Source organism: Paenibacillus sp. 2RAB27 (genome assembly GCF_052115445.1).
In the GTDB taxonomy this organism is placed as follows: Bacteria; Bacillota; Bacilli; order Paenibacillales; family NBRC-103111; genus Paenibacillus_E.
In genome coordinates this window covers 1-57,671 of record NZ_JBFRGR010000014.1, presented here as the reverse complement: position 1 = coordinate 57,671, position 57,671 = coordinate 1, and the positions used below count along the sequence as shown (strand labels likewise).

48 protein-coding genes and 1 riboswitch (1 of these 49 running past the window's edge) are annotated in these 57,671 nt (G+C 45.8%); of the genes, 38 read left to right on the top strand and 10 right to left on the bottom strand.

The features are described from left to right. From alaS to AB4114_RS19285, 11 genes are all read left to right on the top strand, one after another. Positions 1 to 802, top strand: the end of a protein-coding gene (gene alaS, locus AB4114_RS19335) for an alanine--tRNA ligase (protein ID WP_441989945.1). 1,826 nt of this gene lie to the left of the window's left edge; the window shows 802 of its 2,628 coding nt (coding positions 1,827-2,628); its start codon lies beyond the left edge, outside the window; it ends in the stop codon at positions 800 to 802. Positions 803 to 912: 110 nt separating this feature from the next. Next, positions 913 to 1,173: an IreB family regulatory phosphoprotein gene (locus tag AB4114_RS19330; RefSeq protein ID WP_028555746.1), complete on the top strand. Its 261-nt coding sequence runs from the start codon at positions 913 to 915 to the stop codon at positions 1,171 to 1,173. 17 nt (positions 1,174 to 1,190) lie between these two features. Beyond that, on the top strand, positions 1,191 to 1,607 hold the full coding sequence (gene ruvX / locus AB4114_RS19325; RefSeq protein WP_056610483.1) for a Holliday junction resolvase RuvX: 417 nt from the start codon (positions 1,191 to 1,193) through the stop codon (positions 1,605 to 1,607). 6 nt (positions 1,608 to 1,613) lie between these two features. Beyond that, a complete protein-coding gene (locus AB4114_RS19320; RefSeq protein ID WP_056610485.1) occupies positions 1,614 to 1,922 on the top strand; it encodes a DUF1292 domain-containing protein in 309 nt (102 codons plus the stop codon). Further along, positions 1,919 to 2,218, top strand: coding sequence for a DUF1292 domain-containing protein (locus AB4114_RS19315; protein ID WP_171632067.1), 300 nt, complete (start codon positions 1,919 to 1,921; stop codon positions 2,216 to 2,218). Before AB4114_RS19320 ends, AB4114_RS19315 begins: the two co-directional genes overlap by 4 nt. 125 nt (positions 2,219 to 2,343) lie before the next feature. After that, complete coding sequence (gene mltG, locus AB4114_RS19310; protein ID WP_441990029.1) at positions 2,344 to 3,441, top strand: endolytic transglycosylase MltG; 1,098 nt, start codon at positions 2,344 to 2,346, stop codon at positions 3,439 to 3,441. Positions 3,442 to 3,464: 23 nt separating this feature from the next. Further along, positions 3,465 to 4,391 carry a peptidase U32 family protein gene (locus AB4114_RS19305; protein ID WP_441989944.1) on the top strand — a complete coding sequence of 309 codons (927 nt, stop codon included), beginning with the start codon at positions 3,465 to 3,467 and terminating at the stop codon, positions 4,389 to 4,391. A 25-nt stretch (positions 4,392 to 4,416) separates the two neighbouring features. Next, positions 4,417 to 5,700, top strand: coding sequence for a peptidase U32 family protein (locus AB4114_RS19300; RefSeq protein WP_441989943.1), 1,284 nt, complete (start codon positions 4,417 to 4,419; stop codon positions 5,698 to 5,700). A 182-nt stretch (positions 5,701 to 5,882) separates the two neighbouring features. Beyond that, complete coding sequence (locus AB4114_RS19295; RefSeq protein ID WP_441989942.1) at positions 5,883 to 8,057, top strand: methyl-accepting chemotaxis protein; 2,175 nt, start codon at positions 5,883 to 5,885, stop codon at positions 8,055 to 8,057. Positions 8,058 to 8,196: 139 nt separating this feature from the next. After that, complete coding sequence (locus tag AB4114_RS19290; protein WP_441989941.1) at positions 8,197 to 10,017, top strand: peptidoglycan D,D-transpeptidase FtsI family protein; 1,821 nt, start codon at positions 8,197 to 8,199, stop codon at positions 10,015 to 10,017. A gap of 74 nt (positions 10,018 to 10,091) precedes the next feature. Continuing rightward, positions 10,092 to 10,913, top strand: a complete 822-nt coding sequence (locus tag AB4114_RS19285; RefSeq protein WP_441989940.1) for a lipoate--protein ligase family protein — start codon at positions 10,092 to 10,094, stop codon at positions 10,911 to 10,913. Here the strand turns inward: AB4114_RS19285 and AB4114_RS19280 are convergent. Then, a complete protein-coding gene (locus AB4114_RS19280) occupies positions 10,905 to 11,636 on the bottom strand; it encodes an alpha/beta hydrolase (RefSeq protein ID WP_441989939.1) in 732 nt (243 codons plus the stop codon). The genes AB4114_RS19285 and AB4114_RS19280 overlap by 9 nt on opposite strands. A 218-nt stretch (positions 11,637 to 11,854) precedes the next feature. Between AB4114_RS19280 and pdhA the strand changes: the two genes are divergently transcribed. The 6 genes from pdhA (at position 11,855) to AB4114_RS19250 (ending at position 19,961) form a co-directional block, all read left to right on the top strand. Beyond that, the gene (gene pdhA / locus AB4114_RS19275) at positions 11,855 to 12,937 is read left to right on the top strand and encodes a pyruvate dehydrogenase (acetyl-transferring) E1 component subunit alpha (RefSeq protein ID WP_441989938.1); all 1,083 of its coding nucleotides are present in this window, start codon (positions 11,855 to 11,857) and stop codon (positions 12,935 to 12,937) included. A gap of 47 nt (positions 12,938 to 12,984) precedes the next feature. Beyond that, positions 12,985 to 13,965 carry an alpha-ketoacid dehydrogenase subunit beta gene (locus AB4114_RS19270; RefSeq protein WP_057311951.1) on the top strand — a complete coding sequence of 327 codons (981 nt, stop codon included), beginning with the start codon at positions 12,985 to 12,987 and terminating at the stop codon, positions 13,963 to 13,965. Between the two features lie 34 nt (positions 13,966 to 13,999). After that, complete coding sequence (locus AB4114_RS19265) at positions 14,000 to 15,340, top strand: dihydrolipoamide acetyltransferase family protein (protein ID WP_441989937.1); 1,341 nt, start codon at positions 14,000 to 14,002, stop codon at positions 15,338 to 15,340. A gap of 4 nt (positions 15,341 to 15,344) precedes the next feature. Next, on the top strand, positions 15,345 to 16,760 hold the full coding sequence (gene lpdA / locus AB4114_RS19260; RefSeq protein WP_441989936.1) for a dihydrolipoyl dehydrogenase: 1,416 nt from the start codon (positions 15,345 to 15,347) through the stop codon (positions 16,758 to 16,760). Positions 16,761 to 16,946: 186 nt separating this feature from the next. Beyond that, positions 16,947 to 17,678 carry a glycerophosphodiester phosphodiesterase gene (locus AB4114_RS19255; RefSeq protein WP_441989935.1) on the top strand — a complete coding sequence of 244 codons (732 nt, stop codon included), beginning with the start codon at positions 16,947 to 16,949 and terminating at the stop codon, positions 17,676 to 17,678. 108 nt (positions 17,679 to 17,786) lie between these two features. Further along, positions 17,787 to 19,961 (top strand): AMP-binding protein, encoded by a 2,175-nt coding sequence (locus AB4114_RS19250; protein ID WP_441989934.1) that lies wholly within the window; start codon positions 17,787 to 17,789, stop codon positions 19,959 to 19,961. Here AB4114_RS19250 and AB4114_RS19245 read toward each other — a convergent pair. Beyond that, complete coding sequence (locus AB4114_RS19245; protein ID WP_441989933.1) at positions 19,958 to 20,902, bottom strand: diacylglycerol/lipid kinase family protein; 945 nt, start codon at positions 20,900 to 20,902, stop codon at positions 19,958 to 19,960. The two genes, AB4114_RS19250 and AB4114_RS19245, sit on opposite strands and share 4 nt — an antisense overlap. A gap of 206 nt (positions 20,903 to 21,108) precedes the next feature. Here AB4114_RS19245 and AB4114_RS19240 point away from each other — a divergent pair, with 206 nt between their 5' ends. Continuing rightward, positions 21,109 to 22,875 (top strand): methyl-accepting chemotaxis protein, encoded by a 1,767-nt coding sequence (locus tag AB4114_RS19240; protein ID WP_441989932.1) that lies wholly within the window; start codon positions 21,109 to 21,111, stop codon positions 22,873 to 22,875. Positions 22,876 to 23,260: 385 nt separating this feature from the next. On the opposite strand, the gene AB4114_RS19235 is transcribed toward AB4114_RS19240, so the two are convergent. Continuing rightward, positions 23,261 to 23,941, bottom strand: coding sequence for an endonuclease domain-containing protein (locus AB4114_RS19235; protein ID WP_441989931.1), 681 nt, complete (start codon positions 23,939 to 23,941; stop codon positions 23,261 to 23,263). Positions 23,942 to 24,676: 735 nt separating this feature from the next. On the opposite strand from AB4114_RS19235, the gene AB4114_RS19230 reads away from it, so the two are divergent. The 8 genes from AB4114_RS19230 (at position 24,677) to AB4114_RS19195 (ending at position 34,875) form a co-directional block, all read left to right on the top strand. After that, positions 24,677 to 25,120 (top strand): OsmC family protein, encoded by a 444-nt coding sequence (locus AB4114_RS19230; RefSeq protein ID WP_441989930.1) that lies wholly within the window; start codon positions 24,677 to 24,679, stop codon positions 25,118 to 25,120. Between the two features lie 48 nt (positions 25,121 to 25,168). After that, positions 25,169 to 26,983, top strand: coding sequence for a sensor histidine kinase (locus AB4114_RS19225; protein WP_441989929.1), 1,815 nt, complete (start codon positions 25,169 to 25,171; stop codon positions 26,981 to 26,983). Next, entirely contained in the window at positions 26,980 to 28,587 is a 1,608-nt protein-coding gene (locus AB4114_RS19220; protein WP_441989928.1) for a response regulator transcription factor, read from the top strand. The genes AB4114_RS19225 and AB4114_RS19220 overlap by 4 nt, the downstream gene beginning before the upstream one ends. A gap of 149 nt (positions 28,588 to 28,736) precedes the next feature. After that, entirely contained in the window at positions 28,737 to 30,083 is a 1,347-nt protein-coding gene (locus AB4114_RS19215; RefSeq protein WP_441989927.1) for an extracellular solute-binding protein, read from the top strand. A 14-nt stretch (positions 30,084 to 30,097) separates the two neighbouring features. Further along, a complete protein-coding gene (locus tag AB4114_RS19210) occupies positions 30,098 to 30,982 on the top strand; it encodes a carbohydrate ABC transporter permease (protein ID WP_441989926.1) in 885 nt (294 codons plus the stop codon). Continuing rightward, positions 30,979 to 31,794, top strand: coding sequence for a carbohydrate ABC transporter permease (locus tag AB4114_RS19205; RefSeq protein ID WP_441989925.1), 816 nt, complete (start codon positions 30,979 to 30,981; stop codon positions 31,792 to 31,794). Before AB4114_RS19210 ends, AB4114_RS19205 begins: the two co-directional genes overlap by 4 nt. A gap of 27 nt (positions 31,795 to 31,821) precedes the next feature. After that, positions 31,822 to 33,453 carry a beta-N-acetylhexosaminidase gene (gene nagZ, locus AB4114_RS19200; RefSeq protein ID WP_441989924.1) on the top strand — a complete coding sequence of 544 codons (1,632 nt, stop codon included), beginning with the start codon at positions 31,822 to 31,824 and terminating at the stop codon, positions 33,451 to 33,453. Positions 33,454 to 33,615: 162 nt separating this feature from the next. Further along, a complete protein-coding gene (locus AB4114_RS19195; RefSeq protein ID WP_441989923.1) occupies positions 33,616 to 34,875 on the top strand; it encodes an MFS transporter in 1,260 nt (419 codons plus the stop codon). A gap of 59 nt (positions 34,876 to 34,934) precedes the next feature. Here the strand turns inward: AB4114_RS19195 and AB4114_RS19190 are convergent, their stop codons facing one another. After that, a complete protein-coding gene (locus tag AB4114_RS19190; protein WP_171632028.1) occupies positions 34,935 to 35,690 on the bottom strand; it encodes a DeoR/GlpR family DNA-binding transcription regulator in 756 nt (251 codons plus the stop codon). A 264-nt stretch (positions 35,691 to 35,954) separates the two neighbouring features. On the opposite strand from AB4114_RS19190, the gene AB4114_RS19185 reads away from it, so the two are divergent. The 3 genes from AB4114_RS19185 to AB4114_RS19175 all read left to right on the top strand — a co-directional run bounded on the left by AB4114_RS19185 (position 35,955) and on the right by AB4114_RS19175 (position 39,119). After that, positions 35,955 to 37,634, top strand: coding sequence for a hypothetical protein (locus AB4114_RS19185; RefSeq protein ID WP_441989922.1), 1,680 nt, complete (start codon positions 35,955 to 35,957; stop codon positions 37,632 to 37,634). 139 nt (positions 37,635 to 37,773) lie between these two features. Next, positions 37,774 to 38,346 (top strand): sigma-70 family RNA polymerase sigma factor, encoded by a 573-nt coding sequence (locus AB4114_RS19180; RefSeq protein ID WP_441989921.1) that lies wholly within the window; start codon positions 37,774 to 37,776, stop codon positions 38,344 to 38,346. Continuing rightward, the gene (locus AB4114_RS19175; protein ID WP_441989920.1) at positions 38,343 to 39,119 is read left to right on the top strand and encodes an anti-sigma factor domain-containing protein; all 777 of its coding nucleotides are present in this window, start codon (positions 38,343 to 38,345) and stop codon (positions 39,117 to 39,119) included. Before AB4114_RS19180 ends, AB4114_RS19175 begins: the two co-directional genes overlap by 4 nt. Positions 39,120 to 39,164: 45 nt before the next feature. Here the strand turns inward: AB4114_RS19175 and AB4114_RS19170 are convergent, their stop codons facing one another. The 3 genes from AB4114_RS19170 to AB4114_RS19160 form a co-directional block, all read right to left on the bottom strand. Next, positions 39,165 to 39,779 (bottom strand): c-type cytochrome, encoded by a 615-nt coding sequence (locus tag AB4114_RS19170; protein WP_441989919.1) that lies wholly within the window; start codon positions 39,777 to 39,779, stop codon positions 39,165 to 39,167. Between the two features lie 390 nt (positions 39,780 to 40,169). Further along, positions 40,170 to 41,108, bottom strand: a complete 939-nt coding sequence (locus tag AB4114_RS19165) for an aldo/keto reductase (protein WP_441989918.1) — start codon at positions 41,106 to 41,108, stop codon at positions 40,170 to 40,172. Positions 41,109 to 41,138: 30 nt separating this feature from the next. Beyond that, entirely contained in the window at positions 41,139 to 42,134 is a 996-nt protein-coding gene (locus tag AB4114_RS19160; protein WP_441989917.1) for a Gfo/Idh/MocA family protein, read from the bottom strand. Between the two features lie 134 nt (positions 42,135 to 42,268). Between AB4114_RS19160 and AB4114_RS19155 the strand changes: the two genes are divergently transcribed. From AB4114_RS19155 to AB4114_RS19130, 6 genes are all read left to right on the top strand, one after another. Next, the gene (locus AB4114_RS19155; RefSeq protein ID WP_441989916.1) at positions 42,269 to 43,114 is read left to right on the top strand and encodes an AraC family transcriptional regulator; all 846 of its coding nucleotides are present in this window, start codon (positions 42,269 to 42,271) and stop codon (positions 43,112 to 43,114) included. A 100-nt stretch (positions 43,115 to 43,214) separates the two neighbouring features. Then, complete coding sequence (locus AB4114_RS19150; protein WP_441989915.1) at positions 43,215 to 43,850, top strand: DUF2238 domain-containing protein; 636 nt, start codon at positions 43,215 to 43,217, stop codon at positions 43,848 to 43,850. 25 nt (positions 43,851 to 43,875) lie between these two features. Beyond that, the gene (locus AB4114_RS19145; RefSeq protein ID WP_441989914.1) at positions 43,876 to 45,024 is read left to right on the top strand and encodes a lactonase family protein; all 1,149 of its coding nucleotides are present in this window, start codon (positions 43,876 to 43,878) and stop codon (positions 45,022 to 45,024) included. Positions 45,025 to 45,766: 742 nt separating this feature from the next. Beyond that, the gene (locus tag AB4114_RS19140) at positions 45,767 to 46,216 is read left to right on the top strand and encodes a MarR family winged helix-turn-helix transcriptional regulator (protein ID WP_441989913.1); all 450 of its coding nucleotides are present in this window, start codon (positions 45,767 to 45,769) and stop codon (positions 46,214 to 46,216) included. Further along, positions 46,213 to 47,478, top strand: coding sequence for an MFS transporter (locus AB4114_RS19135; protein WP_441989912.1), 1,266 nt, complete (start codon positions 46,213 to 46,215; stop codon positions 47,476 to 47,478). Before AB4114_RS19140 ends, AB4114_RS19135 begins: the two co-directional genes overlap by 4 nt. Positions 47,479 to 47,586: 108 nt before the next feature. After that, the gene (locus tag AB4114_RS19130; protein WP_171632009.1) at positions 47,587 to 47,985 is read left to right on the top strand and encodes a hypothetical protein; all 399 of its coding nucleotides are present in this window, start codon (positions 47,587 to 47,589) and stop codon (positions 47,983 to 47,985) included. 72 nt (positions 47,986 to 48,057) lie between these two features. On the opposite strand, the gene AB4114_RS19125 is transcribed toward AB4114_RS19130, so the two are convergent. The 3 genes from AB4114_RS19125 to AB4114_RS19115 all read right to left on the bottom strand — a co-directional run bounded on the left by AB4114_RS19125 (position 48,058) and on the right by AB4114_RS19115 (position 51,951). Then, positions 48,058 to 48,399 carry a LytTR family transcriptional regulator DNA-binding domain-containing protein gene (locus AB4114_RS19125; RefSeq protein WP_441989911.1) on the bottom strand — a complete coding sequence of 114 codons (342 nt, stop codon included), beginning with the start codon at positions 48,397 to 48,399 and terminating at the stop codon, positions 48,058 to 48,060. Positions 48,400 to 48,585: 186 nt separating this feature from the next. Continuing rightward, the gene (locus AB4114_RS19120; RefSeq protein WP_441989910.1) at positions 48,586 to 50,010 is read right to left on the bottom strand and encodes an NAD(P)/FAD-dependent oxidoreductase; all 1,425 of its coding nucleotides are present in this window, start codon (positions 50,008 to 50,010) and stop codon (positions 48,586 to 48,588) included. 61 nt (positions 50,011 to 50,071) lie between these two features. Next, positions 50,072 to 50,170, bottom strand: a riboswitch (purine riboswitch). A gap of 137 nt (positions 50,171 to 50,307) precedes the next feature. Next, the gene (locus AB4114_RS19115; protein WP_441989909.1) at positions 50,308 to 51,951 is read right to left on the bottom strand and encodes a PhoX family protein; all 1,644 of its coding nucleotides are present in this window, start codon (positions 51,949 to 51,951) and stop codon (positions 50,308 to 50,310) included. Positions 51,952 to 52,166: 215 nt separating this feature from the next. On the opposite strand from AB4114_RS19115, the gene AB4114_RS19110 reads away from it, so the two are divergent. From AB4114_RS19110 to AB4114_RS19100, 3 genes are all read left to right on the top strand, one after another. After that, positions 52,167 to 53,162, top strand: a complete 996-nt coding sequence (locus AB4114_RS19110; RefSeq protein ID WP_441989908.1) for a phage tail protein — start codon at positions 52,167 to 52,169, stop codon at positions 53,160 to 53,162. A gap of 11 nt (positions 53,163 to 53,173) precedes the next feature. Further along, positions 53,174 to 53,698: a phage tail protein gene (locus AB4114_RS19105; protein WP_441989907.1), complete on the top strand. Its 525-nt coding sequence runs from the start codon at positions 53,174 to 53,176 to the stop codon at positions 53,696 to 53,698. A 94-nt stretch (positions 53,699 to 53,792) separates the two neighbouring features. After that, entirely contained in the window at positions 53,793 to 57,668 is a 3,876-nt protein-coding gene (locus tag AB4114_RS19100) for an Ig-like domain-containing protein (RefSeq protein ID WP_441989906.1), read from the top strand. The last annotated feature ends 3 nt before the right edge of the window (positions 57,669 to 57,671 follow it).

Below are 57,671 nucleotides of genomic sequence, written 5' to 3'. Positions count from 1 at the left end.
AGACGTAGAACAACGTGTGAATCAACAAATTTGGAAGGGCACGAATGTAGATATTTCCCTCAAAGCGATCGCAGATGCGAAAGCAATGGGCGCTATGGCGCTGTTCGGTGAGAAGTATGGCGATATCGTTCGCGTAGTACAAGTCGGTGATTATTCCTTAGAGCTCTGTGGAGGCTGTCACGTTCAAAATACAGGTCAAATCGGCTTGTTCAAAATTGTAAGTGAATCAGGAATTGGCTCCGGTGTACGTCGGATTGAAGCCGTTTCTGGACGCAGTGCGTACGAATATTTAGATGGTCAACTGCAACTGTTAAAAGAAGCAGCTGGATTGCTGAAATCGAACATCACGGATGTTCCGAAACGCCTTGATGCTACCTTGCAGCAATTGAAAGAGCTGGCGCGTGAGAATGAGTCACTTCGTGGAAAGCTTGGTCGTATTGAGGCAGGCTCGCTTACGGATCAAGTGAAACAAGTTGCAGGTGTTGCCGTTCTGGCAGCGCAAGTCAATGCGGCTGATATGGATTCTCTTCGTAACATCGTTGATGAAATGAAAGGGAAGTTGGGTTCGGCTGTAATCGTTCTCGGCGCAGCTGCAGAAGATAAAGTCAATTTAGTCGCTGCTGTAACACCTGATCTGGTTTCCAAAGGCTTCCATGYGGGTAAAATTATTAAAGAAGTCGCGGGGGCTGTTGGCGGCAGCGGTGGCGGTCGTCCAGACATGGCGCAAGCTGGCGGTAAGGATGCATCTAAATTGCAAGCGGCGTTAGCTAGTGTCGAAGGGCTGCTTTCCCAATTCGTATAATTATTTTTCTAATGGACAGGAATTTTTAAAACCATAGAGAATATATCACATGTATAACGCAAGTTTTTTTAATTATTTTACAAAGGTCACAAGGAAGTGGGGTGCTCCTGATGAGTTCCATGGACAAAACGATGAAGTTCAATGTGAAGGCAGAAGAGATCGAAACTTCGCCGAAGGATGTATTGCTGGCGGTGTATGATGCTCTTCAGGAAAAAGGGTATAATCCGATTAACCAGATTGTTGGTTACTTGCTTTCGGGAGATCCTGCCTACATTCCGCGTCACAATAATGCGAGAAGCCTCATTCGTAAACGGGAACGGGATGAACTGATTGAAGAATTAGTTCGTGCTTATCTGGGTCAACACAAATAGAAGAAAAGAGAACCAGCATGAGATGGATGGGCTTGGATTATGGGGATAAAACCATTGGTGTTGCATTAAGCGATGAGCTTGGATGGACAGCCCAAGGGCTTGAAGTGATTCGCCGCAATAAGCCGGGAGAGGACATTGAACGGCTTATACAGATTGTTAATGAATATGGCGTATCGCAAGTTGTTGTGGGGTTGCCCAAGAATATGAACAATACGATTGGACCCCGCGGCGAGATTGCGATTGCCTTTTCGCAAGAATTAGAGCAAAAGATCAGTGTACCAGTACACCTATGGGATGAGCGCTTAACAACCGTAGCTGCGACTCGGACGCTTCTTGAAGCGGACGTAAGCCGGAAGAAACGGAAGTTAGTCATTGATAAGATGGCTGCACAGCTTATTCTACAAGGGTATATGGATGCCAATATGAAGAGGTGATTGAACGTGTCCAAAGAAGAATTGCGTGAAGAAGAACCAGAAATCATTTACATCCCGGACGATGAAGGCAACGAAGAAGAGTTCGAGGTTATCATGAAATTCGAAGTGGACGGTTCAGATAAGAAATATATGATGGTTGTGCCTACAGACGGCGGAGATGAAGAATCCGACGAAGTGTATGCATTCCGTTACGAAGAAGACGACGACGGTGAGGATTTGAAGCTTTTCACCATTGACGACGAGGAAGAATGGAATATTGTGGAAGAAACGTTCAACACCTTAATGGCGGAGTTCGATGAGGAAGAAGAAGCATGAGTTTGACAACACCTTCTGATGTATTGCGCAAAATTTACGGGGATGATATCCTGTTGTCTGACGACCAAAGTGAGTCGACGGTGTATCAACTTCTGAAAGAATTCGTCTATGAGAACCAAACCTATGCTGTTATGCAATCGGAAGCCTTGAAGAAGGAAGAGGAAGTTGCTCTCTTTCGTGTCATTTCCAATGCTGACGGTGAATATGAACTAGTTACCATTGACGATGATGATGAGTGGGAAACGGTTTCTGAGTTATACGACGAGATGGTTTTCCCTGAGCAGGATGACTTGTAAGAAGTAGATAACCGAGCGGATGATATCCGCTCGGTTTTGTTGTGCATATGGTTAATGCTAGTAAGGGAAGCTACAGCAAAGGCTTGATGAGGGATGTTCTTAGGAGGAATCGAAGCGTTGTGAATATGGATGATGAGCTAGAAGAATTACAGAAGCCTAAGCGTAAAGTGTTGAAATGGGTATTGATTAGCTTTAGCATCGTTGTGTTGCTTGTTCTCGGTACAGCGGGTGGCATTGGATTGTTTATTGCAAGTGCGCTGCAGCCAGTTGATGCTACTGACCAAGAGGTCCGTGTATCGATTCCGCAAGGCTCCAGCTCGATACAGATCGCAGATGAATTAGAAACCAAAGGTCTCATTAAGAATTCCTCCATTTTCACGTACTATTTAAAGTTTAAAAAGCAGGGCTCCAAATTTCAAGCTGGTGAATATGCGATGAAGCCAGGTATGACATTTGAAGCAATGATTGATAAGCTCAACAAGGGAGATGTTGTGAAGGAAGAAATGATTCGCATCACGATTCCTGAGGGCTTTACAATTGAGCAGATCGCCACGAAAGTGAGCGAACAGAGCACTTGGAAGAAAGAAACGTTTCTGGGGCTTGTCGATGATCCTGCGGGCTTTAAATCTGAATCAACGCTATCAATTCCGGACACTAAAAATATCAGACACCGACTAGAGGGATATATATTCCCTGAAACGTACGAATTTAAGAAAGGCTCTACCGAAAAGGAGTTTGTCGAACGTTCATTAGACCAACTAGACAAGATGCTCGCGACGCTTCCACCTGACTGGAAGGACAAGTTAAAGGCTCGTAATCTCTCGATACACCAGATGCTGACGATTGCTTCGTTGATTGAGCGGGAGGTTGTTGTTGATTCGGAGCGTGCTACTGTTTCCGGGGTCATCGTGAATCGTTTGAAAATGAACATGCCGCTTCAGATCGATGCGACGGTACAGTATTTATTCGATAAGTCAAAGGAGCGTTTATTGGAAAAGGATCTTCAAATCGAGAGTCCATATAACACGTATTTGAATACTGGCTTGCCACCAGGTCCGATTGCGAGTCCTAGTCTAGCCTCGATTAAGGCCGCGATCTATCCGGAGGAAACGAAATATGTTTTCTATGTGACGAAGAAGGATGGAACTATGGGGCATTTGTTTGCAGAAACCTTTGAAGAGCATAAGAAGAATATTGCCAATAGTAAGAAGGCCACGAATTAAGTTGACAGAAGGTAGGTAAGCACGTGAATAAACCAGAATTAGTCATCAGCTGTGGTTCAATCGCTGATTTGAAACAAATGATCCTTGCAGGTGCAGATGCCGTTATTATAGGGGAAGATCGCTATGGACTTCGACTGCCAGGCGAGGTGAAGCTGAATGAGATCGGGGAAGCCGTCGCATGGGCTCACGAACGGAAAGCGAAAGTGTATGTCGCGGTTAACAATATTATGGACAATCAAACACTCGAAAGTTTAAAAGAGTACTTAGCCGCCCTGCAGGCAAATGGTGTTGATGCTATTATTTTCGGAGATCCAGCTGTCCTCATGACGGTTCGTCAATTACCGGAGTCGCTGCCGCTTCATTGGAATGCGGAAATGACTTCAACGAATTATGCAACCGCGAATTATTGGGGGAAGCAAGGGGCAGTTCGCGTTGTACTCGCGAGAGAGTTGAATATGGAGCAGGTGCTTGATTTTAAAGCGAAGTCAGAGATTCCTGTTGAAGTTCAAGTGCATGGAATTACGAACATTTATCACTCCAAGCGTGAGCTTGTCAAAAATTATATGGCACATCAAGGAACAACGCCGGAAGCGGACCGTTCGAAAGGACGAGGACTATTCCTCATTGAACACGAACGACGCGACCAACGTTATCCTGTTTACGAGGATTGCAATGGCACGCACATTATGAGTTCTGAAGATTTTTGTATGCTGGAAAATTTGCCAGAACTTATCGACGGAAATGTGGATAGTTTGAAAATTGAAGGCTTGCTCAAATCATCGCAGTACAATGAAACGGTCGTGAGAAGCTATCGTGCTGCGATTGATGCTTATCTTGCGAATCCCGAAGGCTATGAGTTTCAGCAAGAGTGGCTGGATGCGATTGTGGAACTACAGGATCCTGAACGTGAGCTTAGTTTCGGGTTTTTCTATAAAGAACAGGTATATTGATCGAAGAAAGAAGGTGCACTCCTAGATGACGACAGCCGTAGAAGCACGAGCCAGGGGTAAACGTGTAAGACTTGATAAGCCGGAGCTTCTAGCTCCAGCAGGTAATTTGGAAAAGCTGAAATTTGCGATTCATTATGGCGCAGATGCGGTATATATCGGTGGACAAAAGTATGGTTTGCGTTCGAACGCCGACAATTTTTCCAAAGAGGAAATGCGTGAAGGCGTTGAATTTGCTAAGCAATATGGTGCCAAAGTATTCGTAGCAACGAATATCTACGCACATAATGAGGATATTGAAGGCTTAGATGAGTACCTACGAGGGCTGCAGGAGGTTGGTATTTCAGCTATTATCGCTGCAGATCCCATCATCATGGAAACGTGTCGACGGGTTGCTCCTGAGCTCGAAGTTCACGTTAGTACGCAGCAGTCGGTGATGAACTGGCAAACGGTCCAATTCTGGAAAGATCAAGGGATCGAACGCGTCGTATTGGCGCGTGAGGTTAGCATGCAGGAAATCGATGAAATCAAGGCGCATGTGGATGTTGAAATTGAAGCTTTTATTCATGGCGCCATGTGCAGTTCGTATTCGGGGCGGTGTGTGTTGTCCAATCACTTTACGGATCGTGATTCGAACCGCGGCGGCTGCTCACAATCGTGCCGTTGGAAATATGATCTATTCACGAAGGATCAGCCGCTTGATGCACCGTTGGCAACGGATTTCCCTATGTTTGCAGAGGATGATGATGCATTCACCATGGGCTCCAAGGATTTAAGCATGATTGATCATATCGCGGATATGATTGAATCGGGTGTGGATAGCTTTAAGATCGAAGGCAGAATGAAGAGCATTCACTATGTGGCAACCGTCGTGAATGCCTATCGTCAGGCGATCGATGCTTATTTCGAAGATCCTGAGCATTTCAAGCTCAATCCTGTGTGGCAGGACGAAATTCATAAAGCGGCGAATCGACCTTTGAACGATGGATTCTTCTATGAAGYGCCAGGTCATGAGGATCACATTTTTGAACCAGAAGATAAAGTTGTTGGCTTTGATTTCGTTGGATTGGTTATGGGGTATAACGAAGAAACAGGGGTTGCCCTTATTCAGCAAAGGAATCATTTCAAGCCTGGCCAAGAAATTGAGTTTTTCGGCCCGGAAGGGACGCATTTTAAACAAACAGTTGGCGTTATCCAAGATGAAGCGGGTCAAGAATTAACCGCAGCTAGACATCCCTTACAGCTAGTTCAGATAAAAGTAGAGTCTCCTGTAAAAAAATGGGATATGATGCGAAAGAAAACAGGCAAATAGTACCATGGAAGCTTTCTCCAGTGTGAGTTATATTGGAGAAGGCTTTTTTTATTCTTTTATATCGTTTTATAAAGGATATTGGAAATGAATGTCGAATTTCATGTATAACAATGTATGTAAACCTTTTCATTTGAGTAAGCATTCAAAAGAAGGTTAATTAGAAACTAATGGTGGTGAACGAAATGACAAAAAGACTCCAAGGTATGCGCTCCATTTTAAACAAAGTAGTTCAAGCAACTGGTCAAGTTCGAAGGGGTCGAAATGACACGGCAGGTGGTGGATCAGCTTCACCGAATGGTACATACGCATTCAAAGGACCGAGCAACATTAGGCTCGAAAATCCTGTAAAATCAGTTGGTATGAAGTTATTTTTGATGTTTTTTATTAGTATTTTGTTTTTCGTTCTTGTAGTAGGGATGATTTCGTATTCCGTCTCCAAAAGTGTTATTAAGGAGAAGGTGTCCCAATCCAGTTTACAAACCGTGACACAAGCAGGTCAGAAATTAGATTTCCTGTATCAGACCTTTGATGATGTATCGTTACAAATTATGCTGAATAAAGAATTGCAGGATTTACTTGATAAGGTTCCTAAATTGGAGGCATCCTCCTATGAAGCACTAGATGTTACACGTCAATTGACAGAGAAATTAAACGTAGTGACCTTCTCCAACAAATCAATTAAAACGCTTCATTTGTATCGACCAGATGGTAAATTGATTCTGATTACTGGAGCTGGTGGCTCTCCGGCAACTGAAAATTTAGCTTCGACAGAGTGGTTTAAAGCAACAATAGAAAACGCGGGTAAAGTAACTTGGTTAGATAGTCAAACCAAAGGATACTCAAGCAACTCCGCGAATACGTTTGCGATCAGCCGTCTGATGCGTAATACGTTAACGAACTCGTCAACAGCTGTTCTAGTTATTGAGCTGAGCACAGACATCTTGACGAAAGAGTTAAGCGGTATGTCTTTAGGAGATGACAGTAATGTCATCATTACGAATCAGAAAAATATGAATATCGCATTAAAAGATATGAGTCAAATTGGCAAAGTATCTTCTATCCAACTTACGAAGGAACAGTTTGAAGAAGAACATGGTTCATTTATCACGAAAGATGATCATTTAGTAGCTTTCTACAAATCAGCTGTATCGGGCTGGAACTTAGTTGGTGATATTCCGGTCAGTGCGCTAGTGAAAGACGCGAAGAAAATTTTCAACTACACGCTTCTGATCGCATTTTTTGCAGCGATTGCAGCGGTCATCATCGGTATCATCGTAGCTAGAATGATTGGTAGTCCACTTATTAATCTGCGCAACCTGATGCAGCAAGGTGCCAAAGGTAAGCTGACAGTTCGCGCCAATTACAAGTCTCAGGATGAGATTGGGCAGCTAGGTGCAAGCTTTGACGTCATGATGCAGCAGATCACGACATTGGTACAGCACACGAGTACATCTGCACAAGCTGTATTCGAAACGGCGCAAGAATTGACGAACTCTTCTAAAGTTACGGCAACAGCGGCAAGAGAGATTGCTGTGGCGACGGATGAGATTTCCAATGGCGCAGGCGGTTTGGCGACGGAGTCTGAGAAAGGCAACGAGCTAACACACCATATCGGCATTCAAATGAAGCAAGTTATTGAAGCCAATCTTGAGATGGGAACTGCGGCAGCGGATGTACAAACGTCCAGTGAGCTTGGAACGAAGTACATGTCAGAGTTGATTGCCAAAACGAATCTGACGGAAGAAATGATCCGCTCCATGGTTGATAAAGTGGATAAACTGAAAGAAAGTACACGTTCGATCCGTAAAATTTTGGATCTTTTGAATAACATTTCGAAGCAAACGAATATCTTGTCTTTGAATGCCACAATTGAAGCGGCACGTGCAGGTACTGCGGGCAAAGGCTTCATGGTCGTTGCGGATGAAATTCGTAAGCTTGCTGATCAGTCCAAACAATCCATCGATGTTGTTGGGCAAATTACAGAAACGATTCAAGGTGAGATTGATGAAACTGTTAAAGTACTTTCAACAGCAACGCCAATCTTCCAAGAGCAGATTATGGCTGTTAAAGAAGCAGATACGATTTTCAAACAAGTAACGAATCATATGGGTGGCTTTATTGTTCAGTTGAGTACCGTTAGTGATTCCATTTCGACACTCGAACAATCACAAGTGGTGCTGTCGGATGCCATGACGAATGTCAGTGCAGTTGCTGAGGAATCGTTGGCGACTTCCGAGGAAGTTGCATCCCTAAGCTCCGAACAGCTGAGCATCAGTGATGGTTTGGTGAAATTGTCGGACAAGCTGGATCAACTGTCCCAATCATTGACCGATACATTATCCAAATTCGAAGTATAATAGCACAAGTGAGTCCACTCTCCATTAGGAGGGTGGATTTTTTGTGTTTTTGCAGTGTGGAAGCGGTTTGCCCTGATGCTAGAATGCCGATACTGGAAGCAATAAGGTCATTTTGAACCGTGTAAAAGGGGATCGTATCATGAGTGAGAATCAATTATCATCGATGGAGAAGAGACGTATGTTTTTGATGCTCTTTTTGATTCTGCTTTTATTTCTAGGTATATTCGGCAAGCTGTTCTGGATCCAAATCGCCGCAACGGAAAGCTATTCATCACGAGGAATCAATTTGGTGAAAAATTCCGTGATTCAAAGGCAGCGTGCACTTGTCTTAGAGAGTGGAAGAGGCGAGATACTGGATCGTAATCTGCAGCCATTAACTGGCCAAATTGTGAAAGCATTAGTTGCATTCCCGATCAATAACGAATTTGCGATGAATGGGCAGGAAGTGAGTCAACTAGCACGTATTTTGAAGACGAATAAAGAGAGTTGGTTATCTTTTGCTCATAATTTGAAAGAGCCGCAAGTATGGGGGACGCAAGATGGGGGGAAGGCACTCTCGTTGAGTTCCCAGCAAGTGAAGGAGATAGATGGATTAGGCTTAGCGAATATTAAGGTAGTTGAAATGGAAGATCGCTATCCTACTGGCATGACAGCGCGTCAGTTAGTTGGCTTTATCGGTCAAAATCCAGATCGTGTGATGCAAATCTACGGCTCGGATTTGGAAAAAGGGCGAGTTGCTCTGACTTCGAAGATTGGGGGAGCAGGCCTTGAGAAGTCATTTGACGCATGGCTTCGCGGTGTGGGTGAAACCTCAATTTCCTATTTCACGGATGCGGGAAAGAGGCCTCTAGCGGGATTGGACGCACGGATGATTGCGCCGGCTAACTCTTTCTACCCTGTGAAGCTAATTACGACCTTAGACAGCCGTGTGCAGCAGCAAATCGAAGCTCTAATGGATAAGCTGAATATTCGCGAGGGAGCGGCAGTTGTTCAAGAAGCAGCTCATGGCGATGTCATCGCCATGGCGAGCAGGCCGAACTATAACCCTTTACAGGTAGATCTAGCCAGTAATAATTGGAGCAATTATGCAATCAAGGCGACGGCGCCTGGTTCGATTTTCAAAACAATTGTAGCCGCGGCAGCGTTGGATGAGAAAGTTGTGTCGCCTACGGAAACGTTTGATTGTGAAGGCGCGCTCGGGAAGTACGGCTTTACTTGCTGGCGGAAAGATGGTCATGGCCCTTTAACTTTAGAAGAGGGATATGCGCAATCGTGTAATATCGTATTCGCGAATGTCATGAGGCGTCTGACAGCCGCTCAACTAGAGAAATATGCCAATAAGCTAGGTGTTCTAAATGAAGTAGGCTGGACAGGGAAAACAGATACGAGAGATGCTTTTGAACAATTTGATTCCGAAGAGAGAGGGCAATTATTTGCTGCACATACCCCAGAGAATGATGAGGGGGTTCTCATGCAAACGGCGATTGGTCAAAGGGATGTCAGAATGACGCCACTACAGGCTTCGAATATGGTTGTGACCTTGTTGAATGATGGGAAGGGCTTTACCCCTAGAGTTGTACAAGAAATTCAATATCAAACGGGGCGTGAGATGGAGGCGTTTCCTGTTAAAAGCCTATCTTCTGATGCTGGCAAAATTTCAGCTGCAACAAGTCGTACCTTGCTGAGTTGGATGAGAGAGGTTGTCACAGAAGGAACAGGTCAAGGCCTGCAAGGTGCGAAATGGAAGCTGGCAGGTAAGTCAGGGACAGCGCAAATTCAAAATGGTAACCATGAGAAAGTGAATCAATGGTTCATTGGATATGGGCCTGTAGAAACGCCTCGTTATGCCGTATCCGTTGTGATCAAAAATACGGACCCAACTGAAAGTAATAAGGCGATTCCTTTATTTAAGGGGATCATGGACATTTTGGCGAGCCAAGGGTTGTCAAACAGCAAATAACAGGTATGATGGATGTTAAGCCTATTTGGCTACCCATGCTGATGACACATACTAAACTCAGGAGACCTAACCTTATGGCGACCCAACTGCCTTCAACCTTACGCTTGCTAGATCGTTCAAATGATACCGAATCCCAACCAATTTTATATGCTTTCGCTTTAGAAGAGCTCTTATGCCGTGCAATTGGGCAAGGAACACCTCCCATCTTACATATTTGGCGGCACCCGCGTGCGTTCGTCATGGGATTAAGAGATAGCAGATTGCCAAACGCTGCGAATGCAGATGAATGGCTGCGAAGCCAAGGGTATGATACCGCTGTACGTAATTCTGGCGGAGCAGCTGTACCCTTAGATAAGGGAGTCGTTAATATTTCTTTGCTGCTCCCGAAGGAAGCGGGAGATATGGAACATCGTAAAGATTTCGATGGGATGGTCGGATTGATTCGAGAAGTGATGGCTTCCATTACGGATCGAATTGACCAAGGGGAAATTATCGGTTCATTTTGCCCAGGGGAATTCGATCTGAGCATTGGAGGGCGTAAATTTTGTGGTATTGCACAACGCAGACAGCAACTGGCCATTTCAGTACAAGCTTTTCTAATCGTTGAAGGCCGCGGCGAGGAAAAGGCTGCATTAGCTCGTGGATTTTATGAGAGGGCTGCCGTAGCAGCAACCAAACACGATTATCCGATTGTAGTGCAGGAAAGCATGTCGAGCTTAGCGGAGTGTTTGCACTTGCCGTTAACAGTGGAGTTGTTTGTTGAGCAATTACGACAAGTAATGAACAAGCGAGGCATTCAGCTTGCTCAAGCTGAGGAAATCGCCGGGTATCCCGACGATTCTCAGATTCAAGAAATGATTACACTGATGAAGGATCGCTATGCCATTTCATCCTAAAAAATAATGAAGCGTAGCTGGCAGTTCAATTTGCCAAAAACCCCATATATGTTTGCCAGGTTTCTCTGTATAGTGAAGCGTGGCATTTTTGTCTTGTAAAAACGTGTGAGTCAGTCTATTTTCCCGGACGAAATCGAAAGTGCCGCGCTCTGTTGTAACGTCGGTTTCATCTGTGCCGATCAACATATAAATCTCAAGCCAAGATAAGTCATCTTCTTGTTTGATTCTTTCACGCGTTATGTCGAAAAATGCGCCTGACAAGGATATAACTCGGCAAAAAAGGCTAGGATAATCTAAAGCGAGATGCAAGGAAACTGTTCCACCAAGTGAATCTCCTGCAAGAATGCGTTCTGATCGCTCCGTACGGACGGGATAACGACTTTCTACATAAGGGAGAAGCTCCTCTGCGAAGAATTGACAGTAGGCATCATGACGCTCTCCTTCAGGTGCGTACTCGGATGTTCGGTTAGCATTATTCACATCGACTCCGACTACGATGGCAGGCTCCAGATTCTCATCCAGGATTAATCGAGTAAGGGTTGTAGCAATTCTGCCGAAATTAAAGAACTGTTCACCATCTTGGCAGTAAATAACGGGATAAGAGAGCAGTTCGTTATAACCAGGGGGGAGATAGATCCGCAGGGGACGATTTTCTCCGAGCAGGCTCGAGGTTACTTCATCTTTTACAATAGTACGCTTATACAAACGGGAGTCATCAAGCATCGTGGATCTCCTTCTCAATTGGGGTAGGTGTATTATAGCAGTTGTTGTTTCCTTATTAACTGTATTATATATTTTGTTAAACTGTACTATTCACTAACAGTAAAAAAGGTGAGATACCCCGCCACTACTGGTGTACAATTCACCAAAACAGGATTATAATAATACTATAACAGAAGTTCAGATAGTAGGCACCAAAATCATATAAGAGGTGAAATGGTATGAGTAAGCCACTTGTCAGCCAAGCAAATTATGAAGTGACCACAGAAAAGGTTGAGCCATTGCAGGTTCTTGCTCCAGATGGCACAGTCGTAAATCCCGACAAAATGCCGAAGCTTAGCGATGAACAATTAAGAGAATTAATGAGAAGAATGGTATTCACACGCGTATGGGATGAAAGAGCAGTCAATCTAGGTCGTCAAGGCCGTCTTGGTTTCTATGCACCGGTTTCTGGTCAAGAAGCATCCATGATTGGTAGTGAATTTGCCCTAAATAAAGATGATTTCATTTGCCCAGGTTACCGCGATATGCCGCAATTGGTATGGCACGGTCTTCCGCTTTATCAAGCATTCTTGTATTCCCGCGGTCATCAACATGGCGGACAAATTCCGCAAGATGTTCACGTACTAATGCCGCAAATTATTATCGGCGCACAAATTCTTCACGCAACAGGCGTAGCGATGGCTTTCAAAAAGCGCAACCAACCGCGTGTAGCAATCACGTACACAGGTGACGGCGGAAGCTCCGAAGGCGATTTCTACGAAGGTATGAACTTTGCAGGCGCATTTAAGTTGCCTGTCATTTACTTTGTACAAAACAATGGTTACGCGATTACAACACCATATTCGAAACAAACAGGAGCACTTTCTGTTGCACATAAATCCGTTGCTGCGGGTATCAAAGGCGTGCAAGTAGACGGCATGGACGTTCTAGCTGTTGTTCAAGCAGTTACTGAAGCTGCTGAAAGAGGACGCAGAGGCGAAGGCGCTACGTTGATCGAAGCGTTGACGTACCGTTACCGTCCGCATTCCTTGGCGGATGATACTACGAAATACCGTACCAAAGATGAAGAGTCCGATTGGGAGCCAAGAGATCCACTTACGCGCATGCGTTTGTTCTTGACGAAGAAAGGTCTTTGGAACGAAGAAATTGAAGCTCAAGTGAAGGAAGAAGCGAAAGCTACTGTTGCTGAGCACATCAAAAAAGCAGAAGAAACAGAGAAAATGACAGTCGCTGGTTTGATCGACTCCATGTTCGAAGTTACACCTTCACATTTGGAAGAACAAAAAGAATTGTATAAATAGAGTACACGTTCGAAACAAGTTTTAACTTTAGGAGGCACAGAGTAGTCATGGCACAAATGACAATGATTCAAGCGATAAAAGACGCGATGCGCGTAGAATTAGAAAGAGATCCTAATGTTATTTTGTTCGGTGAAGACGTTGGTAACGTTGGTGGCGTATTCCGTGCGACAGAAGGTTTACAAAAAGAATTCGGCGAAGAGCGTGTATTCGATACGCCTCTTGCTGAGTCCGCAATCGGCGGACTTGCGGTTGGTTTAGGCGTACAGGGCTTCCGCCCAATCGCTGAAATCCAATTCGTAGGTTTCATCTACGAAGCACTTGACCAAATTTGCGTGCAAGCAGCGCGTATGCGTTACCGTTCCGGCGGTCGTTACAACTCCCCAATCGTATTCCGTACGCCATTTGGAGGCGGTGTGAAAGCGGCTGAGCTTCATACAGATGCACTTGAAGGTCTACTTGTTCAAACACCAGGGATTAAAGTCGTTGTTCCTTCCAATCCTTACGATGCAAAAGGGCTACTAATTGCAGCTATTCGCGATAATGACCCTGTTTTCTTCATGGAGCATTTGAACTTATACCGTGCGTTCCGCGGCGAAGTACCAGAAGGCGAATATACAGTCGAGCTTGGTAAAGCGAATGTTGTCAAAGAAGGTTCTGACGTAACAATCATTACTTACGGCGCTATGGTTCACACATCCATGAAAGCCGCTGAAGAAATCGAAAAAACAGAAGGTGTGAAAGTCGAAGTTATCGATCTTCGTACACTTCTTCCATTGGATATCGATACAATTGTAACTTCCATTAAGAAAACAAATCGCGCGATTATCGTTCAAGAAGCGCAAAAAACATCTGGCGTAGCTGCAGAGGTTATTGCTCAAATTAATGAAAAAGCGATTCTACATCTGGAAGCGCCAGTTCTACGTATTTCACCACCAGATACGGTGTATCCATTTGCACAGATCGAAGATGCTTGGTTGCCAAGTCCAGCAAGCGTTATTGCTGGAATTAAGAAAGTACTTGAATTCTAATTCACCCAGTCGAAGGTAACAGGAGGTCGTACACGTGGCATTGTTTGAATACAAGTTCCCAGAGCTTGGTGAAGGCATACATGAAGGCGAGATCGTGAAAATGTTAGTTAAAGCGGGTGATACCGTAACTGACGAAACGATTCTTATGGAAGTACAGAATGATAAAGCAGTCGTTGAAGTTCCTTGTCCGGTTGAAGGCAAGATCGTCAGCGTTGCCGTCAAAGATGGACAAGTCTGCACAATCGGTGAGCTTGTGATGACGATTGAAGTAACGGGCGAGATGCCTGCGGCTTCGATGCATCAAGGATCCAGCCACGCGGCACCAGCCGTGGCTGTAGCGACTCCACCTGCTGCGGCTCCGGCGCCAGCAGCAGTAGCAGCACCAGCAGCAGCGCCGTCATCAGTAGCTGCTCCAGCACCAGCCGCGCCAAGCACTGGCGCGGGCCGTGAAGTGCTTGCGACGCCTAGCGTGCGCAAGCTGGCAAGAGAGAAAGGCATCACACTCGCAGAGGTGACGCCTACAGGGAAGCACGGCCGCGTAACACGCGAGGACGTGCTTGGCTTCACAGGAGCTGGCGCAGCCGCAGCTCCGGCAGCAACAGAAGCAGCGTCATCAGTAGCTTCTGAAACAACAACAGCACCTGCTGCTGCACAAGTGGTTGCAGTTGGCGATCGCGTCGAAGAACGGATTCCGTTCAAAGGCATCCGTAAAATCATCGCGAACGCGATGGTTAAATCCGTGTACACGGCTCCGCACGTGACATTGATGGATGAGATCGACGTATCCGCACTTGTCGCACTTCGTGAGCGTACGAAGCCGCTAGCAGAGAAAAAAGGCGTGAAACTGACGTACCTTCCTTTCATCGTGAAAGCATTGGTAGCAGCTTGCCGTCAATTCCCGGTCATGAACGCCATGATCGACGAAGAGAAACAAGAAATCGTCTACAAAAAGTATTACAACATCGGGATCGCAACAGATACAGACAACGGCTTGCTCGTTCCTGTTATCCATGATGCTGACCGTAAAAACGTATGGTCCGTCGCAGCAGCGATTAAAGATTTGGCCGTGCGCGGTCGCGAAGGCAAATTGTCTCCGAACGAAATGAAAGGCGGCACCATTTCCATCACGAACATCGGGTCTGTTGGCGGTATGTTCTTCACACCGGTAATCAACTTCCCAGAAGTTGCGATCTTGGGTGCAGGCCGTATCACGGAGAAGCCAGTTGTGAAAAACGGAGAAATCGCTGTTGGACACGTTATGGCGCTTTCTTTGAGCTTCGATCACCGTATCGTAGACGGAGCGACAGCACAAAGCTTCTTGAACTACATCAAACAGCTTCTGGCTGATCCAGAGCTTCTCGTCTTGGAGGTGTAACATCATGGTTGTAGGAGATGCTTCTTTAGATATAGATTTGTTGGTTATCGGTGCGGGTCCTGGCGGTTACGTTGCTGCGATTCGAGCAGCACAGCTTGGACAAAGCGTTCTTATTGTTGATAAAGAGGCTTGGGGCGGCGTCTGTTTGAACCGCGGTTGTATCCCATCCAAAGCTTTGATCTCAGCAGCACATACGTATGAGCACGCTCAGCATGCTGACAGCATCGGGATTTCCGTAGAGAACGTGAAAGTGGACTTTGCGAAGGTACAAGCTTGGAAAAACAGTATTGTTGCTAAACAAACAGGCGGCGTTAGCGGCTTGCTCAAAGGCAACAAGATCCAAACGTTCCAAGGTGAAGCGATGTTCATCAACGAGCACGAAGCACGTGTGTTCAATGATGCTGAAGCACCGCGTTACCGTTTCAAGAACTGTATTATCGCAACAGGCTCTCGTCCGATTGAGTTGAAAGCTTTCCCTTACGGCGGAAGAATCATCTCTTCGACAGAAGCGTTGAACTTGCCTGAAATCCCGAAAAGCATGATCGTTATCGGTGGTGGCTATATCGGGATCGAGCTTGGTCAAACGTATGCGAAATTCGGTACGAAAGTGACTGTATTGGAAGGCTCTGATTACGTGCTTCCTGGCTTCGAGAAAGAATTAACAAAGCTGGTAGCTAAGAACTTAGAGAAAGTTGGCGTAGAGGTTCATACCGAAGCGTTAGCGCAATCCTGTACGAAAACAGACAACGATGTTACGGTTACATTCACAGTTAAAGGCGAAGAGAAACAAGTCACAGCAGATTACGTTCTTGTAACTGTTGGTCGTCGTCCGAACACAGATGGCGAACTTGGTCTAGACCTTATTAACTTGAAAATGACAGATCGCGGTTTGATCGAAGTCGATAACCAAGGTAGAACGAGCATTCCTCACATTTTTGCAATTGGTGATGTTGTTCCTGGTCTTTCCTTGGCACACAAAGCTTCCTATGAAGCAAAAGTGGCGGCTGAAGCGATTGCTGGTCACGCAAGTATCGTTGATTACAAAGCAATGCCTGCAGTCGTATTCTCCGATCCGGAGATTGCTGGCGTAGGTCTAAGCGAAACCGAAGCGAAAGCGCAAGGAATCAATGTAACCATTGGTAAATTCCCATACGCGGCTAACGGACGTGCGAACTCTTTGAACGCGGCTCAAGGCTTCGTGAAGCTTGTCGGCGACAAAGAAACGGGCCAATTGCTTGGTGGACAAATCGTAGGACCAGAAGCTTCGAACTTGATCGGTGAGCTAGCGCTTGCTGTTGAGATGGGCGCTAACCTAGAAGATATCGCACTTACGATTCATGCACATCCAACATTGACGGAAATGATTATGGATGCCGCTGAAGGTGCGCTTGGACATCCGATTCACCAACTTGGCAAATAATTTATTTCATACGGTTATTTCAGGCCTTTAGATAAAAGTCCCGAGGGTTTGGCTATAAGCCGCTCTACGGGACTCTTTTAATTCAAAGGAGGAATTCGGAACATGATGATGATTGACGCTTCGAATCGGCAGCTTATATAATTTGTAGAGCAAGTCATGTAAGCTAATACGTTGGGAGCGTTGAACATGCATACACCGAAACCGATCATCATTGGTCACCGCGGCGCGGCGGGTGAAGCTCCAGAGAACACGCTGGCTTCATTTGTATTGGCGCTTTCGCAAGGCGCACAGGCGATTGAATTGGATGTTCATATCACGAAGGATGGCGAGATCGTCGTTTGTCATGATGGAACATTGGATCGAACAACGAATGGTTCAGGACTTATTTGCGATAAACCATGGGCAGTCATTCAGAAGCTAGATGCTGGAGCATGGTTTTCGGAGAAGTTCAGAGGGGAACGTATCCCCCTTCTAAGCGAAGTATTTGATGTAGTGCCGAAGGGCACGCTCATCAATGTGGAAGTGAAGCATGCCTACGAAGGGCGCATGGAGAAAGCACTTTTGGCGTTCTTCCGAGAGGTAAATCGGTACGAGGACGTCGTTGTTTCTTCTTTTGATCACAAAGTAATTCAGCGTTTAAAACGGGCAGAACCCGCGTTGAAGGTGGGCTTGCTGTATGCAGCGAATCTCATCGACCATACGGGATATGCCAAACTGCTTGAGGTCGAAGTCTACTCCCTGCATCCCCATTATCATTCGATGGATGAAACGGATATTGCATCGGCAACAGCAGCGGGGCTAGCAGTCTACCCCTACACGGTGAATGAACTTTCGGACTATCAACGGTTGACCAACGCTGGTGTCACCGGTATTATCACAGATTTCCCCGGCAGGTTGAAGGCATTTTTGCATACATAGCCAAGAATAAATAGACCGAAGCATACAGATGCTGAGGTCTTATTTTTTTTCCCCGCATACAATGAACTATTGACAGACTCGAACGAGATACCAATAGGGGGAATTTCCATGTTCAAATGGATGTTCGTTACGCTCGTAAGGCTTTTACTTCCGTGCTTGCGTCTGTTTGTGTTGCTTGCTTTTAAGGTGAAAGTGACGGGCATGGCGAAATTCGATCTGACGGGCAAAACAGTGCTCATTCCGAACCACGTATCCTTATTGGATGCGGTGGTACTTGCTTTGATTTTGCCTACAGATGTGGCATTTGTTGTGAATACGAACATTGCAAAGCGATTTGCGTGGGTACTCCACTTCAGGGCTCATATCACGGTGGACACCTCGAATCCCTATGCAGTTCGTACAATGTTAAAAACGATCCAAAGTGGAACACCGCTTGTCATTTTTCCAGAAGGACGGATCACGACGACAGGCGGCATGATGAAAATATACGGGGGCATAGGGTACCTTGCCTTACGATCACAGGCTCGAATTATACCGATTTCGATTGAAGGTTTGGAGCATTCGAAGTTATCGTATTTACGCGGAAAAATAAAGCAACGCTGGTTCCCGCAGGTGAACATTGCGTTTGGTGAAGCTTTTCAAGTCCCGGCAGGGGATGAGCGCTTCACGAGAAAAGTTCAAAAGGAGCAGGCGACGGAGGCGATCCGCACGAAGTTATTGTGTCATTTGCTGAATAGTCGGCTCGAGCCCGAGGTTAACTTATTCAACGAGCTGCTCGCCGCGGCTCAAAGGCACGGTCAATCGAGAGTCATTTGCGAAGATGTTATGAGTCAATCTGCTTTGACGTATCGGAAGCTGCAGTTGAGCAGCTATACATTGGCAGGTCGGTTGGGGAAGCTTTTGGAAGGTCAAAAGCGGGTAGCCTTGTTGCTGCCTAATGCCGCGGGGCATGTAGTGACGTTGTTTGCACTATTCCGATTAGGCGTTACGCCGGCGATATTGAATTACTCTGCTGGTAGGCAAGCGATGCTGGAAGCGTGTGAAACGGCCGAAGTGAGGACTGTGCTGACGTCTCGAGTTTTTATCGAGAAGGCGGGTCTACAGGATTTTATCCAGAGTGTTAGCGGGTTATTCAATGTGATTTATCTTGAAGATGTGAAGAAAGCGCTAACGTTGCAAGATAAGTTAAGTGGTTTGTTGGACTTTGTTCTGCGGAAGAAGGGTCCAGTGGGCACTGGTCTTAATGAAGTTGTGCTTTTCACTTCAGGCAGTGAGAGTAAACCGAAGGGTGTCGTTTTGACGCACCGAAATATTTGCGCGAATATACAGCAGGCGAGGCTTGTTATTGCCTTTAATAGTTCAGATAGCGTGCTTGGCAGCATGCCGATGTTTCACTCGTTTGGTCTGACAGCGGGGACGATGCTTCCGATTCTTTCGGGGGTGAAGTTGGTTTTATATCCGAATCCCTTGCATTATAAAGTCATTCCAGAGCTCGTTTATGATCGGAATATTACGATTTTATTCGGCACCTCAACGTTTCTTGGTGCTTACGCGAGAACGGCGCATCCTTATGATTTTGCCCATTCCTTGCGATATGTTGTGGCTGGTGCCGAAAGGCTGAAAGAGGAAGTACGTCAAATTTGGCAGGATAAATTCGGGATTCGCATTCTGGAGGGCTATGGAACGACGGAGACGACGCCCGTTATTTCACTGAATACACCGATGCATGGGAAGAAAGGTTCAGTAGGTAAATTACTCCCTGGCATTGAGGCTGTCGTGGAAACGGTAGATGGGATTGCGACTGGTGGTCATTTGCTCGTTCGAGGCCCGAATGTGATGAAAGGGTATTTGATTCATGGTCGTGGCTTCGTTCCTGCTTCGGAGTGGTATAGCACTGGGGATATTGTGACGTTGGATGATCAAGGCTATTTGTTCATTCAAGCCCGTTTGCAGTCTTTTGCTAAAATAGGTGGCGAAAAAGTATCGCTTCTCATGGTGGAAGAGCTCGTAGCAAAGAGTTTGACAGCACCAGCGGTTTGCGCTGCTGTACATGTGCCTGATTGGCGAAAAGGGGAGCGAATCATTGTTTTTCATACCAGTAAGGTGAATCCTCTTGAAGCACTACGCGAGTTGATGAAGCAGGAGGGGCAGCCTGCGATTTATATGCCATCTGAGTTTCGGTATATCGAGAAGCTGCCGCTTTTGGGGAGTGGGAAGACAGATTATGTGACGATGAAGCAATGGGCACTGACAAGTGATGCTGGAAGTAAACCCACAGCTTAGGCTGTGGGTTTTGAACGTATGACGGAAATGCCGGCGGGGATGAGTTCGATTTGAATAGGCGTGGAGCCAGCGAACTCCCCGTCTGCTTGGACAAGCAAGGGCTTTTCTGTCCGAATAGAAATAGATTTTCCTTTATAGAAAGATACAGCAGGGTGCTCAGTGTGTTTGCCTTGGTACACGGTGAAAAGAACGGGCAGAAGGCGAATGCGGCTGTTGCTTTGAATAACAACAACATCGGCCATACCGTCAGTTGGACTTGCTGTTGGACAAATTTGAATCGACCCTCCGTAGAATGGAATATTGGCTACGGCTGCCAGCCACATGTTAGGTAATTTCGTAACACTGCCGTCTACCTCTATCCATGCGGTGGAAGGTTGATAGGTTGCGAACACACGAAGGATAGAGATGAAATAGGATAACCTACCTAGTCCAAGGCGGTTGAGGAACTTTTTGTAGCTGGCTTCATTCGTAAGTTTGGCGACCATGCCGTCAAAGCCAGCGCCAATGCTATTAACTGCCACTTGGTTGATCTGAATGGCATGGAGAAGGTCAATTAGCACTGTGCTGGGAGCAGTTAAGGCGATTTGAAGGGCCTCCAATGGATGATTAGGTATGCCGTAGGCTTTTGCAAAATCATTGCCTGTTCCAGCTGGAATAACTGCGAGGAAGCAGACTGGGGAGGAAACGTTGCTATTCTGATGCTGCCAAATGCCACCTGCTGCTTCATGAACGGTGCCATCTCCGCCAATGATAATAATCCGCTGAACGTGATGCTCTTGAATCAGTGTTATGGCATGTTGTGTTGCTTCACCTGCTTGGGTTGTTAATTTGGCTAGATAAGAGATTCGATTCGTTTGGAGGTAGGATTGGATGACTCCCCAGATGTTAGCTCCTCTGCCATTGCCTGAAAGCGGGTTCACAATAATTCCGATTGATTCCATGTGTATTTGCCCCTTATCTTTTCGTTGAGGTGGTAGTTTTTGGTAAGTGAAACAATTGCTAAGCGTAGGTTATATACGAATTTTCCTTTACATAAGGGGCACTGTTTTGTAAAATAAACCATAGGTAAATTAATTAATTTTGATGTTAGTTTTTATGTCATGGGAGAAAGTTGTATGATTTACACTCGGGGGGAGAATGGGTAACTTTGAAATTGAAATCGGAATTGAACAGCATGCAAAGCACAGGAAAGTTCAACGTCAACCTGTCCGTCCTTCGTAATCTGAAACTTCGTTTTAAACTGCTGTTCATGAATGCGATTGCCATTTTATTTTTATTAATTGTAGGGATTACGGGCTATTATTATATGGACAAGATGTCTAGCAACTCTACTAAAATGTACGAGGAAAGTCTGCTATCTGTCAAATGGATTAATCAACTCCAAACAAATTTCAATGAAACCGAATCTAATTTACTAGAAATGATGTTATCCACGGATGTGAAATATAAGGCCAAGCTGAAAGCTAAGTTGGATGAGAACGCTGGTACGAATAAAGATTTAGTTACGAAAATTGCAGGGATTGCGTTGAATGGGGAAGAGGCTGGGGCTTTCAAAAGCTTCGAGGAACTGAATCTGAAATATCGTGAATTTGTCACTAAAACCATAGATCAAGCGACGCAAAATAATCAAGTTGCTTATCAGGTTTACAATAATGAAGTATCCCCGCAAGGTGATAAAACGGTAGAAGCATTAGATAAACTCGTAGCGCTTAAAGAAACCGCGGCTGAACAATTTCAGAAATCAAGTAGTTCGGATTCAGCAACGTCGCATTGGGTCATTATACTTACGATCATTATTGCGATTGTTGTGATGACGTTGGGCGCATTGACGTTGGATATGATCATCTCGACACCCATTCGCAAACTCCAAGAAAATATGGAAAAGGCAGCTGGTGGAGATCTGTCCGTTAAAGGGGACTATCCTTATGGGGATGAGGTAGGTAAATTAACGAATTCCTTTAATGTCATGACAGGGAGCTTGCGTGGCTTAGTTATGCAAATTTCAGATAATGCTTTAACGCTTTCAGCGAGTTCCGAAGAGCTGCTTGCTAGCTCAGAGCAAAGCTCTCTGGCAGCAAGACAGGTTGCTACTTCTAGTCAGCAGTTGTCGGAGGATTTCGATAAACAATTTGCTGGTGTGACGCAAGCGAATGAGGCCGTTGGGCTTATGCTGACTAGCACGAAGCAAATTGATGAGTCGGCGCAAGTGGTTGCTGCGCTTGTGAATCAAGCAACGCAGGCCGCTCAGCATGGTAAGCAATCGGTCGTTTCAATCGCGGGGCAAATGTCTGAGATATCAGACGCGGTTCGTGATGTTAATGTCGTTATCGAAGCTTTGGGTAAAAATGCACACAAAATTGGTGAAATCGTCAATGTCATTAACGAGATTTCGACGCAAACGAATCTGCTTTCCTTGAATGCAGCGATTGAAGCAGCACGTGCAGGGGAAGCGGGGCGCGGCTTCGCGGTCGTTGCTGGGGAAGTGCGCAAACTTGCGGAGCAGTCGTCCACTTCGGCGCGAAATATTACAGATCTGGTGTCGACGATCCAACGACAGATCAATCAAGCAGTTAGCTCCATGCATACCGGAGCAGGAAAAGTGCAAGAAGGACTGACGATTTCGGAGGAAGCGCAGGAATCGTTCGTACATATCGAGACTTCGGTCGAGAAGGTGAATACGAAAGTGGAAGATGTGAACCGGAACATCCACCAGCTCGTAGACGCGAACTTACGCATCGAGCAAGTGATGCGTATTGTGAGCTCCGTTTCGGAGACGGGGATTTCCGTCAGCCAAGAGACATCCGCTGCGAGTCAGCAGCAAATGTCGACCACGGAGGAAATCGAGAACTCCGCGAAGTCCCTGGCCGGACTAGCGGAAGAATTACAAATTTCGCTGCAGAAATTTAAGGTGTAGTGTGAACCCGCGGGCGTTGAGCCTGCGGGTTTTTGTTTGTATGCCGGAGTTGGACGAATCTGACGCAAGCGGTGCTGTTAGTGATGAAAAACATCACTAAAGTAGGTGGAGCTGGACGAATCTGACGCAAGCGGTGCTGTTAGTGATGAAAAACATCACTAAAGTAGGTGGAGCTGGACGAATCTGCTGAAAACGTGCAGTTAGTGATGAAAAACATCACTAAAGCAGGTGGAGCTGAGTGAATCAGCCGCAAATGCTGCAGTTAGTGATGAAAAACATCACTAAAGCAGGTGGAGCTGGGTGAATCAGCCGCAAATGCTGCAGTTAGTGATGAAAAACATCACTATTGGAGCTGGATAAGTCGAATCCGTCGTATCACTTCGCACTATCCCATCAATTGCTGAAGTATCTCAGCTGTAGGGCGGTAGTATCTAATCCGTTTAGTCCCTTTTCCTGCGGGTTCAAGCATGTTTTTCACATGCATGACCTTGAGCAGTTGTCGTGCTTTCTGAGATTCGATAGCGAGTACTTGGCATACATCTTGAGTGGTGAGGGGATTATCACTGTTTATCGCATACCGCAAGACTTCCTTCTCCACGTAGCTTATCAATTGGACTGACCCGTCGTTCATGCCCAAATAGCGTCCCATAAATTGTTGTAGGATTTGTTGGCACATGCGAGGGCGATCTTTGATATCGTCGTAGGAGAAACGAAGGATTCGCCAGCCATCGATGATGAGGTGGTTCTGACGAATGAGGTGATCGGAGAATTGGGATCGGCTAATTTGTGAGGCGTGGGTGGTGAAACCATCGATTTCGATGGCAAGTTTGAGTGTATGTTTGATAAAAGCAAAATCAAGGAATCGGGTTCCATCTCGGAAGTCTTTCACTTCATATTCGGGATGAAGATCGTTGAAATGTTTAAAAGCAGGCCACCAAACCTGCAAAAGAAATAGTTTTTCAGCATGACTGTGGCCCTCCAGCAGTCTGCGAAGCGAGTCACCTTTTCGAGTGGACGCGTGGTAAGCGATAAATCCATCATGTGCAACTTCGAATGCTATTTTCATGTGGATGCCTCCTTGAAATGATAAAGCCGCTTCTCATGAACAGCCAAGGCTGAACTTGAAAAGCGGCGTATGCTTTACGACCAACTATGTCAACATTGTAGCACACACACTCCGTATATCACCACCGTATTGACACGCATGTACTATTATTATATAATATTGAAGTTGATTGAAATGAAACCATATAAACACTTCATATTTAGCCTCATTTACCCCACACGAACGATTAGCGAGAAGAAAGTAACCCCCTCTCCTTGTTTGTTTTTCTCCCAATGCGCAGTCCATCAGCTCATTTATGGTAAACCCGAGGCAACGTAAGTGTTTCGGCAGTAAGTGTTTGTAACGCAATTCGCACTGGCGCGGTCATTGGAGCCGCAAGGATGAAAGAGAGGTAGGGCTTTCATTGTTTTGATATTCCAACACATGAATTACGCAATTTCATAGAGATCAATTGAAGTTAGATAAATCGTTTTCGTGCTGATTAGGTGCGGGAACGATTTTTTATGTTGTTTGAATGACTGGTGAATCCTGCTTGCTTCCTTTACAATAAAATGAAATCTACCAAAGATTTGCTGGAGGTTTGAGGTATGAGGTTTGAGGTTTGAGGTATGAGACTTGAGGTATGAGGCTTGAGGTTTGCTTGAGGTTTGGAAGGTTTTACGAAAAGTTGATTGTGAATTGTGGGTTTGTTTAAATGTAAGGTTTTGATCATACATAGAAAGAGGCGTATTTCCCATGCCAGAGCAAGTTTTTGAACTTAAGGCCACATGGACCGGCGGTCTTGATGGGACCGGCCAACTCCAAGCGGATGGCTTCCAGACATCCATTTCCGTGCCAAGCGAATTTGACGGACCTGGCGTAGGGACGAATCCGGAAGAAATGCTGCTCGGCGCCGCGGCAACCTGCTACCTGATCACACTCGGCACATTGCTCCATCGAGCAGGCATCGAATCCCTAGAACTCCATTCCCACATCTACATCCAGAACCAACCAACAATGAAAGTGAATGCGATCGTCCATCGTCCTCTAATTTCTGTGCCACCACATATGACCGAAGCTCAACTGGATAAAATAAACAAAGCGGCCTTCCGTGCGGAACAAACCTGCATGATTAGCAAAGCTTTGCGAGGCAATGTACATATTAGCGTCGAACCCGAGATTCGAATCTCGGGCGTGTAGTTGACTAATCCATTGTCCGATTCGATCTAGAAGGAGGGCAGCGCAGCGATGAATCTGAACAAAAAAGTATTTATCGGTTTTTTACTTTTCATCATCATCCCCTTATTCGTCCTAGGGTCAGCGGTGTACACAGTCTCCCAGCAGCTAATTGAGAAAAAATATGGGGATCTCACAGAAGTCACGTTGCAAGCGATCTCTCGTAATATTTACTACATGTTCAAGGAAGCGAACTATTTCTCCGATTTCTGGATGGTCAAAGATAGCATTCAAGGCATCTATCGTACGATAGATGCGGCAAAACCGAACGAGGATCCCCTATCCTCGTATGATTTGAACACATTTGATACGCTGCTTCGCGGCTCGATTCTGACTTATTCGCCTGTTCAATCTGTTGTCATTTACAACAATAGCGGCAAATCCTTTAGTGCCGGGCGAACGAGTGGAAGTTCGATTCCATGGCAAACGATTCAGCAAAGCATGGCCTTCCAGCACATCCAAGATCTTAATGGCAGTCCACTCTGGATAGGACCCTCCGAATTCAAAGAGTTCGGTTCAGGCCGCGGCGAGTTCTATCAAGCGCGAATGGTGAAAGATTTTTGGACGATGGATAATCTCGGCTATATGCTGTTGAAATTTAAATTCAATGAGCTGGATCAGATATTCAAATCCTTCAATACGAGTGAGGAAAGCTCCAAACGCTATCTGCTGATCAATAAAAACGGTCTTATTTTTTACGATAATAAGCAAAGTTTAGAAGGGGCGAATGTCCTGCAATTGACGCAAGGGAAATTCGATCTTGGATTCAATAATTACAGCTTCCAGGCCAATTTTCAAAATGAAAAAAGTCTGATTTCCCTCTATCATTTGAATATTAATGGGATGGGGGTTCAGGACTGGAGTGTCGTGTCGGTCACGTCATGGAAATATGTCGCTGGGGAAATCGAGACGATTATGAAGCTGGTTGCAGGCATTACGTTTATTTGTTTATTCTTTGCCCTGGTGTATAACCTTGTCTTCGTAAGACGTATTATTCAACTGATTCTTCGCATGCTTTCCTCTATGAAAAAGGTGGAGCGTGGTGATCTGACGACCCGTATGGAAGTGAGCGGAAAGGACGAAACCACAGCGCTAGCGAGAGGATTTAATAGTCTAGTTGTAAGGGTCGAGGATTTGCTCGAAGAGGTGAAGCGTCAGCAGGACCGCAAAAACAAGGCAGAGCTTATGCTGCTGCAAGCACAGATTAAGCCTCATTTTCTTTTTAATACGCTCGAGTCCATTAATGTGCTAGCCATTCAAAACCAAGGGAAGAAAGTCAGCCAGATGGTGATTCGACTTGGGAATTTGCTCCGGATCGGGATGGAAAACCGGGAAGAGATTACGTTGAAGCAGGAGCTTGAGCATCTGCGCAGTTATTTGGAAATACAGGAGTTCCGCTTTGAGGATCAGTTCCAATACACGATTGAGGCGCCTCCGGAGCTGCTCCATGAGGACATTTTGAAGCTGACCTTGCAGCCTTTGGTCGAGAATAGCTTACAGCATGGCTTTGAACCAATTGACTATATGGGGCTAATTACGGTGAAGGTTGTGGATGAAGGGGATCGTATTGGGCTATATGTGACGGATAACGGCGTTGGCATCAGTAACGAAAAGCTAGCGAAATTCCATTATAAAACCGAACTGGAGACGCCATTTCATGAAATTTTGGAATCGAATGAAGAGCGAAGAGGCCTTGGTGTAAGTAATGTTGCCGATCGGGTTCGGATTCAATATGGTGAGCACTATGGGATGTTTATTTGTTCTCAAGAAGGTCAAGGTACGACGATGAAGGTGATTATTCCGAAAAGAAAGAGGGATGCAGGGTGAGGTTAAAAGCGATTTTGGCAGACGATGAGCCTAACATTTTACGTAATTTGCAGGCGGTCATTCCTTGGAAAGAGCTCGAGATTGATATTGTAGGCACAGCCAAAAATGGGCTTGAAGCCTTAGAACTCTGTGTTCAGCATATCCCGGACATCGTGATGAGTGATATTCGGATGCCGCAAATGGATGGCATTACGTTCATTCATAAGCTGCGGGAAATCAATGAAGACTGCACGGTGCTGATGGTGACGGGGTATCAGGATTTCGACTATGTGCGCTCGCTCCTGCGGGTGGGGGTTAGTGATTATATTCTAAAGCCAATCAATTACGAAGAGCTTGAGAATTCGATTCGTAAGCTTGCCGGCGAAATTCGTGCTAAGAAACAGAACCATCAGGAAGAACTCCTGAAGTGGGGGAAGATTAGAAGCTTGGCCTACGAGAAGATTTTGCAGGATATTATGATGGATTATACGGATATTACGGCGAGTACACAGCTTCCCATTGATCAGGGAGATCTAGAGACACTGCGTTATGTGTTCGCGATTATTGACGTAGATAATTATTCTCAGAAATCATTGCTGTGGAGTGAGCAAGAACGTAAGCTGTGGAACTTCGCTGTGCGGAATGTCCTACAGGATTCCTTGGCGGACGAGATCTCACAGTACACCGTTCTTCAGATGCGAGAAGGAGAATGGTCACTGCTCATGGCGTGGGAGGAGGAAGACCCTGCAGACCCTACTTCCGTAGAAATGAAATTACGTGAGTTAGCTGCCAAATTACAACGAAATGTCAGTCAATCTGTGAAGCTAGGGATTAGTGTGGGCTACTTTCCAGGGCCAGTAGGACTGCAACAGCTAGCGGATACCTATCGAAAGCTGCAGAGATTCATGCAGTTGAATTTAGATAAGCAGCAATCCGTACTGCCCTATAAAGAGGCCAAAGAATCTTCGGATGCGAGTAGTTCGCTTTGGTTTTTGGTAGAGGAAATTGTTACGGGCATGAAGCAGTTGAATCGTCCGAAGACCGAGGATGCGCTGGATCGTCTTAAGTTGTTGCTGGAAGGTTTGTCGGAGGGATCATTCGCTCGCGCTTATCAGATGCTGCACTATTTGATCCTGCATGTACTGCGAGAGTTGCGTGAGATGAATGCCCTCGATAGTCAGGAAGAAGAACAGATTTGGCGTGAGTTGGATAAAAGCGAGAGTATCCCGCATTTGTTGCAGGTTATGGTACAACTTGTATCGAACGGGCTCGAAGGTACGAACAAGAAGAAAAATAGTGAGCTCCTCATGGCCTCTGCTAAGGAATATATTCGAACACATTATTCAACGGATTTCGGCATTGAGGATATTGCCAGCTCCTTGGGAATTAGCTCGAGCTATTTCAGTTTGTTATTTAAACAACACTTTGGGGAAACCTTTGTGGAGTATGTAACGAAGCATCGGATGGTGCAGGCGAAATCCTTGTTGCTGCACAGTGACAAAAGTATTACGGATATTGGAAAATGCGTGGGCTATATGGAACGGCGCTATTTTACTAAGGTATTTCAGAAGTTTACGGGCGAAATTCCTTCCGAGTATCGGGATAAGCGAAAGGAAGGGAACTAGAGGAATTTGCCCCTAGATTAGGAATTTATCTGTCTTTAGTACACACAGGGGTTCAATTATACTTAAATGGTAAGCTTAAAGCGGTTGTTTAAAAAGTCCACTTTTGATCACGAAGTAGTCCAAGAAGCATTTAAAGGAGAACCGAGTGGATGAGAAAACGGTCACTAATTTGGAGTGCAGGTGCTATAGCTCTCACGTTCATGCTGTCGGCATGCAGTATATTTTCGGATAAATCGGATCCAGGGCATGATGCGTCTAGTGGAAAAAGTGTCCAGAATGGGCCAATCTTGCTGACCATCCGGCATACACAGGTAAAGGATACGCAGAAGAAACGCCTCGCCATGCTGCAGGATGTTGTCAAAGCGACCGAAGCCAAAGTGCCTGGTTTGACGATTACGTTAGATGGTGTTGAGGATAAGGTGAATCGCTTCGAAAAGCTGCGAGCAGAAATGGCTGCAGGGAATCCGCCAGAAATATTCGACCTGTTCGGAGGCACGGATACGAAGGATTACGTGAAGGCGAATCGACTGCTGGACCTTACCCCCATCCTGCAAGAGCTTGGGTTAACAGATAAGTTCTATAGCTTTGAAGAGTTTACGGTGAATGGCAAAATCTATGGGATTCCGATGGCTGGCTATGTGGAAGGCCTGTACTATAACAAAAAGATTTTGAAAGAGCAGGGAATCAAGCTGCCCGAAACATGGGACGAGCTGGTAGCCGCAGCGGCGAAGCTGAAAGCTGCCAAAATTACCCCTTTTGCCATGGCGGCTAAGGACTCCTGGGTTATTAACATGATGATTAATACCATGTGGGTGCGCACGGCAGGGGCGGATTCGATCGAGGGTTTTTTGAATGGAAGCATGCATTGGACGGATCCAGAGGTATTGAAAGCTTTTGAACAGTATAGAACGCTCATTCAGAAAGACTACTTCCAAGATGGCAGTCTAGCACTTGCCTATGCCGAACAGCAAAATACATTCAGTAGTGGAAACGCAGCTTTCATGTTTGATGGCAGCTGGGCGAACACGCCGCTCCTTGATCCTGATAAGTCAGTCATTGCACGGGATATCGGTTTCATGAACTTCCCTTCAATGGGGGGACCTGGTGATGGGTATATCAATGGGGGCTGGTCCAATGCCTATGGCTTTTCCAAAAAGGTAACCCCCGAACAATTGCTGGCGATCAAAGAGTTCATTAAGCAAATGTATACGGAATCGATGCAGAAGAGGCAGCTCGTTGAAGAGGGGATGCCGCCAGCGATGAAGCTGCAGGATACGAGTCAAGTAAACCCCTTGATAACGGAAATATTGAATGTGTTTGCGACTAGTAAAGGAACTTTCCCAGCCTTCGATTCCCGCATACAAACGAAGGTTCGCGAAAAGCTTGAACGAGGAATGCAGGAGTTGCTTGGCGGAAGAACAGATCCGGCCTCGCTGATGACGGAATTACAGAAGCAGCAAGAAGCTTCGAATAAAGAAGAAACCCATTCCAAATAGTAGTAGGATGACATATGAATCAAATGGGAAGAAATGCAAGGGCGTACATGCTCTTTACTTTGCCGACGCAGCTCGTATTTGCGATTTTTTTCATGTATCCAATGTTGATGTCGCTGCGTTACGGGTTTACGGAGTGGAACGGCATCTCCCCGGCGACATTTAATGGGCTGGACAATTTCGTTGCAGCTTTTCATGATCCTTATTTCTGGATTGCTGTACGAAATAATATGTACTTCATTGGCTTTTCTATCGGGATTCAAATTCCCGTTATATTAGCTATTGCATTGCTTGTGAGTAGATTAAAGCGTTGGATCAGGATGTATAAAGCTCTGATTTTCCTTCCAACGATTCTATCGACTGCGGTCGTAGGTGTGCTCTGGGAATTTATTTATCATCCGCAGGCGGGGCTGCTTAATCAAGTCTTAGAAGCAGTCGGTTTATCGAGCTGGCAGCATGCTTGGCTGGCAGATGGCGCGACGGCGATGCTCGCCATTTTGATCACCAATGCTTGGCAATGGATGGGGTTCTATGTGGTGCTTGTGGTATCTGCCATCTATGCCATTCCAAAGCATCTGGTGGAAGCTGCTCAAATGGATGGTGCAGGGGGCATCCGTCAAGCTTGGTCAATCATTTTGCCGCTGCTAAGACCCGTAATTATGGTTATGATGCTCTTATCGATTACGGGCGGCATGAAAGCCATGGACATTGTAGTTGTCATGACAGGTGGGAATCCCTATGGGATCACGGAGGTTATGGCATCTTATATGATCAAAAAAGCTTATCGTATCGGCGAGTATGGCTATGCGAACAGCATCGCGGTACTGATTCTCATTTTTACGGCTATCTTAACGTCCGTATTCGGATGGTTCACAAGGAACCAGGAGGAGGTGCGCTTATGAGAGGAAGCCTCCTGCGCCGTATTTTCCCACATGCGATTTTAGTGATCTACATCGGGTTGATTTTATTTCCACTTGGGTGGACGTTGAATTCATCCTTCAAGACAAATAAAGAAATTATTACTGCCCCATGGTCCTTTCCCACAGAGTTTTCGTTATCGAATTATTGGAATGCGTGGACTGGCGCACATGTGGGCCATTATTTTATGAATAGTGTGATCAATTCGACGGTTTCAGCTATTGTTTCGTTAGCGCTAGGAACTGCGACCGCTTATGCGCTGACTCGGATGTCTTTTCCAAAGCTAAGTCTCGTTCTGAAAAGGATACTGATCTTGGCCTTGCTGGTGCCTGCCGCTTCCTTGCTGGTCCCTTTGTATATGCTGCTAAGGAGCTTGCATCTCTATAACACACCGCTGGCTTTAATTCTGCCCTATGTGACATTAGGATTGCCGTGGACCGTGTTCATGGTTAGCAGCTTTCTGAGCTCCATACCGAATGAACTGGAAGAAGCGGGTATCATGGATGGGCTTTCCATTTACGGGTTGTTGTGTCGGATCATCGTCCCCATTTCACTACCGTCCCTATTTACCGTATTCATGTTGAACTTTCTAACGAGCTGGAATGAATTCATTATGGCTAATTTATTTCTGACCAAAGAGAAGCTGAGGACGCTCCCCGTGAGTATGGTGGCCTTCTATGACCAGTTGAATATGAACTATGGTTCGCTATGTGCGGCAATCATGATCAGTGTAATTCCTGTTGTTGTGATGTATCTCCTTCTACAGAGAGGCATCATGGAAAATATCAAAGCCTAATTAAACTCTCAAGGAGCGTGTACAACCATGTCAGCAGCTGGAAATTCGAACAATAAGCCACTCACGTTACGGCAAAAGGTAGGCCAATTATTCGCTTGTGGGTTTGACGCACTGGAACCGAATCCACATGTTACGAAATTAATTGAAGAGTATGGGATTGGCGGCGTCATTTATTTCCGTCGTAATGTGAAGGACGCTCAGCAGCTTGCTCAGCTGTCTGCCGATTTGCAAGCTATCAGCCTGAATAGTGGCGGCCAGCCGCTATTTATCACAGTAGATCAAGAAGGCGGCATGGTGTCCCGTATCGAAAAGGGAGCAACGTTGCTGCCGGGGAATATGGCATTAGGTGCTGCCTTTGCACCATCTGGCGTTTATGCCAGCGCTAAGGTGATGGGCRAAGAGCTTCGCCAAATGGGCGTGAACATGAACTTGGCTCCTTGCTTAGACATTAATAATAACCCGCTAAACCCCGTAATTGGAGTCCGCTCTTATGGGGAAACAGCAGCCATTGTGAGTGATATGGGCACGCACGCAGTCAAAGGCTTGCAAGACATGGGCGTTATCGCTACGGTGAAGCATTTCCCTGGACATGGGGATACCACAGCGGATTCGCATCATGATTTACCTGTAGTTCCGCATAGCATGGAGCGATTGATGGAGCTGGAGCTAGCCCCGTTCATCAAGGCGATTGAAGGCGGTGTAGATGCCATTATGTCCGCACATGTGGTCTTTGAAGCTTTGGAAGATAGCAGTATACCATCAACATTATCGTATAAAATATTAACGGAATTACTGCGTGGTCAACTTGGTTTCAAAGGACTTATCGTCACGGATTGCTTAGAGATGAAGGCGATCTCTGAAGGGGTTGGCGTAGCGGAAGGTGCGGTTCGTGCACTGGAAGCGGGGGCGGATATTTTGCTCGTTAGTCATGAGTTGGAGCGTCAGATTGCGGCTATGGAAGCGGTCATTGCCGCTGTGGAAAGCGGTCGTGTTTCAGAAGCGCGTATTGATGAGTCTGTTCTTCGTATTATGACTTACAAGTATAAGCGTGACATTCGCTTTGATACACTAACGCAGGTTCCAGAGGGACCCATCTCGACACCAGAGCATCAGGAGCTGGCGAAGGAGTTAAGTCGCAAAAGCATCACGAAGGTCAAGGATGAAGTTGGCAAGGACCTCCAACTGAACGATAAAACCTGCGTGATTTGGACAGAAGTCCAATCGGGGACGGAAATCGATGAGGTTGTTGATCGTGAGGGAACGCTTGGCAGCGTGTTGTCCGAGTTGACTGGGGAGCACGTGCAAGAGTTGTACTTGGGTTTGTTTCCAACCGATGAGGAAATTGCGGAGACATTGAAGCGTTGCGAAGCCTATGAGCAAGTGGTCATTGTAACCTACAATGCGACGTTCTCTGAGGGACAAACACAGCTGGTTAAGGTTTTGATACAGAAAGAAAATGTGCATCTCATCGTCGCGGCAGGACGTAATCCGTATGACTTGCTTGAGTTCCCAGAAGTGAAAACCTACTATGCTTGTTATGAGAATCGTCCGCTGGCGATGGTTTCTCTAGCGAATGTGTTGCTTGGTCGTGAAGCAGCTGTCGGACGGTTACCTGTAACTTTATCCGAGCAATATCCGATTGGCTGGAGACAGGACTAGGGGGAAAATGAGTATAGAAGTTCTTTCTCTAGCAACTTGAAGCATTCTCCTTGTAAAATCAGATAGGCTTGTGAAACTTTTCGTTTCCAATTACGTAGGAACAATGCGCACATTTCACGCATTTCACAAGCGATCTAATTATGAAGGGGTGTATATTTTCAAATGAGTCATGCAAACGCTCAATCTGAGCCAACGATGAAATCATTTTTTGCGAATCGATTCGTTCAAACGATTATGTTATCAGGTATTTTGCTTCAAATCGGAATTTGGATACGTAACTTTGCGATTCTACTCTATGTCACAGACATGACGAATAATGATCCATACTCGCTTTCCTTAATCTCGGTAGCTGAGTTCGCGCCAATATTTATCTTCTCCTTTATCGGTGGAGCATTCGCCGATCGTTGGAGGCCAAAGCTGACGATGGTGTGGTGCGATTTACTTAGTGCAGCATCCGTTTTTGTTATCTTGATCACCTTGTATATGGGGTCTTGGAAAGCGATCTTCTTTGCTACTCTGGTGTCATCGATTCTTTCCCAATTCTCTCAACCATCGAACATGAAGCTATTTAAAGTACATGTCCCTGCTTCGCAAATGCAATTGGGGATGTCGATGTTCCAATCGATGATGGCGATTTTCATGATTTTGGGGCCTATGCTGGGCTCATTCATCTATTATCGTTTCGGGATCGAAACGGCCGTGGCCATCATGGGAGCATGTTTCTTATTATCCGCACTGGTACTTACGTTCCTGCCTAAGGATATGAAAGAAGATACATCGGAGCCGCGCACGACGCATATCTTCACGGAAATGGGGCAAGGCTTCCGTTATGTGTTGAGAAACCGTATGCTAGTCATCCTTGGCGGTTGTTTTGCAGTTGCTGGTCTAGCGATTGGGTTGATAAGCCCACTTGGCATTTTTCTAGTAACTGAGCAATTAGGCTTAGAGAAGTCGAGCTTGCAGTGGTTTATGGCGGCGAATGGGGCCGCGATGATTATAGGCGGTGGTGTAACGATGGCCTTTGCCAAAAAAATATCCCCACAAGCGATGCTCACCGTCGGTATGGCGGTAAGCGCAGTCACTTTTGCCATGCTAGGTGTGACGCATTTGGTATGGTTGGCACTCCTGATGCAGTTTATCTCAGGACTTGTGATGCCAGCTATTCAGATCGGGATTAGTACATTAATTCTAGGGAATACCGAGGAATCTTTCGTTGGACGCGTGAATGGTATTCTAACACCGCTCTTTATGGGTTCGATGGTCATTACCATGAGTCTGGCAGGGACGATTAAAGCTTCTTTCTCACTTGAATCGATCTACCTCACATCGGCGTTGCTCTTTGTTATCGGGGTTGGTATTATGGTACCGTCTTTGAAAATGAAGTCAGGGCCAATTCCACAGCCGAGCAGTGAACTGAAATAAGCATGTATAGCGAAAAAGCGATATCCTGGGCCTGATGGCTGGGATATCGCTTTTTTGTTTTAGAGGAATGGTGTTCCCGACTCCTTGAACGCCAGCTTCATTTCCGGCGTGATAGAGGAGTCGCTAATGATACCAACGGCTTCTTGTACCTCGCCAATAACGAACAAAGAGCTTCGGCTAAATTTGGAATGATCAGCTACGAGATACGTTTCCATCGATTGCTTCATCATCCGGCGATTCGTTTCGGCTTCAAGCTCATTATAGATCATCATGCCGCGTGAGAGGGAGATGCCGTCGCAGCCCATAAATGTTTTGCGGATACTGAGATTCTCAAGTGTGGCATTCGCTAATGGGCCTGAGAGTTCAAAGGTTTGTGTGCGAATCACACCACCGGTTAGAATCAGCTGCAACCCAGGCGTGCCGATGAGCTCGTAGGCAATATTCACGGCATTCGTAATGACGGTCAAATTTTTGAATTGGTTCAGCTTTTTGGCGATGAAAGTCGTAGTCGTTCCACCTGTTAGCCCAATGATATCGCCATCTTCGATGTAACGAAGGGCTTTGTCAGCGATTTCTTTCTTCTCATCGGTATAGAGGTCCATTTTATTAAAGAAGGGGACTTCCACTTTCAAGCTCTCAAGCACAGCTCCGCCAAAGGTGCGGATACAGCGTTTCTCTTGCTCGAGAATTTCTAGATCCCGTCGTGCAGTTGCTTCAGAGACATTGAATTGCTTCACAATATCCGTCAAGGCAATGGAGCCTTTATCTTTAATTGCATGCATGATGGCATCTCGGCGAACATCGGTCTTTCCCATGGTACCTCCTGACAGCTTTCCGTCTGGAAAGCTAAGTAACGATTCTATGTTAATAGGCTTATTTGGCTAAAAATAACGCTTCCTTCTATTTTATCATGGCGAAGGATGGTCGTCTATCGGATCGAATGTTGTTTGATTTGTTCTCTTTCAATAATTTATGAAAGGAGTACAAACCGATATCCATTCCGCTTCGTTACCTTAAGAAGGAAAAGCATTCTACCAAAATTGAGTTTGCTTCACCCCATTTAAGGAGGCGTGTACGGTATGAGGTATTTGAAGAAATTAGTCCTTTCAGCTGTTGTACTTCTAGGTGTTGTCATGGGTCTGACCGCGTTGACAGCGATTGCAGCTGAGCAAATGCAAGTCAAATCGGAGACAGATGTGGCAGGCGATCTAGGTATCTTACAAGGAGACGGCAACGGTCTTACGACGGAATATCTTACTAAGTCTACAACGAGATTTCAAGCAGCGATCATGTTTTTACGTTTAAAAGGACTGGAAACTGAAGCATTAGCTTACAGTGGGATGACTAATTTCAAGGATGCGAGTCTTGTCTACAAAGAGGGGCAAGCGGTTCTTGGTTACCTTAAAGATCACCCTGAGCTAGGTTGGCAAGGCACAGGTGGAGACCAATTTGATCCATTATCTGGCATCACAGCGCAAGCTTATTACAAAGTATTACTGGAAGCCCTCGGATACAAGCAAGGAACAGATTTTGAGTTCGCTCAGGCACTTACTTTTGCTGAACAAAAGGGACTATCCAAAATCGCAAGTGTTGGCCAGCTCGTCAACATGAATGTGGCAACTGCGACACTCGAAGCTTTGCACGCGACATTGAAAGGCAGCGACAAAACACTAGCAACTGTGTTATCAGGAAAGGGGATCCTGGCTGCGAATAAGCTTGAAGCACTTACATACAAGTCACTACAAGTAAAGAAAAACGATGCGCTTGGAAGCTATCTGGCTGATTCCAAAGGAATGACGCTCTACTATTTTACCAAAGATGCAGGGGATCAGAATTCTTGTGTGGATGCTTGCTTAGCAAAATGGCCTGTTTATTATGATGATCAACTGATGGTGCCAGCAGGCTTTCAAGCAGCCGATTTTACTGTGTTACTGCGCAAAGACGGTAAGAAACAATTGATGTACAAAGGTTGGCCTTTATATTATTATGCTATGGATCAAGCAGCAGGGGATACGAAAGGCGATGCGGTTGGTAAGCTCTGGTATGTCATTAAACCTGCAGCTGGGATTGCAGTAGGGACCAAAGCCGATCTTGGCAACTATTTGACGGACACCAAGGGTATGACACTTTATTATTACGATAAAGATACGAAAGGTGTCAGCAACTGTGCAGGAAAATGTTTGGAAAAATGGCCTTTATACGATGCCGACCACATTGCTGCACCTACGGGTATGAACTCGGCTGATTTTGGAACTATTATTCGTGCGGATGGCAAGAAGCAAACGACTTACAAAGGCTTTCCTTTGTATTACTGGGTAGACGATAAGAAGATGGGGGATACGACAGGACAAAATGTAGGCAATGTATGGTTCGTCGTAGATCCAGCGACTTTCAGTGGAACGAAAACTATCAACAGTTYGGTAAAAACAAGCAAATCTGATCAACTTGGCACATATCTAGTCGATACGAATGGCATGGCGCTATACTTGTTTACCAAGGATAAAGCTGATGTGAACTCTTGCGTCGGTGCATGTATTGTGAACTGGCCGATATTCTATGATGCGAATCTGACGGTGTCGAGTGATTTGAATGCAAGTGATTTTGGTGAATTCACGCGAACGGACGGAACAAAGCAAAACACCTACAAAGGTTGGCCATTGTACTATTGGGTTAAAGATAAAAATCCTGGAGATACAACAGGGCAAAATGTAGGGAAAGTGTGGTTCGTTCTAGATCCAGCAAAAACTGAAATCAGGTAACAGGCAACAGACAAGCTGTAACTGTGAACTTCAACCTACTGCTTGATGCAGAAAGGTTGGAGTTTTTGTCTATACGAGCTGAAAATATGGTAATGTAAGAGTTAATTAGACATCAATTTCACTCGGGGAGAGCCAAGCTATGCGAAATCGAACAGATGGGGAGCTTATGCAGCTAATTATGGCGAAAGAGCATTCTGCTTTAGAAGAGCTCTACGATCGTTATGCTAAGCTTGTGTACTCGTTTGCTATGAAATCCATGAAGAATGAGCAAGAAGCTAGAGAAATCGTACAATTGGTGTTTACGCGTCTGTGGACAACCAGCAAGGGCTATGATGACAGCAAAGGCGTATTCGTCAATTGGATCATTACGATCACACGCAATATTACGATTGATTATGTACGCAAAAATCGTAAACTGGGCCAAGTCGTTCGATTTGAGCCTCGTGAGTGGGAACAAGCACTCGTTTCGGGGGATTCGAATCCGGAGTCGGTCATATCCCGTAAGTCGACGGTTGAACAAATTCAACAAGCCTATGTGCATTTATCAACAAATCAGATTGAATTGATCGAAATGATGTATTGGGAAGGCTATTCGTTAAGTGAGATTGCTTCAAAAAAGAATGAACCAGTAGGCACTGTAAAGAGCCGACTGCATCAATGCTTAAAAATACTTCGTAAGCATTTGACATCACGAGGGGAGGATGACATATGAAAGAACAAGAACCTATTGACTGCAGCTTTATCATTAATTATTTAACAGGCGAATGCACGGAATGGGAACGTGCTTCTTTCGAACGGCATCTGCGTACCTGTGACTCATGCAGAGAAGAACTGCCAGAATTGCGCTCTGTCTGGCTAACGCTACCTTACCACATGGAAGAAGTGGAACTTCCGCCGGATTTGAAGGGGCAAGTGATGGAGGCCATTCGTAATGAGCCGATCCATAAAGAAGTGAACTATAAAGAAGTTAACCATAAAGAAGAGATTCATAAAGAAGAGCTCAATAAAGGTCCAATTCTTAAGCGGCGTTCATTTGCATGGATGTATGGGGCAGCTGCCGTGGTCGTGCTTGGTATCGTTGTAGGTGCTATATGGAACTATGACGCTTTTCACACCAAGGAAACAGCAAATGGTATGAGCGAGCCTTCAAAGGTTGTCAATACGTTCAATTTGACATCGGCGGACACTTCCATGCCAGCAGCCTCGGGAACAGCTTGGGTTGTGCAGTACGGGGATGTTCATAAAGTTGTCGTGAACTTGTCGGGACTGAATGAAACGAGTGGCGATTGGACTTATCAGGTATGGTTGAATCATAACGGGAAAAAGTACAACTGCGGAACGCTGCGTGTGGATAATAAAGGGGTGGGCGTACTGTCTTATGATGTTCATGCAAAAGAATTGATCATCGACTCCATTGGTGTCACCTTGGAGCCGGATTCGAATGGCAGTCAGCCGCGAGGGAAGAAAGTGCTGGGGTCGGCTTAACGAAAAACAGGTCTCCTTTTTCAGATAAGGAGACCTGTTTTTCGTTCATTTCATGCCCGAAAGCCAAGTGGCTAATGATTCGATATCATCGGGTTTTAATGTGTCTTTGAAGGGAGGCATCTCGACTTTACCGTTCATGATTTGCGTGACGATTTGCTCCTTTGTTCTACGTGAACCAACTTTCGTTAGGTTCGGGCCGTAATCTCCTGCCAAGCCTACACCATGGCATACCAAGCAGTTGTCTTTATAGAGCAGCTCGGCTTTTGCGCTTGGGATGCTTGCCGGCGTATCCTGCGGCTTGACAGACGGCGCAGGCGAAGGCGTAGGTGCTGCAGTAGGTGCAGGCGTCGCGCTAGCAGGCACTGGCGTTGGGGCCGGTGTCGGCGTCGTAGCAGACGTCGCGGATGCTTGGGGTTGCGGCGTTGCGCTGGCAGCCGCAACTGGGCTTGCGGTAGAGGCAGGCGAAGGCGTTGCCGCAGGTGGTGCAGTCGCCGACGCTTGTGGAGTCGGCGTTGCTGTTGCCGTCGTTGTCGCTGCAGGCGACGGCGTGGCTGAAGCAGCGGCAGGCGAGACAGCCGTCGGACTGGCTTCCTTACCGCTGCACCCTGAAGCAGCGAAGATGATCATCCCACAAAGGCTTGCTTGCATCCATTTGTTCAATCGTTCCAACTCCTTCGTATGTATTAATTGAGGTAACGAAGGATTGTTGATTTCGGTTTGATTTGTGTAAGGAAAAGTGGGCTTACATTTTGCCGATTCGTGTTTAGATGTATAAACTACAGCTAATTTGCTCGAATGTGAAGCGTTTTCGTAATTAGATGGAAAAAATACATCTAATTTGTATGAAAATAGAAGAAACAAGCCATTAGAAGGAATTTAATTACAGGAAATACAGTTAATCCTTCGAATTCGAGAATTCCACTTCAAATAGATGGAGAAAATCCAGTTAATTTGCTGGGAGCAGGTTTACGCATCCGTCATTAACGCAAAAAAGCTGTCTCGAAAAGTCAAAACTGACTTTGAGACAGCTTCTTTGCGTACATTATGGAGCTACACCGTAGCTCCAGTCAAATCAAGCCAGGCCAGCTCTTGCGCCGACAGCACTAGCTCTGCGCCATCGCGGCAGGAGACCATTTCGGCCTCGGTGCGCGGACCGATCAGCGCGCATGCCGGAAAAGGCTGGCTTAGCACGTAGGCGAGGGCGATCTGGATCGCGCTCACGCCTTTTTCCTGTGCGAGCTGCTGCGCACGCTGCAAGCGCGTCCAGTTCTCGTCGCTGTAGAATACGCGAACGAGATCCGCGTTATCGCGGATTTCCGGCGAGAACCGGCCCGTGAAGAAACCGCGCGCCTGCGAAGACCATGACAGCAGCGGAAACTGCTGCTCTTCGTACCAGCGCAGCGCCTCGCTATCTGCAGATACGCAGCCAGCCCAGAACGGCTCATTTGGCTTAGCGAGACTGAGGTTAGGTGAGCTGAAGCTAAAGCCGACGAGGCCGTGCTGCGCGGCATATTCATTCGCTTCTTGTAAACGCTGATGCGTCCAGTTGGATCCGCCGAAAGCGCGGATTCTGCCAGCTTCCAGATGCTCATTCAAAGCTTCGACAATGACGCCAACAGGTGTAGCGGGGTCATCACGGTGTAAACCATACAAATCAATGTAGTCGGTACGCATCCGATCTAAACTTGTCATTAAGTCCTGACGAATGGCTTCCGGATTCACACGAGGACCGTTGTTATCATGATGAGCACCTTTGGTGAATAACACCATCTCTTCTCTTTTGCCCGTTTCGTCCAACCAAATACCAATCGCTTGCTCGCTTTGTCCGCCACAATAAATATGAGCAGTATCAATCGTGTTCCCGCCAATAGTCAAATAATGATGGAGGATTTCACTAACTTCATGCGGGTTATCTAGTCTGAAAAAGTCAGATCCCATAACCAACTTGGATACCGGTTTATCTAATCCTTTGATCTGAATATGCTTCATTTATGTTCTCCAGCCTCTCGGTTTGAATTATTAAAGCTGAACGCGCGCGCGTTCTGTTGCGGATTGCAAGCAGGCGTCGATAACTTTCAAATTTAAAATGGCATCATGTGCAGGGAAGCGTTGCGGTTTCTCACCCCAAGCAGCATAGGCCATATCGTCCACCTGCAGGGCGTACTGGTTAAGGAAAGGAACTTTTTCTTCGCGCTGTTCGTTCCCCACAAAAACTTGGAAATGACCGGATTCTTCAGTCGGTGTTACAAATGCCGATGGAATCACAATGCGCCCCTTGGAACCTAGAATCTCAAGTGTATTTCGGAACGAAGCCCACATCCCGCAATCGAACGTGAGGGCTACATTGCCACTGAATTCAACAAGTCCGGACATCATCATATCGACGTTATCATGTTCCGGTGAGAAGAACGCATGAGTGGTAACAGCCTCAGGTTCACGTTCTAGCAAATATCTAGCCGCACTTAGCGGGTAACAGCCAACGTCATAAACCGAGCCGCCGCCCCATTCGCGGACGTAACGAACATTTTTGCTATCATCCGGGTTGCTGAACGTAAATGTACCGTGAATACCGCGAATATCTCCGATTTCGCCAGATTGCATGATGGCTTTTACGCGTTCGTAACGAGGGTGATGGCGGTACATGAAAGCTTCAGCGAACAGCACACCAGCTTCTTCACTAACCGTAACCATTTCCTGAACTTCAGCTGCCGTCAGTGCAGCAGGTTTCTCACACAGGACATGCTTTCCTGCTTGCGCTGCGCGGATCGTCCATTCTTTATGTAAATGGTTCGGAAGGGGGATGTAGATCGCATCAATATCCCGATCCGCAATTAATTCTTCATAGCTTCCATAAGCTTTCGGGATTTCAAGTCGAGTGGCAACCTCTTGAGATTTCTCCAGATTGCGACTAGCGATTGCGCTTACAACACCAGTTTCGGACTGCTTAATTCCTGGGATACAGGCACGGATGGCAATACCCGCACAGCCTAGAATTCCCCAACGAAGTTTAGTCATGACAGCATTTCTCCTTTTTTGAAGCGGAATGTGTGACGTTATATTGCTATTATAAAATGAGTTATTTAAAATGAATATAACAATATATTGAATCGACTATCGTAATATTGTCATTAGAGATGAGGTCTTATTCGATGCGCCGACAAGTTATGTTACCTACTTTACAGCAATCCATGTATTTCATATTCCCAGAATCCGTAGGCTGGTATCGCGAAGAGCCCCAACATGAAGTCGAGCGGCCGGAGGGTTTATGGTCAACGTATAGTTTGCATTTTGTCATCTCAGGAAAAGGTTATGTGGAGATCGAGGGGCAGCCATACACTTTGCAAAAGGGGGATGCCTTCCTATTTCCGCCTTATCAAGAGCAGCGTTATTCCAGTTCCAAAGATGATCCGTGGGATGTTCGGTGGGTGCATTTTTATGGGGATCAGATCAAGGAGTTCCTATTGGAGAAGGGGTTTTTGCGTAATTTATGGACGTTAAAAAGAAATGCTGAGCTTGAGAAAGCTTTCAATGAGCTGCTTTTAGAAGCGGAAGCCCATCAAATACTTCGCCCCACGCAGTTGAGCACGTTGATGTATATGATTTTGTGCGAATTCATGAGCTATGCCTCGCCGTTAACCGTCAATCGTGGGACGGAATCGGTGGATCGGATTCTAGCCTTGCTTCCAGAGATGCAGCGTAGAGCTTGCGAACCATTTAATCTCGAGGAGTGGGCGGAGCTCACGGGCGTCAGTACGTATTATTTTTGCAAAATATTTCGAAAAGCCACTTCGATGACGCCGTTGTCGTTCATTACACTTTGCCGAATTCAATTTGCTAAGCAGCGATTAATTGAGAAAGAAAATTGGCCGATCAAAGACATAGCAGTTGAAGCGGGTTACACGTCTGCAAGCTATTTCAATCAGCGATTTCATGAACATGAAGGCATGACACCGAGTGAGTTCCGCAGCCTATACATGAAAGGATCTTTCAGCTAAATGAGTGATCCCGGGCTCGGTACTAGTAAAAGTTAGTACTTTTGGAAGGCATGCCAGCACGGTACTCTTAGTCTGTAGAGACGATAAGGGGGCTGAGCAGATGCAAAGTCAAGGGAATAAGAAATCTTTTCAAACCAATCGGATATTGCATATGATCCTGGTTGTGTGGCTTGGTGTGTGGGGATGGTTGGCAATTGCGCCGCATAGTCGCGGGGATTGGGTGTTAGAAAATCTTTTGACGTGGGCAGCTTTACTTGGACTGATCGCTACGTATAGAGTATTTATTTTTTCAAATCTAACGTATGGCTTATTGGCGAGTTTCCTGTTGCTGCATAGTGTAGGGGCTCACTTTTCTTACAATGGGACGTGGTTCGATCCTTGGTTGCGGAGCATATTTGGGTCAGAGCGGGATCATTTTGATCGGCTGGTTCATTTGAGTTTCGGATTGCTTTGTGCCTATCCTATTTATGAAGCTTTGAGGGGCTGGACAACACTTGGGAGAAGATGGATTTATGTGATGACGTGTGTTATCGTTTTGGCTATGGGTGCTTTCTATGAGCTTATCGAAATGTGGGTTGCCATGATCGTAGCTCCTGAGATCGGTACGTTATTTGTTGGTGCGCAAGGGGATCCTTGGGATGCTCAGCATGATATGGAACTTGCCCTGTACGGAGCGATTATTGCGATGTGTGTGACGGCTTTTGGGAAACGAAGGCGTGTGGAAGATAACTTATAGGGGAAAATGGGAGGCAGAGTTGGGAATGGAAAATGAGCGTGAAACTGCTATTAGTGATGCAAATGCGAATGCAAATGAAAATGAAAATGAAAATACAAGAGAAAAGTCAAAGGCATATCTGTATGTTGGTTCATACACGGATGATCAGCATCCAGTTGGCATTTCTTTATATAGCTTTGATGGGCAAAATGGTGAATTGACGCTGGTCGAAACGTATAGCGATTTACCGAATGCTTCGTTTCTGGCGGTGAACAAGGATAAAACCGTCTTGTACGCGGTGAGTGAAACGGTGACATATGAGGGACGGTTCGGAGGCTCGGCAGCAGCCTATGCGATTGAAGCGGGCACGGGGAGATTGAGCAAAATCAACCAACAGCCAGCAGCTGGCTCTGCGCCTTGTTACATTAGCTTGGATGCCACGGGCCGCAGGGTGTATGTGGCGAATTACTTAAGCGGCGATGTAACGGTGTTTCCCGTAGAAGCGGGGGGTGGTTTGGGCGAGCACACGCAGCTGATTAAGCATGAAGGCGAGCTTGGACCGCAAGCGGATCGCCAAGAAGCGCCGCACGCGCACTCGATTGTCCCGTCTCCGGACAATCAGTTTGCTGTATCGGCCGATCTGGGCCTTGATCGGCTAGTTGTTAGCCGCATTGACGCGGAGAGCGGCGCCCTGCTGCCGCATKGCGGAGCAGAAGTGAAGCCGGGCGCGGGCCCGCGGCATGTGGTGTTTAACGCGGACAGCACGTATGTGTACGCGATCAATGAGCTGGACAACACGGTAACCGTGTTGTCTTATGAGGCGGACGCGGGCCGCATGGCCGCGGTCCAGAACTTGTCGACACTGCCGGATGATTTCGGCAGTGTCAGCTATTGCGCGGACATCCACCTCTCCGGGGATGGCCGTTTCTTGTATGCATCGAACCGCGGACACGATAGTATCGCGGTTTATGGAGTCGACCGAGACAGCGGCACGCTGTCGGTCGTGGGTTGGCAGTCGACGCGGGGGCAATGGCCGCGGAATTTTGCTTTATCGCCGCAGGATGCGTTCCTGCTCGCGGCGAATCAGAACTCGGACAGCATCGTTGTCTTCCGCAGGGATGCGGAGACAGGGATGCTGCAAGAAACGGAGCAAACCGTAGCGGTATCGCGACCGGTTTGCGTAAGGTTTCTATAAGAAGCGCTGAACGCGCAGCGTTAGGCGCTATTTGTGAAAAAGGTGGGGCAAGTTTCGACTTGCTCCTCCTTTTTTTAGCATGGCGTGCGCTGTAACGGTGAAAAACATCACTACAGCCGCAAAACCCGCTAATACCAGCCGCGCTCAAGCTCTATAGTGATGAAAAACATCACTACAGCCGCAAAACCCGCGAAACCCGCCGCGCTCATGCTCCATAGTGATGAAAAACATCACTACAGCCGCAAAACCCGCCAAAACCAGCCGCGCCTTGGCTCCATAGTGATGAAAAACATCACTACAGCCGCAAAACCCGCCAAAACCAGCCGCGCCCAAGCTCCATAGTGATGAAAAACATCACTATAGCCGCAAAATGCGCCAAAACCTACTGCCCCCAGGCTCCTTAGTGATGAAAAACATCACTACAGCCGCAAAACCCGCCAAAACCAGCCGCGCCCAAGCTCCATAGTGATGAAAAACATCACTATAGCCGCAAAATGCGCCAAAACCAGCCGCGCCTTGGCTCCATAGTGATGAGAAACATCACAACAGCCGCAAAACCCGCCAAAACCTCCCGCCCTCAGGCTCCATAGTGATGAAAAACATCACTACTGCACAAATTTCCGCTTAAAATTAGTTGCACATGCAACGTATTCGGCGTACACTAAATTAGTGGCAAGTGCAACGATTCGGTAGGTTAGGCGCATTTTAGCAGTAAAATCAGAAACCAGGAGGGGTTGTTGCAATGATTGAAACGAGAAATTCGATTCCAAGGTGGGTATCGCTGATTTACCGGTACGGACAGATGTATATTGGTGACCATTTGAAGCAATTCGAGATCGGTAAAGGTCAGCATATTTTCCTCAATGCGTTGTATAAAGAGGACGGTTTAACGCAAGAGGAGTTGTCCGACTATTTGAAAATCGATAAAGGAACGACGGCAAAAGCGCTGAAAAAGCTAGAAGAGCAAGGCTACATAACGCGCACAGTCAGTGAAAAAGATAAGCGATGTTACGAGGTTTTATTGACGGACAAAGCTCGTGGAATTAAGGAGGACGTACGCAAAGTTCTCACGGATTGGCGCGAGCGATTGACGTTCGGCATGTCGGATGAGGAGAAGCAGATGGCTCTTACGATTTTAGAAAAAATGGGTCACAATGCGGCTCACTTTGCTGAGGAAGAGGTAGACCAATGAATATGAGGGCTGCGGGAGCTGTGTTCGTTGATCGTCATTTCCATGCGTTGACACACAAGAACTATCGCTATATGTGGTTAGGGCAATGTGTATCGCTGATTGGTACTTGGATGCAAAATATCGGGCAATCCTGGCTCGTTCTCACACTGACGGGATCGTCTCTTAAACTTGGGATTGTGGCTGCGTGTCAGTTTCTACCGATCCTTTTGTTTTCGCTGTTTGCCGGCATTATCGTGGATAAATTTCCTAAGAAGAAGATTCTTATACTCACACAGACGGTATCAATGATACTTGCCTTCGCATTGGCCACATTGGTGCTAACGGATACGGTTCGATATGAATATATTCTTGTCTTAGCATTGCTTCTAGGCTTGAATAATACGTTGGATATGCCTACAAGGCAGGCGTTTAATGTGGAGATTGTGGGTAAAGAAGATTTGATGAATGCGATTGCCCTCAACTCAACGACGTTTAATATGGCAAGAATTGTTGGCCCTTCGATCGGTGCAGTCATGATGGCCTGGTTGGGAGCAGGTTGGTGCTTTTTGCTAAATGGAGTCAGCTTTATAGCTGTTCTATATGGACTGATTCATATTGAGGCAGCACCCTACGTACGTAAGATGAGAGCGAAGGAAGGCATTCTGAAGGAAATTAAAGATGGTATCGTCTACATTGCCAAAGATCCGATCCTCTCACCAACTGTGTTGCTCGTAACCGTTATTGGTACGCTTGCTTTTAACTTTAATATTCTAATTCCTGTGTTCACCAAAAATGTCCTGCACATGGGAGAGACGACCTATGGTACGTTGATGTCTTGTTTGGGAGTAGGGTCACTTGCAGGGGCTCTGACGATGTCGTTTCGCAGTAAGCGAGGTCCGAAGCTGAAGTTGAGTATGGCTGCAAGCTGCTTTGTTGCCATTTGCTTAATTCTTAATGGACTGAGTGGTTCCGTTTGGGTCTGTGGTACGCTGCTTGCGTTCACGGGGTTCTTTAATATTTTATTCGCGACAAATAGTAATTCGGCTCTTCAAATGTACGCGAAGGATGAGTATCGTGCACGTGTCATGAGTGTGTATTCCCTTGTATTTGCGGGTTCGACACCGATTGGCAGTCTGTTCTCTGGGTTCATAGCGGATCGGTTTGGGGCGAATGGGGCATTTATTGCTTGTGGGGTTCTAACGGGCTTGCTCTGCCTATTCATTACTTGGAAATATAAGTCATCACTCTCAATACAATCGCTTAAGGAGCAGGAAATGGCTTGAAATGAGTAAATTCGACTTTTATTTTATAAAGATTCCATCATTTGGGTTGTCAATTAACTTGGGATTCGCTACAATATGAGGATAAGTTCATGTGTGAGGAGGGATCTTGTGCTGGGGATATTGAAGAAATGGATGCAGAAACCAATGCAGGAACCGAAGCACACGGTGGATTACCAAACGATGGAAATCGACGTTGTCATTAAATGTTTTGTTTCGGATAAGGAGAAGCCGTTTCGAGTCATCTTTAAAGTAGAGAAACAAGGCTCTTTCTTTTCGAAAGATATTTTTGTGAAAAATGTGGATTCGAAAACATCCTATGAGCTCATTCATAACTTTTCCACACTTGGCATGAACAATGAAGAGTTGAACAAGTATGAAAGCACGGATTATGCTGAATACAGCTTCGCTACGTTGGAAGAAGCCAAAAAAGTGAAAGATACAACCGTCGATTACATACGCTTTCTGATTCGCGAGCATCAGCAAGAGACACTAGCAAAAATTTCATAATGGTATAAACAAGGAAGGAGCTGGCGATCAATTCGCTCGGCTCCTTTTTTTGGCGCTTATATTCGATTGTACCTATGCTTCAGCCTTTTGTTGCAAGACAATCTCTTTCAACTTATGTTGGCGAAGCTTCGTAATCGACGTGTATTTGGATTCGGATCCTCTACCTTCGAAGAACACTTTGCCGTCCCCAATATGTTGAATTTTACGAGTGTTCACATAACAATCTGTGTTTACTTTGAAAAAGCTGCTGTCTGAGGTCATATTTTGGATCTCTTCCGTATTTAAGCGTTTCTTAATATGGTAGTTCTTCCCATGAAAGGAGACTAGGCCATGTTCACCAACGCGGAAATACATAATGTCCTTTTCTAAAATAAAATCCTCATATGTATTCTTTACTTCGAGCGCTACATTCATTTTATTTGCCCCCTTCTTAAAATGATAACGCTTACATTACTTAAGTCGGTTTTATCTTACCATAATCTGTGAGGTATGGGAAGGCTTTTTTCATTTAAAAAAACCAACATGATTCGCCCCCAAAGGCAGAAAATGTTGGTTTTATGCTGAATTTGACGAACGAGCAATTATTTCCTCGGAAATAATTTACAGTGGAATGTTACGAGCAACCCATACGCCAGCAGCACCTGCTTGTGCTAATCCTCGTGTAATTCCTGCTCCGTCACCGCCACAGAAAAGACCTTTGATTTCCGTCTCAAAGCTCTCAGTCAGCTTAGGTCGAGCAGAGTAAAATTTGGCTTCAACTCCGTAGAAAAGCGTATGTTCGGATGCGATACCTGGTGTTACTTTTTCAAGTGCGTGGATCATTTCAATTAAGCTTTTCATTGTATTGTAGGGAAGAACAAGTCCAAGATCACCTGGAACTGCTTCCGAGAGAGTGGGTTCTAAAAATCCTTCGCGTATCCGTTCAGCAGTGGATCGACGTCCTCGCATAATATCGCCGAATTTCTGAACGATGACGCCTCCGCTTGATAAGTCATTCGCGTGCTTACATATTTCTCTTGCATATTCATTTGGTTTATCGAAAGGCTCCGTAAATTTATGAGAAACAAGTAATGCGAAATTCGTGTTGTTGGATCCAAGCGCAGGGTCCTTGTAAGAATGGCCATTGGCGGCCATAATACCGCTGTGATTCTCAACCACAACATGTCCTGAAGGGTTGCTGCAGAAGGTCCTAACGCGTGTACCAACGGAAGTGTTATACACAAATTTACCTTCATACAGATGTTCGTTAATTTCACGCATGACGACATCTGAGGTTTCAACACGGACACCAACATCGACTTGATTGTTGGACATTTTGAGTCGGCGCTTCTTGAGCACCTGCGTTAACCAAGCCGAACCGTCTCGTCCTGGGGCCAGCATAACATTGTTGCTTAGGAGCTCCGTGCCATCTTTTAAGCGGATGCCTTGAATGACATGTTTATCTTCTTTTTTGGTTGTGATGATATCATCGACTTCGGTTTTGAACTGCATATCAATGCGTGTTTTCAAATATTCATAGATGGATTTGAGGATCATTAGATTTTGCTCCGTGCCCAAATGACGAACCTGAGCGCGAAGCAGCTTTAAGCCCGCCGCGTAGGAGCGTTGCTCTATATTTTTCACTGCTTCGGTTGTAGGATCCGAAATGTTTTCTGTTGCACCATGCTGTAGATTGATGCTGTCTACATAACGAATGAGCTCCATAACTTTACTAGGTGCCAAATAATCCGTCATCCAACCACCGAATTCGGTTGTAATGTTGAATTTGCCATCGCTGTAAGCACCTGCTCCACCAAAACCGGAGGTAATGGAACACGCGGGAAGACAGCCAGAGAAGTCTTTCTTACCAGCTGGAGGTGGACAAAGTTTGATTTTATTTTCGAGAATTGGACAACTGCGCTTGTAAATATCATGGCCTTTGTCAACGAGTATAATGTTCGCGTTAGGGTGAAGCAATGTCATTTCATAGCATGCAAAAATACCGGCAGGTCCTGCACCAACAACGATAAAATCATAAGCTTTCATAGCAGCAATCTCCTCTGGAACAGTCATATTTGGACGCAAAAAAACCTAGCCACACGGGTATGCGAAAAAGAGCACCCGTCGTAGCTAGGAAGTTATGGCTTCCTCTAGAGACCCCCAAGCCAATCCTCGAGGATATACGAACGATTCATAGTTATGCGGCTGATTGTCATTGCCTTGACTATCATAATACGAACAATATTGGTTGTCAATGGGTTAATGTTCGTGAAATTAAATGGAGAGCTGGAGAGCAAAAACAGCCGTATGCCTCATGCACACGACTGTTTTTGTTTGTTTTTCTCACAGTGGTAAACGTGTAATCGTAACGACGGCTGAGCGTGGGTTTTTGTCTCCAGACTTATGCTGCCATTGACTTGTTGGTTTGTTGGTTCCTGCACCTGTTGAGCCTGGATGGTTAACGGATAAGAATACAGTATCCTGCAATTCGGTGAAGGAAACGCCGCTAAGTGCAGCTTCAATGGGGGCAGAAGCGAATTGTTTCGTTTTATTAGCGACACCTGATCGGTGGATAAGATACATGCCATTATTTTTAAATTCGGACCAAGCACCGGAATTTAATTGGTCAGGAGCAACGTCCGATCCAACCCATAAGTTACCATTTTTATCAAAGGTTAAACTGGCAGGTGAGCTAAAACCGCTTTGTCGTCCGCCTGAAAGAAACGTTTCGAACTCAAAGTTCGTGCTGCCATTTTCTTTTAGACGGATAATCTGACCGTGAAGGTTGCCGCGGCTAGTATTCTGCGTATAGGCAATATAAATAGATTTATCTACGGGATGCAGGGTAAGCTCAGAAGGCCGATCACATGGAGTAGCTCCTATAATTTGTGCTGCTTCATTGGCATAGGTAAGCACATCGCTTTGGGATGTGAACTGTTCAAGCAGGACTTCTTTGGATTTATACATAGACTCAGGGACTTGATAGGTAAAGCTTTTCAGCATTTTGCTAACATTCGATAGGGAGAGCTCAATCCAACGGCCCTGAATGAAGTCTGCCGCGTACAGACTACCTTCAGTTAAGAGATTTTCTTTATCTTGACCTTCTCTCCATGGATCCTTGCTTACAAATTTGTATACAAATCCGTTTGATGAATCTTCACCCATGTAAACGACGACTTGATTGTTCGTGTTCAAGGTCATAGCTGCACTACCGTGATGAAATCTGCCAAGTGCTGTATGTTTAACGGGCTTGTTCTGTTCATTGAAAGGGTCGATCTCAACGATCCAGCCGTAATGATACAGTGCTAAACCGGCGTCACGACAAGTTTCTTCATAGTGGTTTTCGCAAGTAAGCTGTGTGTTCCATAAGGTTTTGGAGCCTCCACGGTTACCGATTGTTCCTTGAACGCGCGTTGCACCATGAACAGAGGAGGTTCCTCTAACCGGACCTGATAGCTCGATTGGAGATAAACCCGTTAACCGTCGTGCAAGGGAAGACTCGTTAACAAGCTTCCATGAACCGAAGGTATCCTTTTTGAGATATAACAATGAGCCACCTTGCTCGTAAAGCAACTGTTTCTGTTGTTCCCAAACGATAGGTTTAGTACGATCTATGAGCCAAGGATACGGACCTGATTCATGATTGACCCATAACATGGCTTCTTTATTTGAATTAGGCAGGGGGAAAAAGGAGGTGTAGCAGCTGTTATATCCAAAGGTATCACCTTTTGAATTTATTTTATCCCCGTATGCGGCTATAAGCTGATATGTAAATCCGTTGCTTAGAAGAAGTTGATCCGCATCAGCCGCTGTATGTAAGGTTGGGTTGAATATTTCTGGCAATTGCTCGTAAGCATTATTGTCTTCTGATGCACTAGCTTTCTGAGCGAATGCTGCGAGACCTGTATAGGTGGAAGCAACTGAAACTGCACTTAAGCCTAAATATTGCAAAAAATGACGCCGTGAAAATGTTTTTTTCGAGTCCATGACAGTCCTCCCGACTTAAATGAGCTTATTATAGTAATAACATACCATAAAATAAAAAATATGCATGTATTATTACCTATATTTTGCTAGAATAATAGAGAATATTGTCGAAATTTTTAGAATTGAAAGATTGGTAAGGAATACTGTCGAATTTATATATCTTTTACGTTTAATTTGCATTCAACCGTCTATTCGAAATTAGGAGGATACAAATAATGGCCTATATTGGTGAGATTAGAATGTTTGGGGGGAATTTTGCTCCGTATGGATGGATGTTCTGTAGTGGGCAGCTACTTCCTATTTCCCAAAATGAGATTTTGTATTCTTTGATAGGAACGAAGTATGGCGGAAATGGAGTTAGTACATTTGCATTACCCAATTTGCAGAGCCGAGTTCCTATGCATAGTGGGAATGGGATCACTTTTGCTGAGCAAGGTGGCGTGGAGGAGGTTACCTTAACCGTAAACCAAATTCCTGCTCATTCACATGCTTTCGGTGTATCGTCCAAATTTGGGAGTACGAACACGCCGGAGGGGACTGTCTTAGCGAGATCAACACTCAATCAATTCACGGATAGCGTTGGGGCGACGGCCTCAACAGCAATTCTTGGAAGTGCTGGTGGAAGTCAGCCACATACGAATATGCAGCCGTATCTGGCTGTTAATTATATTATTTGTACAGAGGGGATGTTCCCAAGCAGTGGAGGTGGCATGTCGGATGAACCGTATATTGGTGAAATCCGATGGGTTGCATTTAACTTTGCGCCAGGTGGCTGGCAATTATGCAATGGACAAACGCTTGCACTAGCTCAGAATCAAGCACTTTTTGCTTTAGTAGGGACAACTTATGGCGGTAATGGAACAACGACATTTGCTCTAACCAATTTACAGAGTAGAATTCCTCTTCATATGGGGGCAGGACACACGATTGGCGAGTCTGGTGGTGAGCAAATGCATACGCTAGATTCTAGTGAAATGCCATCCCACATGCATTTGCTAAATGCTAGTGTAAATGCTGCGGATTCCAAAACTCTCGAAAATCACACATTTGGTATGACCACTACGAGCTCTTATGGCTATGTCTCAGATCGTGTATCAAACAGTGCCATGGTTACTAGTATAGGCGGGGGGCAACCTCATGAGAATAGACAGCCTTTTCTTTGTTTAAATGCAATTATCGCACAACAGGGGATATTCCCTAGTAGAGATTAAGGAGAGATATTATGGATCAATATCTTGGAGAAATTCGTATTTTCCCATTTAATTTCGCTCCTACAGGGTGGGTGCAGTGCAACGGCCAAATACTACCTATTCAGCAATATGCAGCCTTATTTTCCCTGTTAGGTACTACGTATGGAGGAAACGGTTCTACTAACTTCGCGCTTCCAAATTTACAAGGTAGAGTTCCCTTGCACCCTGGTCAAGGACCAGGTTTATCAGAGTACGTTCTCGGTCAGTCAGCTGGCGAGACATCAGTCACGTTACTACTTTCGGAAATACCAGCGCACTCTCATGCGGTCCAATATGGCACATCTGGTTTCGCACAGGAATCACCTACTGGCCAACTGTTGATGGATATTCAAAGTAGACGTGGGGCAGCAGCGTATACAGAGAAGACTAACTTGAAGCCTATGGGACCACAAGCTGTTGCTCCAACTGGAAATAACCAGTCCCATAATAATATGCAGCCGTATCTAACTCTTAATTTTTGTATGGCTACGCAGGGAATATTTCCACCACGTCCTTAAGTTGAGTTTGATTTTTTGATTTATCAGAAAGGAGGCGGGAAAAGTGGATTATGCTCAAAAGGAATCACGGACTTTGATAAAATTCAATAGGAGTATGTTAGTTTTTCTTCTAATGTTGGTTGCCATTGTTGGCGTTTGGTTTAGCTTTGTTGGGTCCGCTAAAGCTGCTACCACATTTACAGTAAATACAACTATGGACGTTGTAGATGCGTATCCAGGGAACGGGATTTGTGATGATGGGGTTGGTAACTGCTCGATCCGAGCGGCGATAATGGAAGCCAACATAAAGGAAGGCGCAGATATAATTACGATACCTCCAGGTGTATATACGTTGAATTCTACACTCGGGCAATTGGTGATTAGTAGTGACATCATTTTAGATGGGATTCAAGGCAATCCCGCAAATACGATCATTCAAGCGGCAAGTAATCCCGAGTCAGCAACGAACCGGGTATTGTCCATCAACCCTAATGTCAATACGCCTGGTTATGATGTTAAGATTCAGGGACTCACGATTCGTTATGGAAAGGCCCCGTTTGGATACGGCGGAGGCGGGATAGATGGAGATGCTGGAACTCGTACGATAGAAATTGCTCATTCGATCATTGAGGATAACTATACATCCGGAAATGGTTTCGGAGGCGGGGCTTATTTAACGGGTGCAGCAGGTGGGACAGTTAAACTAAATGATGTTATTCTTCGGAATAATGCGGCCGGAATTTCTAGCTCTACGTTATATAGTTCTCAAGGCGGAGGTGTATTTCTGYAGGGGGATATGAACCTGGACCTGGTTAATGTTACCGTTACAAATAATACCTCTTATGGGCTTGGGGGTGGTTTGGCAGTAACGCCAGAGACAACAGCTGCGCGAGTAGTTACCATCAAAACTAGCTCGATCACAGGGAATAGGGCATACAGCAAAGTAAGTGCAGCAGGTTCGGAGGGGCAAGCAGGAGGTTTATATCTGGGTGTACCTGCGAACATTTCCAATACAACGATATCGAATAATATCGCTGGTGGGGACGGTGGGGGACTGCTACTTGATCATTATTTTGGAAAAGTATACATGAGTGCAGTGACGTTGGCTAGTAATTATGCTGTACGCGGTGGAGCTATTTATGTAAGCGGCTCATCAATACCTAGTATGCTTAATGATGTTGTGATGAGTGGAAATACTGGCGGGGATATTACGCTTAATCCAGATAAGCAGGATTTACAAGTAGCCATAGCGCCGGCGTCTGGTTCAAACGGGATTTTTTCGCCAGGGAAAACGGGAGCACATTATACGGTTACGGTTTATAATTCCGGGACACCGCCGGTGAGTGGTCCAGTGACAACGGTAGTTTCGTTGCCAGCAGGATTGACACCAACAGCAATGAGTGGGAGTGGATGGAATTGTAATTACAATACATTGACCTGCTCAAGGACCGATATCCCGCTGCAAGGTCAATCCGCTTATGCGCCTATCGATGTGACTGTGAATGTTGCAGCTAATGCGGCCCGCACATTGACAAGTTCGGTAACAGTGTCTGGCGGCGCTGAGATGGTTACTACAAATAATAGTGCGTCATACGTTACCACTATCATGAGTAATGATTCTCTTTTAAGCCATTTATCAGTTTCTAAAGGCATATTAAATCCTACGTTCGACACAAATACTAKGGCATATTCAGTAAGTCTCCCTTATGAGGACGACACTTTGAAGGTTATGCCGACTATTAATGAGTCACATGCAACAGTAACCGTAAATGGTAACTCGGTCGAAAGCGCTACTTGGAGCGAACCTATTTCTCTTCAGGTGGGTACTACAGAAATTAGTATTTCGGTGAGAGCAGAAGATGGAACAACAGCTACGACTGTGGTCACCGTGACTCGTGCTTTACCAGTTGTGAGTAGTATTGAAGTGTTAAGTGATAACAATGCGACATCTGTGATGATAGGACATACATTGCAAATGAGCGTCAATGTCTCACCCGGGAACGCTGGTAATAAGTCAATAACTTGGAGTATCGACGCTGGTACGAGTCATGCAAGTATTAGTTCTGACGGATTATTGACTGGAATGTCATTAGGTGAGGTACTCGTTAAGGCTACAGCCAGAGATGGTTCTGGGATCGTTGGGACGAAGAGTATTACGATTGTGCCTGTAAAGGTTACGAGTATAGATGTGATGAGTCAAGGAGAGGCATCAAGCGTTCAAAAGGGTGAACAGCTGCAATTGAGTGCGTTGGTATATCCTGAGGATGCAACTGATCATTCCGTAGAATGGAGCGTTGTGCCAGGTACAGGTAATGCAGATATAAACGAGTCGACTGGTTTATTGACGGGAACAGCGGTAGGAGAAGTACTAGTCAAAGCCGCTGCTACGGATGGTTCAGGTATCGTAGGTGTCAAGACCATTGTGATTACAAAGATTCCGGTTACTGGCATAGAGGTAATTAGTGAAAGTGAAACAACAAACGTTCGGAATGGCAAAACACTGCAAATGATTGCGTTGGTATCACCTGATGATGCGACAGATGCTTCTGTAGTATGGAGCGTTGTGCCAGGTACAGGTAATGCGGATATAAACGAGTCGACTGGTTTATTGACGGGAACTGCTGTTGGTAATGTTATCGTTAAAGCAACGGCGAATGATAACCCAGACATTGTAGGGACGCTGACAGTTACAATAAGAGCAGTACCTGTTACAGGAATTGAGGTAATGAGTGAAAGCGAAGCAACAAGCCTACGGAATGGAGAAACGCTGCAAATGAGAGCGTTAGTTTCACCCGAGGACGCGACGGATGCTAGTGTAGTATGGAGCGTTGAACCGGTTACAGGGACAGCAACAATCAGTCCGACTGGTGAGTTGAGAGGAACTAGTCTAGGTACAGTCACAGTCAAGGCCACAGCCGTAGATGAGTCCGGGACTGTAGGGACGATGACGGTTACCGTCATACCGGTATTGGTCACAAGTATTAATGTTACGAGTGAAAACAATGTAACAAGCATTCCCAATGGAAGTACACTCCAAATGAGTGAGAAAGTGTTGCCAGGAAATGCAACGAACACTTCCGTAACATGGCGTGTGGAAGCAGGTACTGGAACAGCAACAATTAGTCCGTCAGGTGAGTTGAGAGGAACTAGTCTGGGCACAGTAACAGTCAAAGCCACAGCCAATGACGAATCCGCAACTGTTGGTACGATGACCATTACAATCACTCCGATACTTGTCACAAGTATTAATGTTACGAGTGAAAACAATGTAACAAGCATTCCCAATGGAAGTACACTCCAAATGAGTGAGAAAGTGTTGCCAGAGAATGCAACGAACACTTCCGTAACATGGCGTGTGGAAGCAGGCACAGGAACAGCAACGATCAGTCCGTCCGGTTTATTGACAGGAACAACTGTAGGTACAGTCACCGTTAAAGCTACAGCCAATGATGGTTCGAATATTGTTGGTAGCAAGAGCATTACGATTGCTGTAATACCAGTCACAAGTATCGACGTGACAGGTAAAGATGAAGCAACAAGCGTTCCAAATGGAAGTGCATTGCAAATGAGTGCAGCGGTACTACCTGAGAACGCAACGAACACTTCCGTAACATGGCGTGTGGAAGCAGGCACAGGAACAGCAACGATCAGTCCGTCCGGTTTATTGACAGGAACAACTATAGGTACAGTCACCGTTAAAGCCACAGCCAATGATGGTTCGAATATTGTGGGTAGCAAGAGCATTACGATTGCGGTGATTCCAGTCACAAGTATCGTCGTGACAGGTAAAGATGAAGCAACAAGCGTTTCGAACGGAAGCTCGTTGCAAATGAATGCGACGGTACTACCWGAGAATGCAACGAACACTTCCGTAACATGGCGTGTGGAAGCAGGCACAGGAACAGCAACGATCAGTCCGTCCGGTTTATTGACAGGAACAACTGTAGGTACAGTCACCGTTAAAGCTACAGCCAATGATGACAGCCAATGATGG

What these genes read in the sequence shown, in the direction of transcription:
- AB4114_RS19160 (WP_441989917.1), bottom strand. Translation starts at nt 42,134, where the DNA reads ATGACTAAACTTCGTTGGGGAATTCTAGGCTGTGCGGGTATTGCCATC.
- AB4114_RS19290 (WP_441989941.1), top strand. Translation starts at nt 8,197, where the DNA reads ATGAGTGAGAATCAATTATCATCGATGGAGAAGAGACGTATGTTTTTG.
- AB4114_RS19205 (WP_441989925.1), top strand. Translation starts at nt 30,979, where the DNA reads ATGAGAGGAAGCCTCCTGCGCCGTATTTTCCCACATGCGATTTTAGTG.
- AB4114_RS19215 (WP_441989927.1), top strand. Translation starts at nt 28,737, where the DNA reads ATGAGAAAACGGTCACTAATTTGGAGTGCAGGTGCTATAGCTCTCACG.
- AB4114_RS19105 (WP_441989907.1), top strand. Translation starts at nt 53,174, where the DNA reads ATGGATCAATATCTTGGAGAAATTCGTATTTTCCCATTTAATTTCGCT.
- mltG (WP_441990029.1), top strand. Translation starts at nt 2,344, where the DNA reads ATGGATGATGAGCTAGAAGAATTACAGAAGCCTAAGCGTAAAGTGTTG.
- AB4114_RS19235 (WP_441989931.1), bottom strand. Translation starts at nt 23,941, where the DNA reads ATGAAAATAGCATTCGAAGTTGCACATGATGGATTTATCGCTTACCAC.
- AB4114_RS19210 (WP_441989926.1), top strand. Translation starts at nt 30,098, where the DNA reads ATGAATCAAATGGGAAGAAATGCAAGGGCGTACATGCTCTTTACTTTG.
- ruvX (WP_056610483.1), top strand. Translation starts at nt 1,191, where the DNA reads ATGAGATGGATGGGCTTGGATTATGGGGATAAAACCATTGGTGTTGCA.
- lpdA (WP_441989936.1), top strand. Translation starts at nt 15,345, where the DNA reads ATGGTTGTAGGAGATGCTTCTTTAGATATAGATTTGTTGGTTATCGGT.
- AB4114_RS19120 (WP_441989910.1), bottom strand. Translation starts at nt 50,010, where the DNA reads ATGAAAGCTTATGATTTTATCGTTGTTGGTGCAGGACCTGCCGGTATT.
- AB4114_RS19225 (WP_441989929.1), top strand. Translation starts at nt 25,169, where the DNA reads ATGAATCTGAACAAAAAAGTATTTATCGGTTTTTTACTTTTCATCATC.
- AB4114_RS19125 (WP_441989911.1), bottom strand. Translation starts at nt 48,399, where the DNA reads ATGAATGTAGCGCTCGAAGTAAAGAATACATATGAGGATTTTATTTTA.
- AB4114_RS19270 (WP_057311951.1), top strand. Translation starts at nt 12,985, where the DNA reads ATGGCACAAATGACAATGATTCAAGCGATAAAAGACGCGATGCGCGTA.
- AB4114_RS19190 (WP_171632028.1), bottom strand. Translation starts at nt 35,690, where the DNA reads ATGGGAAAGACCGATGTTCGCCGAGATGCCATCATGCATGCAATTAAA.
- AB4114_RS19140 (WP_441989913.1), top strand. Translation starts at nt 45,767, where the DNA reads ATGATTGAAACGAGAAATTCGATTCCAAGGTGGGTATCGCTGATTTAC.
- AB4114_RS19180 (WP_441989921.1), top strand. Translation starts at nt 37,774, where the DNA reads ATGCGAAATCGAACAGATGGGGAGCTTATGCAGCTAATTATGGCGAAA.
- AB4114_RS19175 (WP_441989920.1), top strand. Translation starts at nt 38,343, where the DNA reads ATGAAAGAACAAGAACCTATTGACTGCAGCTTTATCATTAATTATTTA.
- AB4114_RS19230 (WP_441989930.1), top strand. Translation starts at nt 24,677, where the DNA reads ATGCCAGAGCAAGTTTTTGAACTTAAGGCCACATGGACCGGCGGTCTT.
- AB4114_RS19165 (WP_441989918.1), bottom strand. Translation starts at nt 41,108, where the DNA reads ATGAAGCATATTCAGATCAAAGGATTAGATAAACCGGTATCCAAGTTG.
- AB4114_RS19280 (WP_441989939.1), bottom strand. Translation starts at nt 11,636, where the DNA reads ATGCTTGATGACTCCCGTTTGTATAAGCGTACTATTGTAAAAGATGAA.
- AB4114_RS19195 (WP_441989923.1), top strand. Translation starts at nt 33,616, where the DNA reads ATGAGTCATGCAAACGCTCAATCTGAGCCAACGATGAAATCATTTTTT.
- AB4114_RS19135 (WP_441989912.1), top strand. Translation starts at nt 46,213, where the DNA reads ATGAATATGAGGGCTGCGGGAGCTGTGTTCGTTGATCGTCATTTCCAT.
- AB4114_RS19315 (WP_171632067.1), top strand. Translation starts at nt 1,919, where the DNA reads ATGAGTTTGACAACACCTTCTGATGTATTGCGCAAAATTTACGGGGAT.
- pdhA (WP_441989938.1), top strand. Translation starts at nt 11,855, where the DNA reads ATGAGTAAGCCACTTGTCAGCCAAGCAAATTATGAAGTGACCACAGAA.
- AB4114_RS19115 (WP_441989909.1), bottom strand. Translation starts at nt 51,951, where the DNA reads ATGGACTCGAAAAAAACATTTTCACGGCGTCATTTTTTGCAATATTTA.
- AB4114_RS19155 (WP_441989916.1), top strand. Translation starts at nt 42,269, where the DNA reads ATGCGCCGACAAGTTATGTTACCTACTTTACAGCAATCCATGTATTTC.
- AB4114_RS19250 (WP_441989934.1), top strand. Translation starts at nt 17,787, where the DNA reads ATGTTCAAATGGATGTTCGTTACGCTCGTAAGGCTTTTACTTCCGTGC.
- AB4114_RS19330 (WP_028555746.1), top strand. Translation starts at nt 913, where the DNA reads ATGAGTTCCATGGACAAAACGATGAAGTTCAATGTGAAGGCAGAAGAG.
- AB4114_RS19255 (WP_441989935.1), top strand. Translation starts at nt 16,947, where the DNA reads ATGCATACACCGAAACCGATCATCATTGGTCACCGCGGCGCGGCGGGT.
- AB4114_RS19245 (WP_441989933.1), bottom strand. Translation starts at nt 20,902, where the DNA reads ATGGAATCAATCGGAATTATTGTGAACCCGCTTTCAGGCAATGGCAGA.
- AB4114_RS19285 (WP_441989940.1), top strand. Translation starts at nt 10,092, where the DNA reads ATGGCGACCCAACTGCCTTCAACCTTACGCTTGCTAGATCGTTCAAAT.
- AB4114_RS19110 (WP_441989908.1), top strand. Translation starts at nt 52,167, where the DNA reads ATGGCCTATATTGGTGAGATTAGAATGTTTGGGGGGAATTTTGCTCCG.
- AB4114_RS19150 (WP_441989915.1), top strand. Translation starts at nt 43,215, where the DNA reads ATGCAAAGTCAAGGGAATAAGAAATCTTTTCAAACCAATCGGATATTG.
- AB4114_RS19295 (WP_441989942.1), top strand. Translation starts at nt 5,883, where the DNA reads ATGACAAAAAGACTCCAAGGTATGCGCTCCATTTTAAACAAAGTAGTT.